This window comes from Enterobacter sp. 01-M-02-SI-ECC, from assembly GCF_047530595.1.
Lineage (GTDB): Bacteria > Pseudomonadota > Gammaproteobacteria > Enterobacterales > Enterobacteriaceae > Enterobacter > Enterobacter cloacae_M.
On record NZ_JBLKCZ010000022.1, the window covers coordinates 1 to 57671 of the forward strand.

The 57671-nt window shown below is 52.7% G+C and carries 56 protein-coding genes and 1 pseudogene (1 of these 57 running past the window's edge); 4 read left to right on the forward strand and 53 right to left on the reverse strand.

The features are described from left to right. Positions 1 to 255: 255 nt before the first annotated feature. From ACMWLG_RS20640 to ACMWLG_RS20870, 47 genes are all read right to left on the reverse strand, one after another. Positions 256 to 663, reverse strand: coding sequence for a hypothetical protein (locus ACMWLG_RS20640; protein WP_000737122.1), 408 nt, complete (start codon positions 661 to 663; stop codon positions 256 to 258). After that, positions 660 to 3476: a conjugative transfer ATPase gene (locus ACMWLG_RS20645; RefSeq protein ID WP_058799412.1), complete on the reverse strand. Its 2817-nt coding sequence runs from the start codon at positions 3474 to 3476 to the stop codon at positions 660 to 662. Before ACMWLG_RS20645 ends, ACMWLG_RS20640 begins: the two co-directional genes overlap by 4 nt. Beyond that, positions 3476 to 3892: a TIGR03751 family conjugal transfer lipoprotein gene (locus ACMWLG_RS20650; protein ID WP_000926982.1), complete on the reverse strand. Its 417-nt coding sequence runs from the start codon at positions 3890 to 3892 to the stop codon at positions 3476 to 3478. The genes ACMWLG_RS20645 and ACMWLG_RS20650 overlap by 1 nt, the downstream gene beginning before the upstream one ends. Continuing rightward, on the reverse strand, positions 3876 to 4139 hold the full coding sequence (locus ACMWLG_RS20655; protein WP_305955352.1) for a hypothetical protein: 264 nt from the start codon (positions 4137 to 4139) through the stop codon (positions 3876 to 3878). Before ACMWLG_RS20655 ends, ACMWLG_RS20650 begins: the two co-directional genes overlap by 17 nt. Before the next feature lie 11 nt (positions 4140 to 4150). Then, positions 4151 to 5677 carry a TIGR03752 family integrating conjugative element protein gene (locus tag ACMWLG_RS20660; protein WP_231533115.1) on the reverse strand — a complete coding sequence of 509 codons (1527 nt, stop codon included), beginning with the start codon at positions 5675 to 5677 and terminating at the stop codon, positions 4151 to 4153. After that, complete coding sequence (locus tag ACMWLG_RS20665; protein WP_200041443.1) at positions 5674 to 6573, reverse strand: TIGR03749 family integrating conjugative element protein; 900 nt, start codon at positions 6571 to 6573, stop codon at positions 5674 to 5676. The genes ACMWLG_RS20660 and ACMWLG_RS20665 overlap by 4 nt, the downstream gene beginning before the upstream one ends. Beyond that, positions 6570 to 7229 (reverse strand): PFL_4703 family integrating conjugative element protein, encoded by a 660-nt coding sequence (locus ACMWLG_RS20670; protein WP_000086096.1) that lies wholly within the window; start codon positions 7227 to 7229, stop codon positions 6570 to 6572. Before ACMWLG_RS20670 ends, ACMWLG_RS20665 begins: the two co-directional genes overlap by 4 nt. Further along, complete coding sequence (locus ACMWLG_RS20675; protein WP_200041442.1) at positions 7226 to 7606, reverse strand: TIGR03750 family conjugal transfer protein; 381 nt, start codon at positions 7604 to 7606, stop codon at positions 7226 to 7228. Before ACMWLG_RS20675 ends, ACMWLG_RS20670 begins: the two co-directional genes overlap by 4 nt. A 9-nt stretch (positions 7607 to 7615) precedes the next feature. Further along, a complete protein-coding gene (locus ACMWLG_RS20680) occupies positions 7616 to 7981 on the reverse strand; it encodes a TIGR03745 family integrating conjugative element membrane protein (protein WP_200041441.1) in 366 nt (121 codons plus the stop codon). A gap of 12 nt (positions 7982 to 7993) precedes the next feature. Next, entirely contained in the window at positions 7994 to 8239 is a 246-nt protein-coding gene (locus ACMWLG_RS20685; protein WP_200041440.1) for a TIGR03758 family integrating conjugative element protein, read from the reverse strand. Beyond that, positions 8230 to 8547: an RAQPRD family integrative conjugative element protein gene (locus tag ACMWLG_RS20690; protein WP_001216596.1), complete on the reverse strand. Its 318-nt coding sequence runs from the start codon at positions 8545 to 8547 to the stop codon at positions 8230 to 8232. The genes ACMWLG_RS20685 and ACMWLG_RS20690 overlap by 10 nt, the downstream gene beginning before the upstream one ends. 191 nt (positions 8548 to 8738) lie before the next feature. Continuing rightward, positions 8739 to 9500, reverse strand: a complete 762-nt coding sequence (locus tag ACMWLG_RS20695; protein WP_231533114.1) for a TIGR03747 family integrating conjugative element membrane protein — start codon at positions 9498 to 9500, stop codon at positions 8739 to 8741. Further along, positions 9487 to 11598, reverse strand: a complete 2112-nt coding sequence (traD, locus tag ACMWLG_RS20700; protein WP_414763024.1) for a type IV conjugative transfer system coupling protein TraD — start codon at positions 11596 to 11598, stop codon at positions 9487 to 9489. The genes ACMWLG_RS20695 and traD overlap by 14 nt, the downstream gene beginning before the upstream one ends. 220 nt (positions 11599 to 11818) lie before the next feature. After that, positions 11819 to 12376 carry a restriction endonuclease gene (locus ACMWLG_RS20705; RefSeq protein WP_000214485.1) on the reverse strand — a complete coding sequence of 186 codons (558 nt, stop codon included), beginning with the start codon at positions 12374 to 12376 and terminating at the stop codon, positions 11819 to 11821. Continuing rightward, positions 12373 to 12903, reverse strand: a complete 531-nt coding sequence (locus ACMWLG_RS20710; protein WP_231533111.1) for an integrating conjugative element protein — start codon at positions 12901 to 12903, stop codon at positions 12373 to 12375. The genes ACMWLG_RS20705 and ACMWLG_RS20710 overlap by 4 nt, the downstream gene beginning before the upstream one ends. Beyond that, positions 12900 to 13523, reverse strand: coding sequence for a transglycosylase SLT domain-containing protein (locus ACMWLG_RS20715; RefSeq protein WP_231533110.1), 624 nt, complete (start codon positions 13521 to 13523; stop codon positions 12900 to 12902). Before ACMWLG_RS20715 ends, ACMWLG_RS20710 begins: the two co-directional genes overlap by 4 nt. Beyond that, on the reverse strand, positions 13502 to 14215 hold the full coding sequence (locus tag ACMWLG_RS20720) for a TIGR03759 family integrating conjugative element protein (RefSeq protein ID WP_231533108.1): 714 nt from the start codon (positions 14213 to 14215) through the stop codon (positions 13502 to 13504). Before ACMWLG_RS20720 ends, ACMWLG_RS20715 begins: the two co-directional genes overlap by 22 nt. Before the next feature lie 24 nt (positions 14216 to 14239). Continuing rightward, positions 14240 to 15106: a plasmid transfer protein gene (locus tag ACMWLG_RS20725; RefSeq protein WP_231533107.1), complete on the reverse strand. Its 867-nt coding sequence runs from the start codon at positions 15104 to 15106 to the stop codon at positions 14240 to 14242. 206 nt (positions 15107 to 15312) lie between these two features. Continuing rightward, positions 15313 to 16434 (reverse strand): site-specific integrase, encoded by a 1122-nt coding sequence (locus ACMWLG_RS20730; RefSeq protein WP_032676573.1) that lies wholly within the window; start codon positions 16432 to 16434, stop codon positions 15313 to 15315. A 2422-nt stretch (positions 16435 to 18856) separates the two neighbouring features. After that, positions 18857 to 20164: a shufflon system plasmid conjugative transfer pilus tip adhesin PilV gene (gene pilV / locus ACMWLG_RS20735; RefSeq protein WP_414763025.1), complete on the reverse strand. Its 1308-nt coding sequence runs from the start codon at positions 20162 to 20164 to the stop codon at positions 18857 to 18859. Between the two features lie 5 nt (positions 20165 to 20169). Continuing rightward, a complete protein-coding gene (locus tag ACMWLG_RS20740) occupies positions 20170 to 20838 on the reverse strand; it encodes an A24 family peptidase (RefSeq protein WP_000173819.1) in 669 nt (222 codons plus the stop codon). Then, positions 20835 to 21314, reverse strand: coding sequence for a lytic transglycosylase domain-containing protein (locus ACMWLG_RS20745; RefSeq protein WP_032676569.1), 480 nt, complete (start codon positions 21312 to 21314; stop codon positions 20835 to 20837). Before ACMWLG_RS20745 ends, ACMWLG_RS20740 begins: the two co-directional genes overlap by 4 nt. Positions 21315 to 21318: 4 nt before the next feature. Further along, complete coding sequence (locus ACMWLG_RS20750; RefSeq protein WP_038162015.1) at positions 21319 to 21915, reverse strand: type 4 pilus major pilin; 597 nt, start codon at positions 21913 to 21915, stop codon at positions 21319 to 21321. Positions 21916 to 21924: 9 nt separating this feature from the next. Next, positions 21925 to 23040: a type II secretion system F family protein gene (locus ACMWLG_RS20755; protein WP_032676566.1), complete on the reverse strand. Its 1116-nt coding sequence runs from the start codon at positions 23038 to 23040 to the stop codon at positions 21925 to 21927. Continuing rightward, complete coding sequence (locus ACMWLG_RS20760; protein ID WP_046497107.1) at positions 23030 to 24604, reverse strand: GspE/PulE family protein; 1575 nt, start codon at positions 24602 to 24604, stop codon at positions 23030 to 23032. The genes ACMWLG_RS20755 and ACMWLG_RS20760 overlap by 11 nt, the downstream gene beginning before the upstream one ends. Before the next feature lie 7 nt (positions 24605 to 24611). Continuing rightward, positions 24612 to 25109, reverse strand: coding sequence for a type IV pilus biogenesis protein PilP (gene pilP / locus ACMWLG_RS20765; RefSeq protein WP_001252747.1), 498 nt, complete (start codon positions 25107 to 25109; stop codon positions 24612 to 24614). After that, the gene (gene pilO2, locus ACMWLG_RS20770; protein WP_181899699.1) at positions 25096 to 26376 is read right to left on the reverse strand and encodes a type 4b pilus protein PilO2; all 1281 of its coding nucleotides are present in this window, start codon (positions 26374 to 26376) and stop codon (positions 25096 to 25098) included. Before pilO2 ends, pilP begins: the two co-directional genes overlap by 14 nt. A gap of 3 nt (positions 26377 to 26379) precedes the next feature. Further along, positions 26380 to 28053, reverse strand: a complete 1674-nt coding sequence (locus ACMWLG_RS20775; protein ID WP_046497099.1) for a PilN family type IVB pilus formation outer membrane protein — start codon at positions 28051 to 28053, stop codon at positions 26380 to 26382. Between the two features lie 19 nt (positions 28054 to 28072). Next, entirely contained in the window at positions 28073 to 28516 is a 444-nt protein-coding gene (gene pilM / locus ACMWLG_RS20780) for a type IV pilus biogenesis protein PilM (protein WP_046497095.1), read from the reverse strand. Position 28517: 1 nt separating this feature from the next. Continuing rightward, entirely contained in the window at positions 28518 to 29867 is a 1350-nt protein-coding gene (locus ACMWLG_RS20785; RefSeq protein ID WP_046497092.1) for a TcpQ domain-containing protein, read from the reverse strand. 266 nt (positions 29868 to 30133) lie between these two features. Continuing rightward, a complete protein-coding gene (locus tag ACMWLG_RS20790; RefSeq protein WP_000155614.1) occupies positions 30134 to 30382 on the reverse strand; it encodes a DUF2442 domain-containing protein in 249 nt (82 codons plus the stop codon). Next, complete coding sequence (locus tag ACMWLG_RS20795; protein ID WP_046497089.1) at positions 30366 to 30608, reverse strand: DUF4160 domain-containing protein; 243 nt, start codon at positions 30606 to 30608, stop codon at positions 30366 to 30368. Before ACMWLG_RS20795 ends, ACMWLG_RS20790 begins: the two co-directional genes overlap by 17 nt. 78 nt (positions 30609 to 30686) lie before the next feature. Then, on the reverse strand, positions 30687 to 31229 hold the full coding sequence (locus tag ACMWLG_RS20800) for a single-stranded DNA-binding protein (protein ID WP_058799354.1): 543 nt from the start codon (positions 31227 to 31229) through the stop codon (positions 30687 to 30689). A gap of 17 nt (positions 31230 to 31246) precedes the next feature. Then, complete coding sequence (locus ACMWLG_RS20805) at positions 31247 to 31450, reverse strand: hypothetical protein (RefSeq protein ID WP_032676552.1); 204 nt, start codon at positions 31448 to 31450, stop codon at positions 31247 to 31249. Positions 31451 to 31522: 72 nt separating this feature from the next. Beyond that, positions 31523 to 32014 carry an STY4534 family ICE replication protein gene (locus tag ACMWLG_RS20810; protein WP_085105439.1) on the reverse strand — a complete coding sequence of 164 codons (492 nt, stop codon included), beginning with the start codon at positions 32012 to 32014 and terminating at the stop codon, positions 31523 to 31525. Between the two features lie 628 nt (positions 32015 to 32642). Next, positions 32643 to 34652: a DNA topoisomerase III gene (locus tag ACMWLG_RS20815; protein ID WP_231533104.1), complete on the reverse strand. Its 2010-nt coding sequence runs from the start codon at positions 34650 to 34652 to the stop codon at positions 32643 to 32645. A 13-nt stretch (positions 34653 to 34665) separates the two neighbouring features. After that, a complete protein-coding gene (locus tag ACMWLG_RS20820) occupies positions 34666 to 35388 on the reverse strand; it encodes a PFL_4669 family integrating conjugative element protein (protein ID WP_231533103.1) in 723 nt (240 codons plus the stop codon). Positions 35389 to 35850: 462 nt separating this feature from the next. Further along, the gene (locus ACMWLG_RS20825) at positions 35851 to 37083 is read right to left on the reverse strand and encodes an STY4528 family pathogenicity island replication protein (RefSeq protein ID WP_231533102.1); all 1233 of its coding nucleotides are present in this window, start codon (positions 37081 to 37083) and stop codon (positions 35851 to 35853) included. A 78-nt stretch (positions 37084 to 37161) separates the two neighbouring features. Further along, positions 37162 to 37392, reverse strand: coding sequence for a hypothetical protein (locus tag ACMWLG_RS20830; protein ID WP_058799658.1), 231 nt, complete (start codon positions 37390 to 37392; stop codon positions 37162 to 37164). Continuing rightward, entirely contained in the window at positions 37392 to 37988 is a 597-nt protein-coding gene (locus tag ACMWLG_RS20835; protein WP_038161978.1) for a DUF2857 domain-containing protein, read from the reverse strand. Before ACMWLG_RS20835 ends, ACMWLG_RS20830 begins: the two co-directional genes overlap by 1 nt. 84 nt (positions 37989 to 38072) lie before the next feature. Next, positions 38073 to 38816, reverse strand: a complete 744-nt coding sequence (locus ACMWLG_RS20840; protein WP_105604458.1) for a DUF2786 domain-containing protein — start codon at positions 38814 to 38816, stop codon at positions 38073 to 38075. Next, on the reverse strand, positions 38809 to 39063 hold the full coding sequence (locus tag ACMWLG_RS20845; RefSeq protein ID WP_058799662.1) for a TraR/DksA C4-type zinc finger protein: 255 nt from the start codon (positions 39061 to 39063) through the stop codon (positions 38809 to 38811). The genes ACMWLG_RS20840 and ACMWLG_RS20845 overlap by 8 nt, the downstream gene beginning before the upstream one ends. Continuing rightward, complete coding sequence (locus ACMWLG_RS20850) at positions 39056 to 40774, reverse strand: ParB family protein (RefSeq protein WP_231533101.1); 1719 nt, start codon at positions 40772 to 40774, stop codon at positions 39056 to 39058. Before ACMWLG_RS20850 ends, ACMWLG_RS20845 begins: the two co-directional genes overlap by 8 nt. Then, complete coding sequence (dnaB-PI, locus tag ACMWLG_RS20855) at positions 40771 to 42138, reverse strand: SPI-7-type island replicative DNA helicase (protein ID WP_231533100.1); 1368 nt, start codon at positions 42136 to 42138, stop codon at positions 40771 to 40773. The genes ACMWLG_RS20850 and dnaB-PI overlap by 4 nt, the downstream gene beginning before the upstream one ends. Then, a complete protein-coding gene (locus ACMWLG_RS20860; protein WP_152043817.1) occupies positions 42135 to 43049 on the reverse strand; it encodes a ParA family protein in 915 nt (304 codons plus the stop codon). The genes dnaB-PI and ACMWLG_RS20860 overlap by 4 nt, the downstream gene beginning before the upstream one ends. Positions 43050 to 43315: 266 nt before the next feature. Beyond that, complete coding sequence (locus ACMWLG_RS20865; RefSeq protein ID WP_045403989.1) at positions 43316 to 43708, reverse strand: hypothetical protein; 393 nt, start codon at positions 43706 to 43708, stop codon at positions 43316 to 43318. A gap of 292 nt (positions 43709 to 44000) precedes the next feature. Then, positions 44001 to 44528 carry a helix-turn-helix domain-containing protein gene (locus tag ACMWLG_RS20870; RefSeq protein WP_414763026.1) on the reverse strand — a complete coding sequence of 176 codons (528 nt, stop codon included), beginning with the start codon at positions 44526 to 44528 and terminating at the stop codon, positions 44001 to 44003. Between the two features lie 672 nt (positions 44529 to 45200). Between ACMWLG_RS20870 and pgaA the strand changes: the two genes are divergently transcribed. From pgaA to pgaD, 4 genes and pseudogenes are all read left to right on the forward strand, one after another. Further along, positions 45201 to 47639 (forward strand): poly-beta-1,6 N-acetyl-D-glucosamine export porin PgaA, encoded by a 2439-nt coding sequence (gene pgaA / locus ACMWLG_RS20875; protein ID WP_045619867.1) that lies wholly within the window; start codon positions 45201 to 45203, stop codon positions 47637 to 47639. An 8-nt stretch (positions 47640 to 47647) separates the two neighbouring features. After that, positions 47648 to 49584: pseudogene (gene pgaB, locus ACMWLG_RS20880) on the forward strand (poly-beta-1,6-N-acetyl-D-glucosamine N-deacetylase PgaB). Continuing rightward, a complete protein-coding gene (gene pgaC, locus ACMWLG_RS20885; RefSeq protein ID WP_023309155.1) occupies positions 49577 to 50905 on the forward strand; it encodes a poly-beta-1,6-N-acetyl-D-glucosamine synthase in 1329 nt (442 codons plus the stop codon). The pseudogene pgaB and the gene pgaC overlap by 8 nt, the downstream one beginning before the upstream one ends. Then, a complete protein-coding gene (pgaD, locus tag ACMWLG_RS20890; protein ID WP_023309156.1) occupies positions 50905 to 51339 on the forward strand; it encodes a poly-beta-1,6-N-acetyl-D-glucosamine biosynthesis protein PgaD in 435 nt (144 codons plus the stop codon). Before pgaC ends, pgaD begins: the two co-directional genes overlap by 1 nt. A 176-nt stretch (positions 51340 to 51515) precedes the next feature. Here the strand turns inward: pgaD and gss are convergent, their stop codons facing one another. The 6 genes from gss to ACMWLG_RS20920 all read right to left on the reverse strand — a co-directional run. Then, complete coding sequence (gene gss / locus ACMWLG_RS20895) at positions 51516 to 53381, reverse strand: bifunctional glutathionylspermidine amidase/synthase (protein WP_045403955.1); 1866 nt, start codon at positions 53379 to 53381, stop codon at positions 51516 to 51518. A gap of 110 nt (positions 53382 to 53491) precedes the next feature. Continuing rightward, positions 53492 to 54469, reverse strand: a complete 978-nt coding sequence (locus tag ACMWLG_RS20900; protein ID WP_045403957.1) for an ABC transporter ATP-binding protein — start codon at positions 54467 to 54469, stop codon at positions 53492 to 53494. Further along, positions 54466 to 55443: an ABC transporter ATP-binding protein gene (locus tag ACMWLG_RS20905; protein WP_045403959.1), complete on the reverse strand. Its 978-nt coding sequence runs from the start codon at positions 55441 to 55443 to the stop codon at positions 54466 to 54468. The genes ACMWLG_RS20900 and ACMWLG_RS20905 overlap by 4 nt, the downstream gene beginning before the upstream one ends. Continuing rightward, positions 55436 to 56281, reverse strand: a complete 846-nt coding sequence (locus ACMWLG_RS20910; RefSeq protein ID WP_045619870.1) for an ABC transporter permease — start codon at positions 56279 to 56281, stop codon at positions 55436 to 55438. Before ACMWLG_RS20910 ends, ACMWLG_RS20905 begins: the two co-directional genes overlap by 8 nt. 5 nt (positions 56282 to 56286) lie before the next feature. After that, positions 56287 to 57240, reverse strand: a complete 954-nt coding sequence (locus tag ACMWLG_RS20915) for an ABC transporter permease (protein WP_047634577.1) — start codon at positions 57238 to 57240, stop codon at positions 56287 to 56289. A gap of 45 nt (positions 57241 to 57285) precedes the next feature. After that, positions 57286 to 57671, reverse strand: partial view of an ABC transporter substrate-binding protein gene (locus ACMWLG_RS20920; protein WP_045403963.1) — the end only. The gene runs 1204 nt beyond the window's last position; only the last 386 of its 1590 coding nucleotides appear in the window; the start codon falls outside the window, past its right edge — the gene reads right to left on this strand; the stop codon is at positions 57286 to 57288.

Consider the following 57671-nt stretch of genomic DNA (forward strand, 5'->3'; position numbering starts at 1 on the left):
CTGGCCTGTGAACCGGGTGGGTGCTCTGCTCCCGTGGCGGGTTACTCTGCCTGCCTGACCAGCTTCACTTCGTCAATACGGTTCTCACTGCACGCTTACCATCATCTGTACGTCAGCATAAATCTCAGAACGCTGGAAATGTCATTTTTTAAATGCAGGAACTTTAATACACGCGGGCTCTTTGCCGCCCGCACCCGCAGCCTCCCCCCTTACCAGACAGCGGAAAACACACCGCTGTCTGGCAAGGTCGGAGGGTTATAAGTCACATCCGGTGTCACAGGTCACCCTGTCGATTTCCTTAAGAACCCAGAGCATATCGGTTGCATCGGGTACACAGATATTCCATCGGATACCCGACCGGTACTCCTGTTCTGCTGGCCAGAGTGTATTGCCGGTAACAGTTATCAGGATATCCAGGGTTTTCTCATGCACGTCGCTGAGGTGGACTGCAACGCAGCTGCGCCGGCCAACCCGGTGAGGATAGACCGACAGCAATACAGGCTGCTCCAGTCTCTTAACGATCTCCCCTTGCAGATGCTTAATCGACTCACTGTCAGCCACACCGACTGAGGCAGAACCCTGTGGCGGAACGGTAAAAATAACAGAGGCAATAAAAGCCTTGTCCGGTACAACGATCGGCGTCGCCATAGTCAGTTTTTTCATATTGTCCCCTGAATAGTACCAATGCCACGTTTCTCATCGAGGCGGCGCGCAACGTGAAATGCGGCCTCAAGCTCCGAGCAATTTAATTCATTCATAATGGCCCGTCTTTCGGCTTTTTCCTCTTTTTCAGTCATTCCCAGCGCCAGGTACAAACTGGGGGGGACCGCACGAAACAACGCCTGTACCTTACGGGACAAAATAACTCCCTCTGTGTATTTTCTCGGAAGTTTTGTCGCGGACAACAGCATAGCCTTCTGCTCTTCTGTGAGCGTCTTAAATCGCGCTATTTGTTCAACTTCATCAGGTGGCATAACGAGGCAGATCCACCACTCCGCCATATTGAGCATTTTTTTCGCAGTGTCAGGGAAATCCTCCAGGTTCTGTGTGAACAACCACAGCCATGATCCGAGCTTACGCCACATTTTGACAATTTTGGTTGCATACGGGCCCAACAGCGGGTTAGCAGTTACAATATGCGCTTCGTCGATTGGCACAATGATATCCCGATCGCTGAACTGTTCCCTTTCTGCGATATTGTTAATCGTATTAAGCAGCGAGATGACAGCAACGGCCATCTGAGCTTCATAGCCTTCACGCGCCAGCGTACCTAAATCAACAATAGTCACGTCTGCCTCTGGCCATTGCGCGCCCGGACGGTTAAACAACTCCCCTTCAAAACCTTCGGTAAACATGCGTAATGCTTCTGCCATCTCTTCAGCTCGCGCACGTCGCGCTGGCGTGCGTTTCTCGCGGCCGTCTTCTCCCATGCTGACATCGCGGGCAATGTTCTCAAGTGAGAACATTAAATCTTCCGGTAGCATCTGGCGGTTTTCGTCAAACGCTTTACGAGCCGCAATGAGTATCGCCTCACGAATCATACCGCGGTCGGCGCGTGTCATTCGCTCCTCTTCTGCTGCTTCACCACCGGTGATCATCAACCGCGCTGCAATCTCCATTTCACCCAGAATGTCACGTTCTTCGTCCTTGTCCTCATCATCTTCATCAATGTCAGGGAGGGCCTCTTCGCTTGTCACTAGCGTCTCAGGTTTCGCCTGCATGAGCAGATGTGAATCGCCAAACGGAGCAAGTGAAATAACCTTACCAGGCTTGATACTGACACGGTGCACTGAGAGCCCCAGCGAATTACAGTAATCGCCAAACAGACCGAAGCTGTTACCCGCTTCCAGCAAAAATATACGGGGGCGGTAGATAGCCACCATCTGAGCCAGTTTATCGAGCGCAGTGGCAGATTTACCGGCACCTGTTGGCCCGAACAGCAGCAGGTGTGCATTCTGGGTACGGTCATTTTTATTAAGTGGATCTACGGACAGGGGGCCACCACCACGATTCCAGAACGTAAGCCCCGGGTGACCGGTACCGGTGTCACGACCATAAATAGGGGCGAGACATGCAAAATGCTGTACAAACATAAGGCGCGTGTACCAGTTGTGTTTATCCATTTGAGGGTTAAAGCACATGGGTAACGCACGCATATAACTGCTGAGAGGACCAATATCGTGTTCTGGATTTATCGGTTCCATCCCACAGTTCAGTAATTTACTGCTGAGATCAAGATACCGTTTATCGAGTGTTTCCTTATCCTGAGCCTTGATAAGCAGTGTGATAGCCGCACGGTAAAGTTTGTGTTTGTTTCCCAGGAAATTACGCGCTGTAGCAGCGTCTTCACGAGCACGCAGGGAATCAACATTCTCCCCCATTGAATTGCGGCTCAGGCTCGCAAAACTTTCCTCAAGTTTGTCCTGAGGCTGAACCACCAGGGTCATGGCCAGAACTGTCCCTTCCGGAAGCAGATCCATAATGGCATTCACGTTATCACCACGTTTTACCTCCCCCGTCAGATGACCGGTGGAAGGTGCAGTACGCAGGCGGGCAACCGGAACAGCTTTATGTGCCACATCATCAAACCACCACACACCGCTTTCGGCATCACTTCGCGGGCGGGTAAACCAGAGGCTTTCGCTGAAATCATTCAGAAGAGGCAGATCGCCCGGTGCATGATCGGAGTGTTTTGCGCAACGATACAATGTTTTCTTATCGACCCACGCCGGCGCCGGGTTGAACCAGCGCAACAGCCAACTATGGATTTGCTCGCCGTTCTGCTTTTCGCACCGGATACCGGCACCGCTCAGAGCTGCAGTCAGGCGATCGCAGACCTGTTTCAGCAGCACCTCCGGTGGCATGGGGTCACGATACGGCGTCTCAACCCAACGGTAAACCACCATGCGCGTTCTGCGAATTTGCCCTCTCCAGGCGGCCCCTGTGACAGCCTCGTCTACAAAAAGCCCCTGTTCCACCGCCACATTTTCTAGGTGGCGCTCCTGTTCAGCCAGCCAGGCTTTCGTGAATGCAGTTCCCTGAGCTCTTGGCCTGACATAGCCTCTGATAGTATCCATATAAGTAGAGAGATCAGAGTCATCCTGGCAGAAAAACTGTACCACCCATTGGTGATCATCCAGTTCAGGGAGACTGTCCTGTAGGGCGTTCTCAGCGATATTGCAGATCTCGTCCAGACGTGTTTCCGGGCGCCCTTCAGTGCCCACAGGAATAATCTCATACACGGCCCCGACAGATACACCATCGTCAAGCAGAATGCATTCATGCTCTGGCAAATACTCGCCCCAGGGAACATGATCGATAATGGAAGGTGCCGTGGAATACAGACGCGCTTCATCTGAATGAGTCAGCTGCCCTTCCCGGGTAAGCGGTTCATACCCACTGACGGAAAACGGACCGTTACCGTACTGATGAGCATCCTGAGACGCTCGACGTCGGCTAAATAGAGGGAAAGCCATCAGAGATCCTCCGTTCGCTCACCAGGCAACGCATACTGTACCTGGCTGTAGAAAGGAAAGACGGTGCTGTAGCCTGGAACCGGCGTGTTCCCGCCAGCCAGATGCGGGAAAACATACATGACCATGTCAGGATTTGGCAGACGCGGAAACGTCTGCTGAATTTCATTTTCCTGGGTGCGGCTGTAGCTGTTACTGACCTGCTGATTGATCTCACGTTCGCTGTCTGTAACTGGCCGGCGAAGTGTTGTTCTGCTCTCGTTGGTAGCATGAGTTGCCGATGCACCATCGTTCCATAATTCAAGCATGGTGCTGTCGCCAGGCGGCAACATTTCCTCTTTTGACGTACTGCAACCCGAGAGGGCAAGCGGTACAACGACCAACATAATGGTGGCCAGATGATTAAAACTGAGCAACATGCACCTCCGCTTCATCCGAATCACTGATGACAGCTGACAGACGAAACACTCGCCCATCAGGCAGTTGCATCTGCATTCCATTACCCTCGCTCAGAAGCTTCTTTCCGACAGCGAGCAGGGCCTGTTCGGTGACTTCATGCCTGCTACCTTCCCATTTGCCATTATCACACCTGACAAAACCGGCAAAGAGACGGCCACCCAGTGGTATATAGTCCACCCGATATTCGAGGTTTTTATTGTTCTGCATCTTTATCCCCATCAGTCCATGCCCGTGCTGCTACCAGCGAGGCTGAAATCGTCATATTTCACCTTGCGGCCTTTTTCTTCATAATCAATCGCCAGCTGACGAGTGATATGTAAAGCCACTTTTTGTCCAGGCGGTACATAGATCGCGTCAAACGTCTGACCATATCGCGCTTTAACCCAGTCAACGGTCTCACGCATACCGCCGGATAACGCCTTACCCAACACTGCCTGACCGGCATCCCCCGTCAGCGTTGACGTCACACCACCATAGCCATTGGTCTGGCTGGTATTCTGGTTTTCGGCCACGGCATCACCAGCTGCGCTGGCAGCTGCAAGTGCGGCAATGGTTGGCAGATAAGTAGAAGCGTTTGATTTTCGGGTACCCGAAATGCATGGAATGCCGTTGTCATCTGACAACCAGCCAATACTGCTGTTATTCCCACCCTGGCTGTTCTGATTACCACCATTACTGCCTTGTCCCTCAGGTGAAGGAAGCGTACGAACAGTGCCATCAGTAAAAACAAAAGTGATGCTGGTTATGGCGCCACGCACGCAGGAAAGCGTCCAGTCCCCCGTTGCAGTTCCTGAAACGATCGCCCCCTGTACATCAGGTAGTTCAATGCCATTTGCCGTCAGGTTGTCTTTTCCGATCATCACTTTGAACGGGTAAGGGTCAGTCACCTTGCCATCAATGGGAATACGTCCCAACAGAGCGGTCATGGCCCGACTGCCCACAAGTGTGGAGTTTTCCGGAAGGGTATAAACAGGGGCGGCATTTTTTTCAGATCCGGGAATGTTGTTCTGGACCGTTGTACTTACTGCTGACGTTGCCTGCCTGGCTGCATCACCTGCAGCGCCAAAAGAGGTGGCAAAAGAAAAACCAGTCGCGTTATTACTGTTTTTATCTGAGACAGGTCGACCGTTCGCATCCGTGGCAATACCATCTTTCGGCTCAACCCATTGCAACCCGTTGCCATCTGTTTGAGATATATTTCCCGTGCCTCCGGTTAGTCCATTGTCATAACCCAGTCCCACTGGAATATCGCTGCCTGCAGCATTACCTTTATTTTCTGCCGTTAAGCCGGAGGAGCCATTTTTGAGTTGGTCAAGAAGTTGGTTCACCTGCGAACTCAGATCAGTAACCTGAGAACTCAGTTGTGCACGTTTTTGAGCCTCTTCGGAACGAACTTGCCCCACAGCCTGGCTGATTTGCTGATCAACATTGGTGCTATTTTTTTTCAGCTCCTTATTTTCATCAGCAAGCGTTTTATTATCGCTTTCAAGGCTGTCAAGCCGCCCCTGAACCTTACGGTAACTACCAACCAGGGTACGCAAAGTATCCTGCGCGGTGTCACCTTCCACACCCAGCGCTTTGAGATCTTCTGGTGTAAGGTCCTTCAGGGCGACATTAGAGGTTTTCTGGCCTGCTTCATTTTTATCGTTTTTATCTGTACAGGATTTAACCCCAATCATGATGGCGCCCACCACTACGACGGGAACAGCAATTTTCACAAGCAGGTTTGAAGCAGGCTTTTTCATTTATGTGCTCCTCGGTTACTCCGCTTACTCTCCTTTCCTTCAGATTCGGGTAAACGCTGTTCAGCAATAAAGGCACTTTCGGGGCGTCCTGCAGTAACCAGATATAGAACTGTCGTGTCTTCCGGTGTACCGGCACGCCCCAGCCAACGGTGCTGGAAAGTCGCAGTAGTAAACTGACCTTGCAGCGAACGAGGATCGAGGATGACCTTTACTGCTGCTCGGTTACGCACCTGCAGCGCAATTACACTGCTGCCCTGCAGACTCCAGGCAGCCATCGGCGTGACGCTGACGGACTCAGAGGGCATAAGTGTGGTGATCCGGGGAGGAAGCTTCAGTGAAACCGGACTTACTCCCGGTACGGGCTCTACCGTTCTCAACGGTCCATACATGTTCTGTGCGGCATAACGAGTCAGGACAACGGGCAGCGGCGCATTGAGTTTTGCGGGCCTCCGGCTTTCTGCATTTGCCTCTGCCGACGACTGACGGCCGGCACTGTCCCCATCACTGCTGACCGTCTGTTTATCGGTCGCCGAAGCGGTAGCCACTTCTCCGTCGTAGACAATTTTGACAGGTTCCCGCGTGGTTTTACCGGGGGCAGCAGAAACATCAAGTAGAAGTATTTCCCCGTTTTCCTTGTTCTGAAGCTCCAGTCTCGTCACCGGAAAGGCTTCTTTCGCATCGAGATAAACTACACCTCCGGAGCTTTGAATACGCAGCTTGTCGTTGAGTGCGGGCGGAAACCCCACTCGCACGTTTTTGTTTACAAAAACGATTCGCTCCTGCCCTACAGTCAGGGGAATCTGCAAAGGTATCCGTTCCCATTTCATAAGCTCAACAGCACGAGCTCCGGCTGAGACCAGTACCAGGGTCAGCAGGATCACTGAGAATTTTTTCAATTGAATGCTCCCGACTTTTGTTCTGGCTCAGGCAAGGAGATCGCCTCAAGTCTTTGTGGCGCGCTGTCATAGCAGTCCAGTGCCAGTCCAAACGGATTTCGCTCTGGGTCGCCTTCCCAGCGAACCACTTTCATTGGATAACGCGCCAGGGCACGCTTAACGGGTTCGGTATGGAAATATTCGTCAGCTACCAGGTCCAGCCGTACCACCCAATGATCTTCATCAATGATGGTCACGCTGCGGTTGCTGTAACCACGACGGGGGATTTCGTATACCACGCGTACACGATCGCGCAGCTCGTCATTATTTTTGCGCATCTCGGCGTCCTTATTGAGAAAATCCTGACAGGACGGCGTCAAATACGGGCTCATTTGGGCAATTTTGGCTGTGTAGTCAGCTTCCCCATTTTTCGGCCAGGAATTCAGTTGCTGAAAAATGTAAAAAGCAAAACTGTAAACCGTAGATGGCGGGACCTCCCACCATTTTCGAGTGCTGCCGGAACGCAGGTCGGGTGGGTTGTGAATTGTCAGTTCCGAGGGCGCTCGCATCCATCCCAGACTGGTGACGAACAGCCCCAGAGCCAGCAAAACACAAGCGATACGTAGCGAAATAATATGATTATCGCGGGCGGTTATACCGTTACGAAAACGACTCATACTTTCCCTCCGCGCATCAACGGAACAGGTTTCGTTCGTTTAAGTTCCCACGCCCTGCTATCCAGAATCATGGTTCGGGACATACGTGCACGGCAGCGCAATTCCTCCAGACGTTGCCAGATATAATTTTCTGGCTTACCGCGCTTGTAGCTGGCAATCCAGTTGCCGCCAAAAAAAATAACCAACAGCGGCATCAGCAGCATGCACGTCGGAAAAGCCAGCCATCCCACAAAAGGAACCACAGCTAACGGTATTGCCAGCGGGATGCCGGCAATAACACCGATGACGGCCGCCAGCACAAACTCCCCGGATGTGAACCCTTTCCAGACCACGGGGGGGTTGTTCAGTCTGTCAGGAAGGAAATCAATGACGGCCATAAGGGCTCCTTACAGGATGTCTGAAGCTTTAGTTGCGAGGTAAATAACCAAAAGGATGAGGATGATGCCGACAACCAGATAGACCAGGAACTGAGTCCATTCCCCCTTACCACGACGGATATCGTGAAATGCGGTAATCACGGCATGTGCGACGGCAAAAAAAGCACCAACACAAACAAGAAGCCCTAACGCAAGTGCCCCCATTTTGATGTAGCCCATAACGGTGTTATAGGTTCCACCACCGCCTCCAGATGTTGGCTGTTCAACAGCTGGCAGGTCTGCCATAGCCTGACTTGCAGTTAAGAGACCGGTAAGCAACAAATATCCCGCGCGGGAATAGGCAGAATGAAAATGCCTGAAGAAAGTGAATTTCATTGAGTTATCCTTTCAGTGGAAAAACAGAAACAGGGTCAGCAGATAAAGCACAATCAGTCGAATTAGCAGCTCATTGAATTGCCTGAACGTTACTGATTTACTGACCAGGCCACGGTAGGCCTGCACCAGTGCCCATGCGCTGAAAAGGAGAACGGCGATGGCGAGCGTACTGAGGATCAAGAGATTAAGTTGGCCGGGCGTGAGGCTGCTTCCGGTGCCTGCACTCCACCCATTTAGCTGAGAGCCATTCATCGCCATGAGGGCTCCTCAGCACGGTACTGCCCGGTGACTAAAGTTGAGGGTGCTGTTGGCTGCGCGCGCGACGGCTCGAGATAAGTGGATATGCCCTGCCTCATCGTTGAGATGTCACGGGTTGCCTGCTGATAGTCGAAATAAAAGCGAGCGTCCTGATTCTGATTGGCTACAACTCGGGCGCGATCAAGGCCAGCCTGAACCTGATCCAGCTGGCGCATCACGAGTGCCAGCTCATCTTTTTCTGACGCCTGGCAGGTCAGCACCGGCAGAACGGGCAATAACATTGCCAGGATGATTGTGGTGTGACGCATTTGCGACTCTCCCTAATAACTTGTCGTCGGGAGATTGACGCAAACAGGACATGCTGGCAGCAGGAAAATATTTATGAAGGTCAGAAAATTAAATGCCACAAAGTGAGCTGGTTAATACAGATGGACCTTCAAAAAAAAGCCCGCGACATCGAGCGGGCTCCGGGGAATTCCCGAAACAGCTACTTCCTGGGCTATAGGTATTTTTTAAAGGACGCCGTGACGATGGCCAGAACACCGCCAAGTAATAATGCTGATGGCAGCAACAGGAGATTTGGCCAGACAGCAGTCGGCCAGGCCAGATACAACATGCAGGGGCCGTAAAGTGCGGGTTTAATAAAACGTTTGGCGTGATGGTAGACAAAGCTCGATTCATATCCAGCTCCGTAACGACGCAAATCTCGACGGACCAGCCCTTCAACTATGCCGGTGATAATCACCAGGCCGAACAGCGGCAGACTCAGGAAAAGGATCATCACCCTGATGAAGAAAATCAGAGTTACCCAGAGCGTAGCTTGCAGGTACTCCCCAAGCCAGCCGATTAGTGAGTCACCGAACCGGTTTATCGTTGGGATAACTCCAGTCCCCTTCTGACCAGTTTCCCTGAATGATTGAAGCCAATGGCTGAATCCGCTATCGACAAACAACCAGTTCCAGGCGGTATGTACCCACCGCGAAATCGTCTCAACCGGCGCTGCCATCAGTAAACTCCGCGTGTACCCTTCCGACAACCAGTGGCTTTCGGCAACCATCACCAGGTAGCTGTGTGAAGCACCTTCGTCAGGCCAGAGTAAGGCAATGCAGGCATATTCGATCAGCAGGCTAACCAGAAGCGACCCCAGCAGAATGCCAATTAAACTGACAGGCAAATCCCAGAGCAACATGCCGAATGGTCCGGATTGTTTCTGTCGGGATGGCGAACTGCGATTGGCAGTATCTCTGTCATGCTGAGACATTTTGCCCCCCCGGATATGCCGTATCACCGCCTGTCCACCAGGTTTCTCCAGTTCGGTAGTTCTGCTCCATATTGTCAGCCAGCTGCTTCAGGCTCGCTGGCATGTAAGGATCGTCGTTATCAGCCGGCAACGGCATCCTGATTTTCCACAGGCGCCCTCCTTCAAGCAGGGCAAATGCCTGCCCTTTCGGCAGGTTGATAACGTCGGAAGGGTTGAGCATCGGGACTTTAACCAGACTGACCTGGTCCTGAACGTTACTGTTAAAATCAGTACCCTCTCCCGGCCGGGATACGTCAGTGACACCAGACGTAAGGGTTTTCTGGTAGACGTCAACTTCCGGTAATTGGTCGGTCAGGAGCATGGCAGTGTTTTTTTCACGCACACGGAGCATTATCAATGAGTTGAAGTTCCCCACTACCTGATTCGCTTTAGCACTGCTGCCTATACGGGCCTCGATGTCCGAAAGAGTCTGCGTGTAGGCAGTCACCTGGAAGCCCGCACCACCCCCTTTGTTGATGAGAGGAATAAACTCATCACCCATTAACTCGTTAAACTCGTCACAGTGAAGATTTATCGCCACTTTCGAACTTTTTCTGCCATCCTCATCACCGAGACCAAATTTATAGATGTGTCCACCTTCGGAAACGAGATCAGCGAACATGCTGTTGCCGACAGCTGCTGCGACAACAGGGTCGGATAGTGCATCGAGGCCGATATAAACCACGCCGCGCGATTTGATAATGTTATGCCAGTCCAGGATCGGTCTCGGATCGTTCAGGTCCGTATAATCAGGTGCCAGCAATGCGGCCGTTTTACCAGTTGTAAGCTTTTCAAGCAGCGGCAGCAGTGACGCAACAATTTTGTCGAAATACGTTCGATCATATTGCACAGCGCTACGTAGCCCATCCAGCACCGGGTCCCACAGTTTTTTTCCTTCTTCGCTGGCCAGTACCTGTTCAATAGCCCAGATATTCATGCCATTAGGCCTGCCCTGCATGTGACGCGGCAGATCCTTCTCGCTTATACCGCTACCTAACAGCGCTTCGACTGTACTCCGCAACTGTGGTGCCTTTTCACTCAGCATATCCTCAACATAGGTTTCGTACAGTTCACCTATGTTTGTCACGTAACGCAGTATGAGACCGTAATCAGGACGCTGGCCAAGTGCGACCAGCGCGCGGGTAATAATATTGACAAATCGCCAGGCAAATTCCCGAAATGCAGCAGAATTGCCCTCTCCGGAGAGCTGTCCTGCCACACGTGATGCTACTTCCGAGATACGACTGAACCGTCCAACTGCATTGTAGCGAGCGCTTATATCTGGCCATCCGAGGTGGAACACCCAGAAGTTATCCTGACGACCAGCACGGTGTGCCTCGGCATACATTCGCCTCAACAGATCGGCATCTCCTTTCGGGTCAAACACGATGACAACTTCATGCTCGCCTGCAGCGTTTTTACGGCGAATATCCTGTGTGATAAGTAACTCAGCAAGCCGGGTTTTACCGACTCGTGTGGTGCCGATAACCAGTGTATGCCCTACACGTTCTCCGAGATCATAGGTGACCGTAGTTTCATCCAGTTCCACACCATGGTAAATGGGGCTTCCTCCTACAGGGGGCAACGGGCGAAACGGGTTGAGCGCCGAATCAGTTCGTGTCAGCCTGCACAACCACGGCAAGCTGTACTCCATCTTTTTTTCCAGATCGCGTGCCAGGCGATAAATAACAGAAGGTTGTACGTAGACCTCACACTCCGGACGCCTCGCTTCCAGAAGACGCTGCGTATGGCGGGGAGACCACTGGAAGCCCTTGCCAAGGAACAAGTGCCGCTGGCTGACGGGGATCTGCTCGCTGGTCAGTACATATCGGGGCAAACGGCGAATGTTTTGGCGGTAACGGAGTATTTTCATCCCCTCAGATGTACGCTTCAGCGCCAGTACACCAAACCCCGCGGCGGTCACCCAACTGACCGATGGTGCGAGCGCGACAGCCCAGGGGGCCGTAAGGCAAATAAAGGTTGCGCTACCCGCCGCCGCAGCGGAATACAGTTCAACCGCCGGGCGAAGGAGGGATTCCATTACGTACTTGTCGCTCATATAAAAGCCCACCCCTGGAACGGAGCAAAAGTTTTACCATTGAGTTTGAGGAATAAACGAACAGAATCTGTGGCCTTGCGGAATACGGCATGAAATAAATAAAAGAAAAGAAATAACCCAAACATCAGCAAAGAAATCATTACAGACCGGAATATGAAAATCCGGAAAGAAACCAAAAGCCACACCGAACCAATAAACGGTAATTTTGATGTGAAAAACTTCATCTGTATTGCCTCTTTTTTAATGGCCGGAGAACATGTTCAACGGATTCACCAGACAGCAGTAGCAAAAGGGAAGACCCGCTTATGAGCAAAATTTCCGGGTAATCACTGAAATACTTAAAACTGATAAAACCTGTTCGTCCTGTGTGTACGAACAGACCTCTGCATTTTTCTTGTCGGACTAACTCACCAAACTGACGGACATGTTCAGGACGAACAGCACTGGCAAATCGTTTAGCCTGGACAAGCCACCTTTCCTGACCAATCCAGAACTGACCATCAATACCACCATCACCGCTGTAACTCGGATTACGCCTGACCGGTATTCCTCGCCGCTCTATGGCGGTCAGAATCATCTCCTCGAAAACATAGGGATTAATCTTCCGTAAATATAAAACCTGCTGCCCCGCTTTCAGCTCAGGCAGTTTTAGCAACACCCTGTTAGCCGTCTGTCGATTGCGCTGATGTCTGCGGACACGGGCACTTCTTGTATTACACCGCAGCCAAAAAGCTGTGAGTGAAATGAAAGCCAATAATATGAAAACCACGGTGGTCATTGCGCTAATCCATCAGCGGTAATCAGGACAGGGTAATGCGTCAGTTTCAATCGCTGTGCCAAATCACCGCCGCGGACAGGGACCATCTCAGTACCTGGCAAGAGTCCTCTAAGCGTGTTGAGCGCACTTTCAGTCGTAACATTCACTACCATTCCTGTGGCACCCATCCCTTTCAGTTCAGCACCACGCTGCCGCAACCAGGCTCGGGAAATATCATCATCGCCAATCACAAAAACAGGAGGCAAACCGGGTAACTGCAGTGGGCGTGACGTCACCTTTCCGGGTGTCATTTCAGGTGTATTAACGGGCAACATATCGGAAATAGACAGCGATGACGGAGGTCCAGGCAAGGAGGAAACATCGGATAAATGCGACTCTTCACCTGAATTAATCGCCTCGAATAATGGTCTGGTTGACTCCCCGCCCAGATCCCCGACCACTGTCAGCGAAGCAAAACAACTAAACGCTGCTGTAAGCAGTGATACACAAAAGATGCCATTGAAATATTTATCGATATTTTTTTTCATTGAGGTTCAACCCAGGTTAATGAGTGACTGGCCAGAGCAACCGGCTCCCCTTCAGGGACCTTAATATCAGGTGCGATCTGACTTAGCTTGCGGCGTACGATAGCCATATATTTTGCTGCCGGCTTACCACCGGCCGGGTGGTGATAACAGCCAGCAGCTTTAATCCAGCTTCCAGGCTGAGCGTCATAGCAGGCACGGAGAATTCGGGCCGCTGCACGAAGATTTGTGTAGGGATCAAAAGCATCACGAAAGGATGGGAAAAGATGCCCGTTCCACCCAAGATTGACCTGAGCTACACCGACATCGATACGCTTGAGAGGGTAGCGCTGCATAAATCCAAGAAGTGCCGCAAAGGCCTCCTCGCGGGTTTCAAAGTGGTATCCTTTCCCTGCTACATTAATAGTCCAGGGCCATGGTTTAGACCCCCATGCGGTTTTACGGGTGCTTTCGGCCATCGCCAGCGAGTAAAGCGATTCTGCCGGAACGCGCTCGGCAGCAGCAATGACCCGATAAGCCTGCGGGACTACCTGAACACTGCTATTTACATTCACGACCGCCAGGCAACCAGTGCTGACAAACCATAAACAGCAAGCCAGTTTCAGAACGCGGCAATTTGCCATCCCTCTTCTCCCTGCTGCAAAATAACTGGCATCTGACCTTGCCCATAGCGCTGCCACAAACCGCGATCATGATTTAGGGTAATTTGCCGATTACGCACTTTTTCGACTGGTATGCCATGGCTTATTGCCCATGATCTGATTTTTTCGTCGCTCACGTCATTTCCGACAAGGTAAATATCTACCGGTCTGTTGTCGGCGATAACAGCAGCAAGCCGGGCATCACAGCGTGAACATGACTCTTTGACAAATAACGCCAGTCTTCCTTGTGTGTCATGAGCGATACCCGCGGCATTCCCCATATTCACGGCCAATGTTTCAGGATAAAGACGAAGCCAGGCAGTGTTTATTTCTCGTTGAAATGCGAGTTCTTTCTCGGTACGGGCGTATTCGTGTTTTACCCACAATTCAGCCAGCCGACGGCGCTCAGATGAATTATCTGTCTCGACGCCCAGGGCAGTGAGAGGATCAAGACCAGGGGACATAATGCCTCTGGCTCCTTTCATCAACGACTGATAGCGACTCCAGTCCTCATCTGAAAGCCCCCATTGTTGCCCCTGTTGCTGCGTCTGAACCTGGTTTGCTGATGATGCCTGCAGGGATGCTTGCTGACTCTGATTCGATTGAGTGGTAACTGTTGATGCCGCCACACACAGCGGCAAGGAAAGTACACCTGCCATCAAAATTCTTCTCATCTGATGCTTCATATGTCTGGTCTCTTATTGAACCTGTAAACTCTGTTGGGCACCGTTCACGCTGAAAACAGCGGTACCACTGTCCTGGATAGAACGAAGCGTCCACCCCAGCATCCCGTCTCCCGGTGAAAGCAACCGCATATCTGATATTTGGGAATTTCCACGGGGGATGACGACTGCGAACATCTGCCCGCCGCGCCGCTCAATGCCGGTCAGTACAAACGGTGCTTCAACAGCTGCGCGCCTGACTGACCGCTCAGGCTTTTTTACGATCTGGCCTGTCCCGGATTTTGAAGGTGTTTTGCTCTTAGTGACTGGTTGCTGGTTCTGCTTCGATTCTTTCTGAGAAGTGTTGCTTTCAGCTTTGCTCAGCCCGGCAACTCGCGATTCAACCTGTGACAACCGTGAGTTAATGTCATCAATACGTTCAGAGTGTTCGTCTATCGCGGTACGCCGCGCCAGGGCTTCTGAGGAAAGTTTGTTAATGCTTACTGTTAATTTTGAATGTTCCCCTTGGAAATCAGCTAACTGGTTTTGTACTGATTCAAGCCCTGATGAGACAGACTCGAGCTGCTTCTCGTGTTTCCGGCTTTGAGCTTCGAGCGAAGTAACCGAACCAGACAACTGGCTCATCTGACCGCTGCGAAAAGCGGCATCCAGGGAGTTCACCCGAATACTCAGGTCAGAGATTTGCTGTGCCATGATCACAATCGTGGCCACAGAACCAACAAGAGAAACAATGAGGAATCCCAGACCTCCAATCCGGACTATTTTTTTCAGGTTAATGGGAACCAACCGGCGAGCCTCTGGCTCAGCAGGCACAACTTTCGAAGAAGTAACCTCTGGATTTTCAGGTATAACTTCTTCCGGGACGACTTGACTGACTGACATTTCAAAATCCTTATAGCTGCGCAGAACAGCCATAAGGTGCAAAAAACGTCATTCTATGGCGATGATTAACTCATCTGCCATTTCTGAAGTTTTTTTCGGCGGGGAAACCAGGCCGGAGGGGATCATCTGGAAAGGCCACTATCATAATAGCGCTGTCTAAAAACGTCCTTGTTTTAGATGTGTTTGAATCCAGGGTTCGCAAAATTTCAGAGCGGATTAATGAGCACACGAGTTGGGTCATTAGCTTTGATATTGCCTGGTGGAGGGAGTCGTTCTCCAGAACGAGCAGCAAGAGCCTGAATTCTGAGAAGCTCAAAAGAGGCTTTCTGGATAACGTCTTCCTTTGTTTGCGCTTCAAGTGAAGGATGTTCAAGATCAGGGAAGCGTAAAACAATACCGTTATTGCTGCTCTCAAGTTCAGCAGGATACGGAACAAAGATCGCCGCCAGTTTCTGCGCCTGTCGTTTACGTATATCAAGTTTACTAACCAGCTGCGTCGCACGAAGGTGGGTATAGCGTTTTAGCATCGTCAGGCTCTTGTGTCCTGATATCGCTGCAATTTCCATAACATTCAGTGTTCCGAGCTCAAAGAGACGGCTTATAGCTTCGTGTCGTAGATCATGAAAATGCAAATCGACAATGCCTAAAGCCTGTATAACTTCTCGCCAGGCGCTTTTAAACCCATTGGATGTATAACTGAAAACAGGTCCGGATAGAGGGCCGGAATACTCTCTTAATACTTTTCTTGCTTTAAACGACAACGGAACATCCCGTACGCTCCCATTTTTAGTGAGAGGCAAATGAGCGATGCCAATGTGCAGGTCTATATTCTCCCAGCGAAGTGAGAGGATCTCCCCCTGACGCATAGCCGTTTCAAGGGCCAAATGAAAAATGGCTGCCAACTCGATATTTCGTTTTGCCAGCGCCCTGCCAATCTTTCGCTCCTCCTGAGATGTCAATCTTCGGGTTCGCCCTTTGGAGGCCGGTGGTTTTCGTACATGCTCAACAGGGTTATGAGTACATGTTCCCCATTCAATTCGAGCAAGGTTATAAAGGGCAGATAGCAACGCAAGTTCAAGTCGGACACTTGCAGGGCTATTAGTTCGCCCCGTTTTACCACTTACTTCAGAGAGTCGCTGATCACGGTATTCTGCAATATCAACCGAAGTAATCTCATGCATGTATCGCCTGGCAAGAGCTGAACGCTTTATAACATTTATCCGATAAAACTCCTGTAGATGGCCCCGCTTTTGCACAGATGCACAACCGTAATATTTATCAAGAGCTACACCCAGCTCCATTTTCTTAATTCGCTGTCTGAGTTGCATCGCATATTCCTAAAAAGATTAGAAATATATCACATACCACTGTCAATCCGGTGTGTGGCAAGGCAATGCTGAAATCGGTGATTTGTTCTTCTCTCCTGATATCAGCTCCGGTCAATCACGTAATATTGGGCAACATAAATATTGTGCATTGTCTCAGGCGCGATTCGATTACAACAATTACCGAGCGTGCGTTTTGGTTAGAAACGCAAATGGCACATGGACGTTGTCGGCTCCAAAGGTTGGTAATGGGCAAGCAAATTGCGTTGCCGTGTGTTTCTGACAACTGACTGTCAATCCGGTGTGTGGAAAAACTCTAACTTAGGAGCATTTCAGCGCATTTATGGAAACAGTGCATGTGGTGAACACGGAGTATCTCAAGCTATTTGCCCTAATGGTTTAAGAGTCATTTCTGGCGGCTGGACTTTATCTGGATGGACAGGGAATGATGGGAGAAACGCCCCTGATTCAAGTCAGCCGGTAAACGAAACTACTTGGCAGATAATAACTGGGGGGGGAAATAGCGGCGGCCAGTGTCTCCGCGCGGTCGCTTATTGTTCAGTTAACTAACTGTCAATCCGGTGTGTGGGCAGGAAGCAATTTCAAGGCTACCACAAGGATTAATACTGGGTATGACGTGATATCAGTTAGCTGTGCCAGTAACGAGAAACTGACCGGAGGAGGAGCTCAATGTAACCCGAATAGTAAGGAGCGACTTAAATGGTCAAATCCGAATGGAAATTCTTGGAGCGCAGCATGTCCGGGAGAGAACCTAACTGTGTTCGCTATATGTGCCAGTAATTAACCTGTCAATCCGGTGTGTGGGTATCTGGCGGAAACTACAGCGGGAATTATTCTTCACTTGGCTCATTTGTGTCAGCTTACACAGCTATCAATACCACCGGTAAGCCCATGACAGTATATGCATCTGGGGGAGTATCCACAGTGAACCGGCACGTCGAGGATGGTGACAATTGCAGAAACACATGGGCTTTGTCAGGTAGTGTTGATGGGCGCGTTATCACCGCCGCAGGTACAGCTAATTCAAGCTGGAGTAAGTCGGGTACGATTAATTTTATCGTACCGGCAGGCTCTTCCTTCACTGTTATGTCTAGCCCGTTACCCTCTTATGGATGCTCTCCAGGGAGTTTTAGCCTTGCTATATACTCATAATCTATGGGAGCTATACCGTCAGAATCGTACTGAAGAAATGCGCAGTAGACTGATTTCCATCCGGCGTGTGCGCAGGCACATCAAAGCTATTGAGTTCACTACACACCGGATTTGGCGTCTAATTAGTGGCGCAGTTTGCTATAGCCTGGAAGCACGCAGCACCTTTTGAATTGTTCGGTAAAACGATGTAAAACCGGTCATTTACAGGATCAAGAGCCATTGAATCGGGTGAGTTATGGTTGGAACCATCAGACCAACTTTTTAAAGCGTAAGAACCACCTATAGCCACTGTACCGGACGGACAATAAGCAGATGCAACTGCGTTGTTGGCGCAGGTGGTTTCGCCAAAAACGGTTTGCATTTTGATTTTTGATGCGGCTGCCCACACACCGGATTGACAGTCAAATTCCGGCACCAGGTAGATTTAAGCAAGTGACAGTGATTGTCCCTCCTGATTCGTAATCACCCCATCGCGTATTGGTAACAAACCAGCGATTTGAACTATCTGCATATACCTTCTGAAATCCACCAAAAGGTGAACCATTTAAGTTCGTCCATGAGCAATAAGCATGGATTCCAATATCACTGTTAGTGACATTTTTCCCCACATCGAAAGCCTGTATCGAGAACTTGTTTTGGAATGATTTCCACACACCGGATTGACAGTCAAATTCCCGCCCCCGGAAGGTTAAGACAAGTAACCGAAACCGAAGAGCCAGTTTGGTATCCATTATAAGGGGTATTGGTGACTCTCCAGCCATTGTTCCCGTCGCTATAGACCTTTTGAGTTCCTCCCAACGGGGCGCTGAAAAGATATGTCCAGGAGCAGTACGCATGTATTCCGATATACTGATCAATAACATTTTGTCCGATGTTATAGACCTGTGTGGTGAACTTGACCTGGCCCGATCTCCACGCACCGGATTGACAGGTTTATTTAATTGCTAATGCACGCCACGCAATGTTGTTGCTGCGGCTTGAATCTTTGTTTTTTACGCAAACGCGAAATTCGCTTCCATTTGTGACAGTAAAGTAAGCAGAGGTTACTCCAGCATTAGCTAGAGAACTAAGATCAGATACACTTCCTGTAAGCGATAGAACTTGGCTTACCGGTACCGGAAATCCGCTGTTGACACAGCTATCGTCGCCTATACCGTATATGGTTCCGAACATTTCTACATGTGAACCATAGTCAATATATCCTGGGTGAACAGTAGAATTTTCATGTCCTCGCCACGCACCGGATTGACAGTTAGCTAAATGGGCAGCAAAACGCATCGACATGCTCATCATCAACATAGGATGGAATCTGAAACCAACGGACAGATTGAACTATCCATCCCGCAGGGCATGAAGTCGTTTTATAACCGCCAATGTCATCATTGGCATTTGGAGCGGAAACCCATTTACAGGAAGAATTATTGATTTTTCCGGCTCCAGTCCACGCACCGGATTGACAGGAAAGTATGGCTCCAGTGGCGTCGCGGCTTACAAGGCCGTTTGGTGAACAAACTGCGCCAGCAGTATTGACTCCGTCGAGCTGCAAAACTTCTCCTGTAGAAAGTCTTCCATCAGCCCGCACACTTCCACCACGAACCTGACCGCTTGTATAAATATTCTTATTATTTATGACTCTAACCCAGTCATTATCTGACATATAAAAACCGCCGCCATACGTTTCATTTAGCCATCCCTTACTCCCTCGAGTTATGAACCAGCCATTATTTGAACGTATGTCGTTGTTAGCCGTTATTGTATTTCCTGCGGTGACGTTTGAACCGGCAGTAACATTCTGTCCTGTAACAGTTCCATTCGCAGTTATATTTCCAGTGGCCGCCACATCGCCACTGAAATTACCCGTTACGGCATTAATCGTGCCTGCGTTATTAAGATTGTTACCTCCCATATCAATACTGGTATGCATCGTGTTGAGGTCTGGCTTGCCGGTTACCGAAAAACGATAAAGGCGATCATTTTCACCGCGAGCAGCGCCCAGTTCATCTGTGGTCAGTAAAGCCGCAATATGTCCCTGAGTTGTACTTATCCCAAACTGTGAAAGAGGAATAGTCCAGCTGCCCATAGCGCCGGTAGCAGTTCCTGATGTCCATATATAGCCGCCCATACCAGAGGTGATATCCATTGATATCTGGCGCAGTGCGAGAAAAGGCAGTGCCGCGCCGTTTTGAGTGTAAACCAGTGCCTGCAGCTGATCTGTATTAGTGGCATTACGAACAACAGCAGCCAGGTAAGCCTGTCCGTCTACTGTCGTCTCGCTGAACCCCTGCTCCAGAAATCCGGTGTTTTTCAGCATAGCTGGTGTAACCGTAACCGGGGTCGTGGTGGTGGCACTTGAAAGCAAAGTATCGTAATAACGGCCAGTGTAGCTCTTCACAGCTTGTGTGAAGCGAGATACCTGTGACGCGGTATTCAGCCAGGTCCGTTTTTGCATCCAGTCACTGATAAGGGTAAAGCCCCAGACGCTGACCACCAGGAGAATAATCAATGAAGCACCAGTGCTGAGGATAGCCCAGCCCCGGTCAGTCGTTTTATATGTGAACACAGGCATCACCATGTAATAAGCGGTTGATACAATTTAAACAGGGTCACAGAAATCGCGCCGGCGCACAGCCAGGGTCCCATCGGCCCTCCTTCAGTTATGCGACGAACAGATATCTGCCAGAGCACAAAGAGCACCACGCCGATCAGCAGAGCATAAAGCCCCTCTCGCCCTCCCAACCAGGCCGCAATAGCACCGGCCAACCAGACATCGCCAAGCCCCAGACACTCACGGGCATGAATCCTAAAGGTGACATAACGCCAGACGCCAAAAATCACCAGCGCAGTGGTAGCTGTGAGGAAGTGCCCTATAAAGCCGGGAGCGATAAGAGCGGAAACAAGACCGGCAATAAGACACCTTATCGTCAATTCTCGGGGCAGAAATCCTGTGAACGCATCGGTAAGCGTCAACCTGAAAAGAAAGAGGCAGAACAACAGAGACATCAGTCGCTCCAGTAGCGGCACAGGGGACAGCATCATGCCAGTTGCCGCTGTAGCGTAAAGCCAGATGAAGCCGGTGGATGCAGGGGCGAAAAAAACAGCAAACCATTCCTGATCATCATCCAATATCATCAGGCTGAGACGAACCAGGCTCCTCATAAAACTGAATAAGCTGAGGCATAGAGGAAAAATGATAATGACAGTTGGCCAGGGCATACTCAGCGTCAGCAGTGTCACAGTTTTATTCCCCGTTCATTAAGTAAAAGCCGACGATAAATGGCATAAATCCGGTTGGCATAGGACTCGCGAGTTTCATGCCGGTCCTTACGAAAACCTGCGTTATAAGAGCCAAGACAGTTCCAGCTTATGCCGCATACCTGAAAATGCTTCGCCAGTATCCAGGTACCTATCTGAACGTTGAGGCACGGACGGTTCAGGAGGTCCTGTGAGCTGCGAATGTAACCCTGCGCTATCAGCGAAGCGATATGCGATGAATTGACCTGCATCAGTCCATAATCGGTACTGAGTGCCTGCCCGGTCTTTTTGTCACGATTAATATTTGTGACATCCGGTCGCAGGCTGCTTTCACCTATGGCTATTGCCTTAACCAGTAGCGGGTCAATGTGGTATTTAGCGCCCGCCGATTCAAAGCAGAATGCATCCACCCGTGGGCAAACCAAAATCAGCAGCAGAAAAGCGGACAGGCGCAGCATGTCATCAGCCGTTATGGGTGAAGACCAGTGTATTGTTACCTGTCATTCCGCTGTCTGATGAGCAGGTTTTGCCTGCCTCTTCTGCACTGACCAGACCGTCACTGTAATCAGTACTGTTAATGGTGATAGCACTGAATGCTCCACCGGAACCGAGCTGTGTAGTGATAGAGATGCAGTCTGCCTGCGGAACTTTCTGCGTTGTAACTGAAAATCCATTGTTAAATCCATTCGATGCCACAGGAGCCAGAACGACCTGACCACCATAACCGTTCCACATCGTAGCGGTACCGGAACTGGCTGTTCCCTGGATAGTCCAGCCAGCCTTTGGTGCGCCCCCCTGCTGGATAAGCGTTCCCGTCATAGTTGTACCGCTCGTAAAGTTATATCCCCCCTGCGCCTGCTTAAGCGACTGCGCGTTTGTCACGACGGTCTGGAGATTTGAAACCTCAACGGCAACGGACTTTTTCCCCCAAAGACTCCAGACCAGAGCACCAACCAGAGCCAGTACGATAATCGTCCCGATCGCAATGGTACCGTGTTCAAGAATGCCCCAGCCCCGGTCAGGCTGATGTTGGCGATGTGGTAATGTCTGAGCTGACATGGCGGTTCCTTAATGTAAGTTGAAAGTGTTCATGTCCTGAATCTGCATCACCATCATCAGGATGAGTAAGAAGAAACTCATAATCAGAACGAGAGAAAAGAGTTTGGTGGCATTCGCCCGACGCGCGACGCGCGCGAGCGCCTGCTCCAGCCAGCGGTCCGCATAATTGGTGATGAGCGAAGCAGCACCATCCCCCTTATCCAGAAGAGAGAGATAGTTCACAGCCTCACGGCTCGGAAAATCATATCCGCTGTTACGCAGAGCTCTGCCAAGTGAATCGCCTTCACTCATGCACTCCATCGCGGCCTCGATGCGTTCCTGCAGCCAGGGCGGTGCAAAACCGTTAAGGATCTGCAAAGCTTTGAGTTCCTGGACACCCGAACCAAGAAGCGCGCCAATATTCATAAGAAATACAGCTCCCTGCAGGTCTTTATAAACAGACCATGGTAGTAACCAGTCAGCACAGCGCCTGAGACGGCCGCGCCAGCGGGGCAGCGACCAGAAAGACAGCAGCACAAGCCCTGCGGCTGTAGCGGCAGAAGCAACACCCCACTCGGAACTCCACTTCGCTACTCCATTCATAAACCCGAGTGCACCGGTCCAGCGAGCTGGATCGGACATTTTGCTCATGGTGGGAACAAGTGCGAGATTGTTGGCCAGTAGTAGCCCCGTACTCAGGATGGCAAGCGCGGCAGGAAATACTGAGGCAAAAATTACCTGCCCAAGAATTCGCCGACGGGCAACAATCAACTTATCAGCCTGCATCAGCGCGGCAGGAATATTACCGGTTTCCATCCCGGCGCTGATAAGCGCGGCCTCTTCGTAAGGTGCCCAGGCAGCCAGAACATCCTGCAGCGCGCGGCCAGGACGGTTGTCGTTCACACCCTCGATGCAGTCCTGAACAAGTTCATAATAAGGATGCCAGCGCCTGCCAAAATCAGTATGTACATCGCCGATCATGGTCAGCGCGTCTTTCAGGGCCTTACGGTTTTCAAGAAGAAAGCGCAGCGTTTCGTAAAATGGCTGGCGGTATTTCCCAGTAAAAGTGGCTCTGACAAGCCGGTAGCGAATCCTTTCAGGGAACGACATTTCCCGGGATGGATAAAAATGGCTGTCACTTTCCATCAGGCACCTCACAATCCATGATGTCATCCTCATCCAGCGGACAGATGAGATCGCCTTCCAGCGGATCAACAAGACCCTCTGCCAGATAACGCAACAGATGCATGCGGCGAGTAATCCCACCCTGGTTTACCCAGTACTTTCTGGCAACTGAAGGCCCATGTGAAAGCCAAAGTTGCATCAGGCGAGCATCTGTCCGGACAACTTCGGCAATAGCTGTTCGCCCTGTAACGCCACGACTGATAATGCGTCCGGTCAGTGGTACCGTTTTCCGGCAGTGTTCACATCCCTCATAGTTGCGGAAGAAGAGATTTTTCGGTTCGCACAAGCCCGCGACAGAACAATATTTTTCGAGACGCGCGCGGGTTTCTTCATCAAGCTCAGGGACTTTGACTTCCCACGGTACCCGGCAGTGTTCACACAACAGCGGCACCAGACGCTGGCCAATCAGGCCAGTGATGAGTGCAGCATCCGCCAGAAGGTGGCGATCAATACCGAAATGCTCCATACGACGCAGGGAGCCGATAGGGCTCTGGGTGTGCAGGGTCGACAGCACCAGGTGGCCGGTTTCACTGGCGAAAATGGCGGCGAGAAGGGAATACAGGTCACGGATCTCACCGTTCAGGATGGCATCCGGATCGAGACGAAGTGCAGAGGCGTTTCCGTTACTCCAGGCGCGGCTGATGGCCTCCGGTGAATTGTCTTCCGGCATAACGGGGGTCTGAATACCACCCGGAATACGCCCCTCGGGCGGGTTTTCCAGCGTGAGCAGGCGCTTTTTACCGCCGGTCAGTTTCAGCCAGATATCACTGAACACGCGCAACGTGGCGCTCTTCCCTGAACCAGTAGGCCCGGTCAGCAGCGTCATGCCTTCCGGCATACGCAGGATCTGCAGGATGAGCTTAATCTGCTCAGGCAAAAAACCCAGTTGCGGCAGCGTCGGTATATTGTCCCCGTCATCCGGGATCAGACGCATGACCACTATCAGCCCATCCGGAGTAGGACGGTGTTCGTAGCGGGCGCCATAGAGGCCGGCGCGGCGGGCGAACTTTGCATCGATGCGCCCTGACTGCTCACGACCGGCAAAGAATGACTGCTCGCGCACGTCGCACATGGAAAGATAAGATGTGGAGGCCAGCGTCATACCCTCCACATCTTTCACTTCATCCACCACCTCCAGCTCGCCGTGAATACGCAACTGAACGATGCAAATCTTGCGATCACCGCTTATTTCCATATGAATATCAGAGGCATTAAAGTCGTTACCCAGCCTCATATAGCTGATGACCTTATCCTGCGACACACTGACGTCACGGTTACTTAGATCCGCCTCGCTCACACCCTGGTTAAGCCCACGGCCCTGACGTTCTGCCACTTCACGCCGCCGGTTCAGTTCGCTGAGTGTAACAAACTCAGTTTTTGCATCAGCCCATGTCCGGGTGACATCCATAACCCAGCGCTGTATGCCAGGGTCTTTTCGCCGGTTGCCGTCGATGAGTAGCGTAACCCCTCCAGACGGATGCTGCTCGGCAAAGACAAAATCCATGATTTCTTTATCAGAAGACATCATCACCTCAAAATGAAAGTTCAGAATTGTCGCTGAGGCGTACGATCGTGGAGGTAACCTCCGTGACCCGCTTTGAGGTTCCGGGAAGCTGATCGCCTTTTGCTACTTCTGTGACTCCGCCATCCGGCAGAACAATGCGTGCACGCAACTGCGAGCCACGGCCGTAAATCTCCTGAAGGCGCACACCACCGGTCCGCTTTTCACCGACTGCACTGGCAGTCTGTTGTGAAGGAGCTGGCTGCGCCATAAGCGGCATGGCAGGCTGGGCGGCAGTAGACAGATAATTCCTGTCAGTACTCTGTCCGGACTGGCTTTCACGCAGCTGCTGCTCCAGACGCGCCGTCTGCACTTTCTGCTCCAGAATGAGGTTGCGCGCCTGAGCTGCTTCAAGTTCGCCAAGCGTAACGTTCGGCGGAAGCGCATCACTGGTTACGGTTGCCACTGCCTGCCCGCAGAACAGAGCGGACAGCAGCAGGCCCGTTCCCGCGGGATTAATTCTGCGCATAAATGCTCCCCTTCATGGTGTAGTCGAACTGCCCCTGCGGGCTCATGGTGATTGACACGCTGTTCAGGCGGAGCCCGGTCGCATCAAAATCCTGCAGCAGACGTTCAGGCTGCAAACGCGAGCTGACAGTAAAAGTGAATTCGCGCCAGTCCTGTACGGGCATGGTTTTCTCTTGTCCTGGCGCGACCGCTGGCGGTTTCACTTCACTGAACTTGACTTCCAGGTTGCGGCGCTGCAGGTGCGAAATGAAACGTATCAGTTGGGCATCCGCGCCAGGCAAGGCCTCGTCGGTATACTCACTTACGCTGTATTTCCGGAAGGGAATGAATACGTCGCCGTTTTTACCTCCTTCCTGAAGGTTGAAAACAGCAGAATGCCCAAGAAGCACCCTTGCGCGGTGGGAGAAATCCTCCACCGTCGCACCAGGTGTGGCGAGGTAACGCAAGCGCAGGCCTTCAGGGACACATTCACCGTCCGTAAAGCGCCAGCCAGCCACCGAGGCGAAAAGTGGTTCGCGTGTCAGCCAGCAATTACCAAGTAAAAGCGAAACTGGTGGCTGAGAGGCCCACGGATGCGGCGCTCGGGCTGGCGCAGCTGGCTTATCAGCAGACATCGCCATTCGGGCGCGAAACTCTGCCATTGCAGCAGCCTGTTCCGCTTTTTGCTGAACGTCGTCGTACCAGTAAATTCCTGCTGCTGCCACGAGTGTAATAAGCGCAGCAGGCATAATGAGAGACATCGTCGTCAGGCGCTTACCCAGGCGGCAACGCTTCAGTTGCGAACGGTTCAGCCTGTCAGTGAGCGAGGTTGCATCACAATTATCATCTGCGGTTGCAGCACAGCGCAGACCCGGTGTATCAGCATCGTTAAAACGCAGGAAGTTTTCTGCTGCTGATTCTATCTTCGCGCGTGAACCGGTCACATCACCCATGACAGAAAGTTGCCCACCGCTGGCTGCAAAGAAAACCCAGAGATCTTCGTTGTGGCTGAGACGGTATATCCCCCATGTATTTCCCCCTTCAGACAGCAGGAATGCTACTGCAAGAGAGTAAGGGCTCCGTCGCACACGCCCGGGGGAAACGACCCCCATCATTGATGCGTTACGCCTGCCGGCAACTACTACATGCGTGTCAGGTGAGGCTTTTCCCCGGAATCGCGTTAACAGTGCGCTCCGCTGCTGCTCCCAATGAAGTCCTGCCATCCAGTCGCGACGGTGGTGGGTGACTCGAATGCCGCTACGGAGTGAAGATTTTTTCTTTGATGACATGGATTACCTCAGCAGAACAGGGGTGATCATAATCACGAGCGTGTTACGACCGCGCGTACCGTTCTGGCCACCGCCCAGGATAAAGTTGTCGGGTGTGAATGTTCCCTGCTTGTTTGCAGAAAGGTTCTGTTGCTCAGATCCGGTTAATACCAGTGTCTGGCCTGAGCGCAGGTTAACTTTACGTGCCAGCCCCTGTGTCGAGGTATTCGGTATATCGTTACGGGTATTCCCGTCCCTACTGATAAATTTCTCTATCTGCGGTGGACTGGTATAGCTAAAAGCGAACTGCAGTTGCACGTCACCGTTTTCCTGGATGAACGGCAGCATGGTCATGAACAAACCGGTGGTGATTGTGGTTACGGTCTGTGAGGAAGTAACCCCGACGTTAGCTGTTGCAGTTGAACTGGAACTTGTCAGAACGCCCTGTTGGTTTGAGAGCTGATAAGCTACCGGCGTCAGATTTGCTGTTGGGTCGGTCTGGTTCAGCGCCATGCTGACGTTGCCCTGCTCGGAAAGCGCTTTAATCAGCAGGCTGGAGCCGGAAAATTTGGCGGCATTGCCTGTTGCCGTGTCGAGAATCGAAATGCCGGCACTGCCTGCTGAAGTCGAAGCATTGGCCATTGAACCGGTCAGAGTGGCGCCAAAATTGTGCAGGGATTTGTATACGAGCCCCCAGTCAAGACCCAGTTGCTCATTACGCGTCTGGTTGACGCTGACAATCTGTATGTTGAGCTGGACCTGCCTGCTTAGAACCTTATTCTGATACTCAATGTAACGACCAATACGATCCAGAACGTCCGGTGTGTCAGTAACACTCAACGTGCCAGTAGCTGCTGAAAGCCAGAAACGACCAGATTTTGGCGTCAGCATCTGCTCGATGGTTTTACGAATGTCGTCGTACAGGTCGCTGTTCATGCCATAATCGGTCTTCTGATTAGAGCTAATGTCTCCGCTCGTCCCCCCCGATGTGCCGCCACCGCTGCCCAGCTGATTGCCAGAGCCGGAGTTAATTGATGCGCTACTGTTTACTTTCGTATTCAGGATAACGAGCTGAAAAGTGCGGGTATCCTGTCGATAAAAATAAACTCCGTTTCCGTCACTGCGCCATGACAGCCCGTACCCGCTGGCTTCGACATCGAGCAGATCACGAACATCTCCCTGGAATTTAAGGCCACGCATGAGCGCCGGTGATGGCTGAACGGAGACGGGCTGAGCTGACGTAGCCCCCATCTGTGCCAGGGGAACCCGACCATTGTCATCCGGCGCCGGCAGTTGACCACTCATCTGAGAAGTTACCACGCTGCCGGTACTCACGTTGCTCAGCGCAGCAAATGCATCTGGTGTGATGGAGACTCGTATACCACATAGCGCAGTGATGCGCTGTCCCAGCTCAGGCAGTGAAATGCCGTCAGGACGATTAATCGTTATCTGACAGGGAGGCAGATTCTTTTCGTCCGGAGTGGAGACCACCGGCGTGACTGGCTGCAGGTTTACCCAGGGCTTATCCATCCAGACAACAGTTGGTTGTGATATGGACTGACGACTCTGCAACACTCGCTGAGCCGTATCGGCCTGCCCAACGGCTTCCTTGTCTATTTTGCTGATTTCATTCAGCGAACATGATGACAGCACAAACGCAGCGGTAAGTACTGTCAGGCAGAAAGGTATACGCGGCATCCGCAGCTCCCTGATTCTGTTAGTTAAGATAAACAATGCTGCCTTCCGTCACACCGGACGGCAGAGACAGGTTCATATCAGTGCCATCCGCCATCCGCAGATGACCGCCGCTTACGGTCAGGGCAAGCGCAGAAGTCACTGAGCGGGCGCGCAACGCGGCATAAACACCGTCTGTTTCAGGTACCCAGATCCACAGGCGACCGTTCTGAATAATGCTTTTGATGCGACTGTCTGGTAACGGCAGCATTCCAGTCAGTGCGGTTGATACGGGGCCATCTGTTATGGACCGCCCGTGACGCCAATTATTTACGACATCAGCAGTCCGAAGCATGTCTGCTGCAAGCTGTTCAGGCTGAGTCTGCTGCAGCGCAAGCCGTACATGCTCTGATGAGTGGTGCTGTGCATCACCGGCTATCAAGATGATGACAAGACAAAGCGCGAAAACTGGCAGCGCATATCCCATATCATTTCCCGTCCTGAATCGGCTTATCGTCCACGAATACCAGGCACTGAAGACGATTTGGTGCTGCATAGAGGGGTTTTTCTGCAGGGCGATATAACCTAAACAGCTGCACGATAATCGACTCGAAATTACCGCGCAGCGTAAATGGTACATCGATGCGGTAGTTCACAGGCGTTGGCCAGATAACTACCCAGGTAGGACTACTGCCACTCTCACAGCGAACCGATGTAGCCCATTGGATCAGAGTCTCTTTTAACGTAGTGCCTGCCTGCGCGGTCCAGGCCTGTCCGTCTGGTAACGAGGAAAGCAATGCTCCCGGAGTGAAAACAGTTTTTCCGCTGACCGGAGCAGTAGGAGAGATGACAGTGGACGGTGGATTACTGTTCTGAACCGTTCCACCTGGTTTCACTGCACCAGATGGAGTTAAAGGCACACCAAGTGCAGCTTTATTCAGAGGTGTTGACGCAACTGACAATGCTGACGGCGCAGGCGCAGGAGCCAACTCTGTTGATGGTTTTACCTTGCCAGATGTTAACTTAGCTGCGGGACCTGCCTGTGTTTTCTGCACCGGAACCGTAGATTTTTCCCCAGGCTCGCTGGCAGAGAACGGGTTACGAGGTGTTTTTGCTGTCGTTGCAACAGATAAAGGGGAAACAGCTTGAGAGGTAACTTTTGGTGTCCCTGGTGACAAAATGGAACTTTCTGGCCGAGCCGGAGGCAACGGATAGCTATTATTTCCAGTACCAGAAAGTCCCTTAGAACTGTTAAGTAGTGTGCCTGTAGAAGCAGATTTCCCTGTTCCATGACTTGCTACACTCGCCTGCAAGGGACCTGTTGTTGAGAGGGCAAGATGTCGATATTCATCACGCAGAACAAAACAAATTTCTCGATTCAGGTCATCTACGCGCATACGCCAGGCAGGCCCGGCGAGGATTTGTAAAGCATCTCCAAGCTTCACAGGTCCTATTGAACGCTGCACAGCCGGTAATGGTTTAACGAACAATTCAGAGAATACACCCGGTTCGCCTGAACACAGTGAATAACCTGATTCAAGCATCACGTATCGCATACCTTCCCCAATGGTATTCACCATCTGCAAAGGCATCCTGATATCGATAATCTGATTCAGTGGGTCACGCTGAGCATCTACAGGTCGCGTACTCGCAAGTATGTAACGATCGTATCGAACAACTTCAGGGGAACGGTTTTGATAAAGATCCTGAACACGGGGAGAGCCCTGAAGCCTGCTCATGGGTTCAGAGCGAGAACTAAAGTCTGTGCAGCCAGCGGCAAGCAGACAAAGCGTGATGGCCCCAAGCCGATAACGTGTCTGCAGGTTTATTTTTACCATCAGGAATCCCCAGGAGTTGTCCGAAACAAGTCGGATATTCTGGCGGGGATGCCTTTTCGGACAATGCAAAACTATTACTGCGAACTGAAGAAAATTTCCTCGGTGGGGCAACCGCGAAAGACCAGGATATCCAGTTTCAAGGGTTATCACCGTATTCGGGCGCAGGGAAAGGAGCTACACGAGACCGATTTATCCAGCCAGTTGGCAATACCTTAAAAAGAAAAGCGCCGGAAAATCCGGCGCCTTAGTCTGCGACTTTATGATTATCAGGCTACGCGATGTGGAACATGGGTCACGTCACCACGGCCAGCGAGCAAGCCATCGACTGAGATATCCTCATCGAGATTATCCCAGTGAATACCACGTTTACTCAGTTCATAGTCATTACGTTCTTTGTCTGTGGCATTCAGCAGACGAGGAAACCAGGCGATTGGTACGCCCATCACCCTGCCATCGTTTAATTCGACCCACATGGTGGTCTCATCAAATCGTACATTTTTAGCTGAAATAGTCATTCCAGGCCTCCACAAACATCGTCTGGTTATGTTGAACCATCTTAGTCAACTCTTTAAGAGTCCGGGCATCGAAGCCATCGTTCCTGCTCAGTTTAACTTCATTTTCAAGCCAGAATTTCGCTTCACCATCAGCGTTACGGACATGAATATGAGCGGGTTCTAGAGGATTTCCCTCGTTCGAGTAAAAGAAAAATTTGAATCCGTTAATTCTCAGTATAACTGGCATTAAAAAAGTACCCCGCTCCTGCCATGATTATCTTGAATAAAAAAGCGCCAGTCAAACTGGCGCCTCTGTAAAATCCAATCAGGAAATGGCGTAGATCGCTTTTCGGCAGATCCCATAACCATGCCCCAGAAACGGTATGTCATCATCAAAATCCATCGGAGGTTCATTAGCAGGATTGTGTGGCGCAGCTGACTGCTGAGGCTGCTGAGGCTGCCCCCAACCACCTTGAACTTGCCCAGGCTGCTGAGCATTACCGGTACCAGCAGGGGTATTACGACTACCCAGCATCTGCATCGTACCGTTCACACCAACCACAACTTCTGTTGTCCAGCGTTCAACCCCGCCATTATCAGTCCATTTGCGAGTCCGCAGATGGCCTTCAATGTATACCTGTGAACCTTTTTTCAGATATTCACCGGCTATTTCGGCGAGTTTGCCAAACAACACGACGCGATGCCACTCAGTGTTTTCCTTCATTTCACCGCTTTGTTTATCACGCCATGACTCCGACGTTGCAATACTGAGCCCTGTAACAGCTGTGCTATTGGGCATATAACGTACTTCGGGGTCCTGACCGAGATGGCCAACGAGAATAACTTTGTTAATTCCGCGACTTGCCATGATGTAATCTCCTGTACCTAATCATATTCACGCTGCGTCCATTCCCCTTTTTCAAGAGCAATATCGGCCTGCAGACTGGTTTTGTAGTATTCGACTGACTCACGGGACACGGGTCCCATTTCGTTCGCGGTTCCGATATAAAAACCGCGCTGACTGGACAGAACCTGGATCTGTAATTGATACCCAGCTTCTGAAGCCAGTAAACCGAATGGATTTCCCATGCGAGAGCTCCGTTACGTTATCGAGAGAGGTAAATCTCCCGAAAGAGATTTACCGGATGTAAGAAAAAAGAATTAAAACGAGTTCGGATCGTAGTCTTTAGGAGCCGTAGAACCTTGTTCCGGGGTTTGAGATGCATTTGGCGCTGTGTAAACGACTTCCTGGCCTTTCTTAATGAACTCAACCTTAATCAGGCGAGCCTTCAGAGAAGGTCTGGATTCACCGGAATGTTCACCCGACTGAAGGGTAAACACGTCAGCTTTCAGGCCGCTCAGCACAAACCCCAGCAATACTTTTTCCTCTTCATCCACGGCCTTCTGGCAGCGGTTGATGAGTTTTGTAGCTTCTGGGCCCGCAACAGTGACATCGAAGCGAGTGTATGACGCATTGTCGGTAGGACCAGTCAGGGCATTAATGACAGCGCAGGTAAATTCACCGTTTTGGCCCTGTACACGACGAATCGAGCTCAGGTAGCCGATACCGCTTACGTTAAGATTGAAATACTCTTTTTTCTGGCTGGCAGAGGAAGAGGTGGTGGAAGAAGATGCAGTTGTAGTAGCAGTCATGATGTTATCTCCGGAGTGAAAACTAAACTGGTAGCGGAGAAACATCTATCCCTTGCGGGATAACGTTTCCCGCAGGGAAGTCAGCAAATTTTTGCCGACTGGCTGTATTTGTGAAATGGACCTCAACTCGCCAGGAGTACCTGTTCTCAGAGGTTAAACAGGTTTACCACCCGAAGGCGCCACTCTCAGGTTTTATGTGGCATTGGCATGTGATTACCCGAAGGCGCCCTTCTCAAATCACCAGGGCATTGGCAGTTGTCGATGACAACGATTAGCCTCTTTATCATTTATTCAGACGCAGCAGATGTCAACGCCGGTGTGCGTAAAAAATCATCAATGCCAAAAAATAAAAAAAGCGGCACCTTTCGGCACCGCCTGTGAGGTCTGCACCATTAGACCTGATGTTGACCTGCTTACGCAGTTGCTCCGGGGGTGTGTTCAGGACCCGGCACGGTTTCACGGAGTTTTGTGCCTTTTTGACTCACGTTCAGGTGTGGACGCGGCCAACAAGACTGTATCCTGCAAGCACTGCATTTGATGCTCACAGGACCCGCAGTCACGGGGTGCGGCTTCAGAGCCGTCGCAACAATAGCAAAGGCATCCTGTCCCCGCAATGAGAGACAAGGAATTAATTATTCTTTGGTTTTACAGCCTTAGAGCTACGCGCGCTTTTACGTTTCTGGGTGTCGTTGTTGATGATTCCTTTGCAATCAGGATAACGAGTACACCCCCAAAACTCTCCTTTCTGTCCTTTTTTTAGGCGAGTTTTCCCCCCACATAAAGGGCACGATGGTGTGGGTGGTATTCTAATGCTTACCCGCTGCTGCCCCCCCAAGCTGACAAGGTTACGGGTCCATCCGACCTGTCGCTGCAAAAAATCATTCAGGGTAAGGCGTCCTTCTGCTACTTCATCCAGAGCCTGTTCCCAAAGTGCAGTCATTCCCGGGTCGGTTAACTGCGAGGGCAGAGCATCAATGACATCAGCACCAAGATCAGTCGCGCGAAGCTGCTTACCTTTGCGCACAATAAATCTGCGGTTCAGCAGTTGCTCAACGATACCTGCACGGGTGGCTTCCGTGCCTAGTCCGGCGTTGTCCTTCAGTACCTTACGAAGAGCAATATCGGTAACAAACGCTGACGCGTTCATCATAGCGCCGATGAGTGTTGCGAAAGTATAGTGAGCCGGCGGACGAGTCATTTGCTGCACGACCTCTGCACCGTTTACTCCGCAACGGTCACCCTTCCTGAGAGGAGGAAGTTCAATACTGAGATCATCATCCCCTGCACTATCCTCTTCCTCCTTACTGAAAAGGACCTTCCAGCCCATTACAATCTCCGTCCTTCCTGTTGTGCGGAACAGTTGCCCGCCAATGTCAAACTGCAGACGAGTAATATCAGATTCGTGCAGGGGAAGAAATTGTGCCAGATAATTTCGGCGGATAAGGGTGTATACCCTTCGCTCTGCCTCACTTAACGCAGAAAACTTAAACGCGTTTCGGGTAGGGATAATGCCATGGTGAGCTGTGATTTTTTTGTCGTTCCATATACGCGAAACAAACGAAGTATTTAGACCTGAAAGAAGAGAACTACACTCTGGATCAGACAGGCCAATAGCGGAAAGAACCGAGGGGATTTCCTCACGCATAGACTCAGGAAGGTATCCACAATCAGTTCGTGGATAAGTGGTTGCCTTGTGTTTCTCATAGAGGCTCTGTGCAGTGTCAAGCACCTGCTGGGGTGACATATCCCAGAGCAGGCCACAGGCCTGTTGTAAAGTGCCGAGCGAAAAAGCCAGCGGTGCTGCCGCTTTTTCACGCTTCGTCTCACATTCTGTTACGGTCGCTGCTCCAGCCTGCCGGCAAAGATGCGCTACCTGCTGCGCTATATTTTGGTGTACACAGCGTTTTTCTTCGTCGGTATAAACCTTTGCAGGTACCCATTGCGCCGGAAAAGTTCTCCCTCCCGCACTCAGAAGCGCCTTAACCTGCCAGAAAGGTTTTGGGACGAATGTCGCTATCTCCCGATCACGCCGGACAACCAGTGCCAGGGTGGGAGTCTGCACCCGCCCGACAGAAATCACACCGTCGAATCCTGACTGTACTGCAAGCAGTGTATACAGACGGGACAGATTCATTCCAATGAGCCAGTCGGCACGAGCGCGACCAAGTCCAGCATGATACATTCCAAGAGTTTCGGCACCCGGTCGCAGATCCTGGAGAGCTGCACGGATGCTCATTTCATCAAGGGCAGAAAGCCAAAGCCGCTGTACAGGACCGTCCCAGCGGCAGTATTCCAGCAATTCACGGGCAATTACTTCTCCTTCCCGGTCCGCATCAGTGGAGATAACCACATCATCGACCTGGCGCAGCAGCCGCTCAATAACCTTGAACTGAGACTGCGTCTCCTTTTTTACCACCACCTGCCATGGGGAAGGCAGGATCGGCAGAGCAGAGAGCGACCATGGTTTGCCATACTGTTGACCGTATGCTTCAGGCGGTGCGGTCTCCAGCAAATGCCCTACTGCCCAGGTAACAGTGACGCCAGGACCAGTTAGAAAACCGTCGCCACGTCGGGTGGCACCCAAAACATTCGCAAGATCTCGCCCCTGTGAGGGCTTTTCGCAGATAAACAACCGCATGGTGGTTCCCCGGTCAGGCAGCCCGATATCGCATACGAAGCAGGTTTACGCTCGATTCATTAACCGGCGGTGAGAAAGCTGAGCGCTTTTCACCAAGAAGAACAGACAAATCTGGCTCTCCCGCCACCTCGCATGCTTGTTTCCATGTTTCGTTGTTTTCCACAGCATCAAACCGGGAAGCATCAATACGGCGATAAGATAAAACAGAGCCATAGACCTGACGAATTAATCTGCCACCTTCGCTAAGATGATGATCACGGCGAGAACGTGTAATTAATCCATAATGCGATGCCTGTAGTGCCTTTTTCGCAAACTGATCGAATCCTACTAACAGAAACACACACCTGTAACCCAGAGGGGTTCGTGTAAATACCTGGATATCGAGTGGCTCAACAGATGCAACTTCTGTCAATGTAATACCAGGCGGCAACATTGACATCTCAGCATCAAGTTGCTGTATCAAAGCAGTCATAGAATCTGATGCAACCTTGATCTTTTCTTCCAGGTTAAACATAGCAACATCAGCCCATGGATTATTTCGCAGGGAATCCTGGTTAATCAGAGTCGCACGGTGGAAAAACTGAGGCATACCGATAATTCCATGCCTTGCAGGCTTTTCACCGTCCTGTTTTTCAGGCTGACGCCCTTGCCATAGCCCGATTGCGTAATTCGTATGCAGTGCGATCGTCATTTCAGACTGCAGCGCACCAGTTCTTTTCTCATTTTTTTCTGCCATCGTTGTCACCTGTGCTCAGTTAAGATGAGCAGGCATAGTCCTGAAACACCGGTATCTCCAACAACGCGAAACTCATAATTCCAAGAACGAAATTGTAAGTTGGTTAAAATTTGTACTTGCTGCACCCCACAGCAAGCTCGTTTTTTAACCAGCAGCAATACTTTCCCGCAAGACCCCAACCACAACACATCGAAACCTGATTCTTTTTTGTACTTGTTGCGCCCCGCAACAAGGTCATTATTTAACCAGTAGTAAAACCATCCCGCGAAACATTAACCACTACACATCAGAATTGATTATTTTTTGTACTTGTTGCGCCCCGCAACAAGCTCACTTTTTAATCAACTGTGAAACCATCCCGCGAAACATTAACCACTACACATCAGAATTGATTATTTTTTGTACTTGTTGCGCCCCGCAACAAGCTCACTTTTTAATCAGAAAAGATATTTGATGCCATAATCATTTCTGGACCTGTTGCCGAATAGCCGCAATCATCGCCCTTACCTGCCCCTGAGACGGGCGTTTCGCAGATTGAACAGGGATGTTGGCTGTGGGTACAGTACGTGATTCAACCGGGCGGGAAATTGTTCCACCAGAACTCGCAGACGCCGTATCCTCTGAAATTTTCAGCTCACCACTTCGCGCCCTGCGGAGCATAGAGAACATCCAGCCCACCGGATTGTTGAGCCTTCCAAGGGCCTGTTGCTCACGCAGCATATCAGCAAGGGCCTTTGCCATTGTCTCCGGAAGCGAAGCCATCTGCGTACTCAGCATCTGCCTGTCTTCACTGTTCAGAGCGTTCAGAAAATCATCTGGCAGGAATTGCTCACCACACGGTACGTACGTTTTTTTATTCACACTGTGTGTGAAAGAACGTACGTTACAGTCCGAATTTCGGACTCCGGTGTAAGTCCTTGATTTTTTACTGAGTCCATTTTCCGGACTCTGTGAATTATCAGGTTTAAGGGAACTGAGTCCGTTTTCCGGACTCAGTGAATTCGGGCTGTTTTTTATGCGTTTTTTACTGAGTCCTGATTTCGGACTCGGTTGCACAGCCTGTCGCTGACGAGCCATTTGTTCTGGTGTGGCAGGTGCACTTAGCCGGCTCTCAATAATGGCCAGGCGGCTGTGACGGTGGCGCATTCCCGGATCATGAAGGATATCATTGACTACAGCCAGCGCCGTCATACGGACGGCTTTATTCCTGCTCAGGCAACTCTCTTCAACAAGGGTCAGCCAGCCTGGATCAAAAGTCTCAGCATCACGGTACCCCAGCGGCTCATCATGCTGTGCATAGATATTGCCCCGCACACGACCATGGTCGTCGCGAACACGCTTACACAGGCTGAGCCAGCCTGTAAGACGCAGCATCAGCAGAACGCGGCTGACCGTATCTCTGGAGGCCTTCTCTGAATGTGCCGACGCCAGCTGAACCTGGAGCTCATCATAAGTCGGGAAAACAGCACCTTCATTCTGCTGTGCATACAACCGGATCATCACCCAGGCGGTTTTATCCAGTGGCGAAAGGCGGGTATCCAGAAACAGCTGCCGGGGAAACGCATCATGTACATTTCCCATAAAAAGAAGCCCGCTGCGCTCCTGACCGACATCACCAGTGTCTGTACGCCGTTCGAGACTACGCTGCATCCTGGACAGTGTATGAGCAACTATGCTGTCTGCCGGAATGGTCATTTTCTGCTCTCCTCTTCAACCTGAGACAGCACAATGCCGGGACGAACCCGGCACTGTACGGTCAGCAGCGGCATTCCGTTACCGCCGTATTTCACGGTTATAGGTCTCATGATCCATCAGCCACCAGTGTTTACCTCCATCCTTACTGAGGATGCGCCAGAACGGCCCAACATCTATCTTGAGATAGCCGTTCATCGTCAACCGACGGAACACCTTCTCACCGCAGCATACTGCGCTGAACAGCCGTTGCGCCCTGCGACGAACCGAGGGGGAAACGTGCTGACGTGAAGAAAAGTCGGTCATCTGCATCATGCTTCCTTGCGCTGTTGTGATTCACTCTTGCGGGTTGGCGTTGTCTCCCGGCACCACTGGCAGACCCTGCTCCAGACTGCGGTCAGTGACAGGCCATGCTGCTCAGCGGCAAGCATCATCGCTTCCAGGGCCTGATGAGAGTCCGGGGATGATAGCCCGGCAGCCTTCCACTCGATCCATAGTGCCGAATCCTGTGGCTCCGTCAGAGACTGTGTGCGGCCCTGGCGAGACTCTATCCCCATCAGACGACGCCGTGCACTAACCTCTGATGGAGACAGGCCGAAGTATTTATCAATCAGTTCCATTGAACCGCCAAGCTCAAGCGCCCGGTCTATCATCAGCATTCGTTTCTGCTCATTACGTGCCTGGTTGAGCATCAGCCAAAAATTTTCGTGATTCAGGCTAACATCAAGCACAGAAACGTGTGACTGGCTCAAGTAGTGCAGCTCATCAAGGCTTAGCTGACTCAGTGCGCGTATCTCCTCGAGAGACATTCCCAGCGACTCACAGCGGCGGATATTGCCGTTTTTGACATCCATCAGCAGTGATGAAAGGATGGCCGTGGTGGCCTGTGAAAGATTGTGCTGGCTCATAGGCCCCCTCCTGATATCATCTGATCGGCAACAAGCAGAACATCAAAAAGCCAGCCCGACAGGCAGGCACTCCATAAAAAAATGTCACTCATGTGTACAGCCTCCCGCCGTAATCTGCTGTTGAGCCTGCGCACCAGTCAGGCCTTGATGAACTTCGGTATCCCGCCCTGCGAGCCAGCCCGCTACGCGTGCTGCTCTGTCGCCACGGCATTTACCAGCTGCCCTGACGCTTACAGCACCAAGGGGGTCGCCGGTGTGACGCTGGGCAAGCCAGCGCTGAAGCATGGAATTCTCACATTCTGAAGGCGCAAATGACTGCAGTACCTGCCAGACGCCAGATACCCACCCTTCACGAAACTGATCGGCTCGGCGACGGAGCGTGTTCTTAAGAATCCGGCGCTTCCGGTATCCGGCAATCTGACCGTCAGTGTCTGCACGAAGTTGCCGCTGTAAAACGGTATAGATATAGAGCGCAACTTCAGCTCTCCCGCTGAAACCATAAAAGTGCAGAGATCGGCGGACGCTTTTTACACCACTGCAACTTGTGTGGACATGCCAGCCAAACCAGCAGCGGCAGCCCGTAGCCATGCAAACCACCGTTGCAAGAGAACTTAGCCAGGCTGGCACTTTTTCAGCATTACTGGTCAGGTTCTGGCAAACGGACTCCTGGATATCATGAAGAGAAAGCATGTCAGGGGTCAGGCCATGACGCTGCATCAGCCGTTGAGCCAGCGCCACTGCACGGGCCGCCTCGTGTGGATTACTGTTCCGGGTACCCAGCGCCATCAGTCGCCGGATACGTGCAATCACTTTTGTGTTTTCAGACATGGTGTAGCCCCCTGCTGCCGGCAGCACGGTGAACATCCTGCTTCTCCTTCACATCCTGACAAGCAGCACACAACTCCACGCCCGGTACTGCCAGCTGGCGGGCTGCGGGAATGTCCGCGCCGCAGCATTCGCAAATCTCTTTTGACGGGCGTAATGAGTGCACTTTTGCCCTGATAGCATCGATACCGCGTTGGGTGAAAATAGCGGTACTGGCCTGAGCCATTTCATCATTCAGGTCTTCAGACATTTTCCCCTCCCTTCGCAGCCAGACGCTGCAGCTCACGCAGACGACGTATTACACGAATAAGACGCATTGTTTTTACAACAGTGACATCATCGAAAACGGCAGTATCTGCAGGTTCCTGAGAGCCAAAAAAATTCAGGCAGAACATGAACATATTGAACTGTTTGTTAGGCAGTGAACCTGATAGCCCTGCGAGGAAAAGAGTAAACTCACTGGAGTTCTCTGAAATGGAGAAACCAGCTGAACGATGGTCTTTATTCTCCCGAACACAGTCCGCACAGCCCATCGCTTCGGCAATTTCGAAAGTAAGCCGATAAGTCATATCCTGCAGGTGCTCGATGTCGTCCTGTAATGCAGGGATGTGCCAGATATCATTGACCGGCTCCAGCCCGGTTGCCGCGAAGGCCACTGAGCTAACTGAAGAGATGGAGGACTCATCCTGTTCGCCAAAAGCAGAAATGAGGGCGCTGGAATTAACATCTGACTTAAATTGCCATTCTCCGGCGCTATCAGGATTCTCTGTCTGACCGGTAACCACAGGATTTCCGCCAAACAGGTCATTCTGTACTTCACGACGCGTCTCACTTCCAACAGACATACCGCCGGGAAGTGCAGTATTGTCCTGAAGTTCTGGTACAGCTTCCGGACGCCCTGGCGTGGTCAGTGTACCGCTACGCAGACCAGTAACAGGGGGCTGGGATGATTTATCTGCAGGCAGGGTCGTAACTGGTGGTGTTGTGCGCTCCCGCCCACCTGACTGTTCAGACGCGGGTGTAGGTGCTGGCAGTGGAGGTGGCTCGCCAAACTGTTCCCGGCGTTTTTGCTCACGAGGATCAAGTTCAATTAACCAGCGGTCATAATTCAGGCTTGGATGGGGAAGAGCCTTAACCAGTTGACCGATAAACTCATCCCTGAAAATATCAAGGGCATAGCTTTCAGGTTCATCAAAACACCGGCAAACTGCACCAAACACATCATCAAGAGAACATTCTGGGTTTACGTCACCGCTGAAAGATTTCCAGACCTTCATAGCAGAAGAACGAAGGCTCAGGAGTGGTGTTGCCTGACCACGGCTCATACCACTTTCAAGCAACTGGGGCATATGTGGATACAGGTAATTAAGCGTATCTTCCATTCGGCTTACGCTGGAGTAATCAATAGGATAACCTTCCTTACCCAACAGATCCGAAAGCTCTCGCAAAGTCACACTTCGACCCAGTTGCTCTTCATAAATTACGCGCGCTTTATGAACACCAAATGCCTTTTCTATATAGGTAAGATCTCCCCTGACCTCATTCTCAGCCAGATGACCAACCAGACATTTTAGACGTCCAGGCCAGGGTTTAAAGATTGTATGAACGCGATAAAAACGTTCATCACCAGTCTCCTGCCAGAGTTCGCAGAGGATCTGATACCGGGTATTTCCTCCGTCACTAAAGATATAAACATCATCACCATCCGGATCGCGGGTTACTTTTGGAATCGAATCCAATCCTCGAGCACGGACGGAAGCTTTGATTTCCTCAAAACGAGGGTTGCGCCCTTTGCGCGGGTTATCCGGATTGGGGCGAAGCTGGTCAAGGGTAAGAACCATTGCCATTTCGTTTACTGGCTGCGTTACAGGGGGAGTATTATTATCAGCAGCAGCCTGAGCTGGTGATTTTCCTCGCTGCAACATGGCGTCGCCAAGGTTGAGACCACGGGCATTGCTCATGCAAACCTCCCGGTCTGACCAGGGTTAGCAGAGAAACGCGTATATCGGCCTTCGTATTGCAGTCGGATGGTACCAATTGGTCCCTGACGCTGTTTGCTGACAATAATTTCAGCAACCCCCTTGTCTTCAGTGTTTTCGTGATAGACCTCATCACGATAGATAAAGACAATTACGTCAGCATCCTGTTCCAGTGCACCGGAATCACGAAGATCGCCATTGTTAGGCCGTTTATCAGCACGACTCTCCAGTTGACGATTCAACTGCGAAAGGGCAACAACCGGACAGCTCATTTCTTTTGCCAGCGCTTTGAGTGACCGCGAGATTTCAGCAATTTCCTGTGTGCGGTTCTCTTGATCCGGACAACGCATCAGTTGCAGGTAATCAAGGCCAATGACAGAAGGGTGACCATAACGGCGGGCGTTACGACGGGCACGAATTCTGAGCATGGCGGGGGTCAGTGAGCCAGTGTCATCTATGATGAGGCGGTCTTTAAGGTCCCCCATCAATAGTGAAGACGCGTTTGAAACGCGCGCCCAGTCCTCATCATCCATCTGACCATTTTTTAAATGTGTGAGATCTACACTGCCAAGTGAAGCGACCATACGCATGAGGATCTGCTCGGTGGGCTGCTCAAGGCTGTAAAACTGCGCATGCGTATCGGCTTTTTTTAGAAGTGAATTAAGAATCAGGCTGATCAGAAAAGCAGTTTTCCCCATTGAAGGCCTTGCTGCTATAAGTATCAGATCAGCAGCCTGCAGCCCGCTGGTCATGGCATCAAAATCTTCAAATCCCGTAGGCGTACCAGTAATACCATCAGGCACATTGCAACGACGTTCCAGCTCTGTCAGGAGTTTTTCCATGCCGTCAAGCAGCGTCACAGCCTGCTGTGGTTCTGAACGTTCTGCCAGCCGCGTAATTTTTTGCTCTGCGGTTTCCATCACCGCCCCGATATCAGCACCGGATGCCTTAACAGTCTCGGTTATCTCAGTACCAATTGCGACCAACTGTCGCCCCTGGCTGTACCTGGCAACAATGTCACAGTAAGCGACGATATTGGCCGCACTCGGAGTATTTTTTGAAAGTTCAGCCAGATAGGCGAATCCGCCAAGTTGCTCAAGCGCATCCTTACCGCGGCTTTCAATGCTCTCAGCAAGTGTGATCAGGTCAATCGGACGCCCTGCTGCAACCAGGCGCGCCATTTCATGAAAGATGACCTGATGAACCTTAAAATAGAAATCATCGGTATTGAGACGGAGCGCCACTTCATCCCAGCAGTCGTTATCAAGCATCAGGCCACCAATGACGCTCTGCTCAGCATCCTGAGAAAACAGCCCTGATACATTTCTGCGGTTGTTAGAGGTCATTCCTCGCCCCCCGCATTAGCTAACGCATCAAAATTCGCTTTCCACTCAGGGAAAAGTTCACATGCCAACTGATACATTGACGTAAATGCTGAGTCGCTTTTACGCCGGGTATTTTTTTCAAGACGATGTACCGGTACGCCCTTAACATGCCCAAGGACATAGACAGTCAGGTCATAGATACATGTCTCCAGCAAGTCGATATGAATTTTGTCTGCATGGGCGCTGTAGCGTTTATCTTCAACAACCGCTTTGACTTCGGCGAGAGTCTCAACAGACAGATTGTCGTATTCCATACAGTTGATGAGCAATTTTGTGACCGGAAGCTGAATGCCAAACGCACAATAAGGCAGCAATTCTTCCATCAGCGCGACTGTACCGCGCATGAACTCCCTGACATCAGGAAGAATTGGTTTGGCAATACCCACCATGGTTCCGGTGGAAGCAAGGATGATTAACTCAGACATCACTGACCGCGAGCCTTGTGAATCGACAATAATCACGCCATATGAATTAAAAAGGGGATGTGAAAGAGCATTTCGGAGACGAACTCGTCCATCGGGCGCATTCAGCATTGCAGTAGGGAGAAAATTACGAGGATCGTTGGAAACGATAATGTCCAGATTATTGATTGACGTACGGGAGATCAGATTATCTGGATTGGAGAGATCAACTGTCTGCATCAACAGTTCGTACAAACCACCAGGGGCTTCGTATTCAAGCGGGAATATACTGCTGGCCGTTGGCTGAGCATGATCGCCATCAATCAGAAGTGTTTTGATGCCTGCATCGGCCAGAAATCCTGCAAGATTAGCTGACTGAGTAGACTTACCCTCGCCGCCCTTAGTGGAAACAACAGGTATAATACGAGGCTTAACGCCCAACGTTGGATAATCGATTGATTGTAAATGCATTTTAGCACCTGAAAATTAATCAGGATGCGATTCAACAAATACCGATCATTCTTCTATGGAATTTAACATTTTGTCACAGGGATTGAAAATCCCCGTGTCCTTGGTTCGATTCCGAGTCCGGGCACCACTATTTAAAGAACCCGCCCTCGTGGCGGGTTTTTGCTATATGGCTTCGGCCGATTTCTGGGCGCTGATAAGCGCGGCTTTAATGCAGGCACGCTTACGCTAATAGCCCGGTAAGTTAATACAGGCGGTGGCTCTTTTTATCACTTAATTTTGCCGGATAAATTGCTGACCTGATTTGAAAGGTTGTCGTTGCTCCGCTTCATGTCATCAAGGCTTCTTTGCAATCGCTCGATCTTACTCTCCTGCTCAGAATTCTTTCTCTCAAGCTGTAAAACCTTCTGAGTTAGCTCATCGACTTTGCGGTTGTCGGACTTCACCTTCCTCAGGCTATCCTGCATCTCCTGTAGATCCGACTCCCTGAAATCAGAAGGCTCGATTTCATCTGCATCAGAAATTACCGGTATATATCCTCCATTAGCGCTGCTGGGTTTGATACTAACCTGAACTTTATTTAGCCCCGCAGAGTGTGCGTAACCTATTGAAGAAAAATAAAAAAAAGAAACAACACACAGACCAGACAGATATTTATTCATTTCTAACGTCCTTTTAAATTTTTCAATCACTTCCAGGAGTCTCCTTCTGGTATCACCCGCTCAGGATAAAACACATGGCTTAGCCTCTGGCAGTTCATAAACGGGGTTAAAGAGCAGAAGATACTATTCGTTTTTCATTATAATACGCGTTTCCTCTCCCCCAAAATCCAACCGCCACCCGCTCATTTTCTGCCACCTTACATCCGCCGGTATCGAGATAAGCGCGTTACCACGCACCTTATTAACGAACCCGCCCTCGTGGCGGTTTTTTGCTTTTGAATTCCTGACAACTTTAGGGATCGTTCCCACCTGCGTCCAGCAGTTTGTTTTTAAAGATAAACAAACACACCTCGTTGAAGTTCTCCGCCCCCAGGCGTTCCGAGAGCGCCGTTCGTTTGCGATAGAGGCTTTTCACCGACGTATTCAGCTCATCGGCGATGGCTTCCATCGGCATCCCTGCCCGCAGCAACCGCAGCATGATCGCTTCGTGCGTGCTAAGACGTAAATTAAGCAGCCACTTCGTGGTCAGGCGCCGGCCTTTCATATTGAGCACCAGGTTAAATAACGACGCCATATCCGGCGCGGTCAGCGACGTGTTCATAAATAACTTCATACTGAGCAGATTCTCCTCCCGGTGTCGCATATCGAGCATAACGCAGCAGATTGTTTTTTTCGTTCTGGCCGGATGGCGTATCAGGTAATCATATAAACGGAGCGGAGAACGACTATCAATCAATACAGAATATTCATCTGCACCGTTATCAAATATGTTTCTGTCAATCGAGTCGAGCAGGATAATATCCGGAAAAAATATCCGCATCCCTCTGACAAGGTAGCGATCCTGAGTCACTAAAACAATTGAAGTTGCCACTAACCATCCCTTTTAGATTAAAGCAAGCACGATCCCTCGCAAAGAAGGCCGCCTTCGTTTTATAGCGCTGTTATATTAACGATAAATGTAATCTGGCTTTGGACATCCCTCAATACAGACATTGATGAGTAAGACTTCCTGTAGACTATCATTCAATGGCTACCATTAATTATAAATAAAAAACAATCGCAGAAAAGTCACTTCTCTAAACATTAAGAGTTTTTGTCATGAAACTTCCCAAACATGCACCAGAAAGTACTTTAATTGAGGCAGGTAAACCCCATTAAAAATATATACAAAGCTGTCACAATAAAAATAAAACACAGTAATTTCAATTGGTTAAAAATAAACACCTAATTCAATAAAAACGTCACAAAGCGCTCAATCCAGAATTATCTCAAAACGACACACCGGCTTTTCAACATATTTATCCGGCAACATATCAGGTGTACATTAGCTTTCACCCAGTCCACAAAGATAAGGATCCATAATTACCTTTAGGTAAGTACCCCGTAACATCACTGCATTCAGATTTAATGTTCTCATTTATGGCCTTTAACCCTGAGTTTAAAGGCGGCCGTGTTATGCAATGGATTCATGATAAACAAATGGCAAATAGATATGGAAAGTTCACTTCGCTTCAATACGTTATTCTTTTATCGCACCCCAACATTATTGTTTCTGTTATTCCTCTTTCCTGTTCTGGCTCAGGGGACTGAATCCGTTTATGAGCAACAGATTCAACAGGCGCGTAACGGTAATTACACGCCGTTTCTCGATTATCTTCAGCGTTATCAGCAGCAGCATGCCCTGACGCCTGAACAAGTTGCGGACTGGTTACAGGTTGCAGCCTGGGCGGGTCATGATAACGAGGTTATTCAGGTCTGGCAGCGTTACGGCATTTATATGCCGCTGCCCGCCCGCGGCGTTGCTGCCGTCGCGCAGTCCAGGCGAAATCAAAAAGCGTGGCAGCCGGCCCTGGCGCTCTGGAAAGAGGCGCATAGCCTTGCGCCGGATAACGATGATTATCGTATCGGCTATATCAAAACCCTGGCCGATGCCCGCATGGATACGCTTGCCCTGCAGGAAGCCCGACGGCTGGTAGCGGAAAATCCCTCTCAGGCGCATCTCCAGACGCTCTCGTATGTCTGGTTACGCCAGGGAAAAAGCTGGGATCGGCTTCTGGCAGACACCCGCGCGCTGAATGTCGCACCTGAGAATAAAGCGCTCCTCAGCGAGCTGATCGACGCGCTAACGGATAGCCGGGTGAACACCCCCGCGCTCCAGCTTTCACAAAGCGTAACGCTGTCCCCCGCGGAGCGTCGCCGTCTTGAGCGTAATGCCGCTGCAGAACGGGTTCGCCTTGCCGATGTGCCTGGCAGAACAGAAAAGGAGCGCCTGCAGCTTGCGCAAACCGCGCTGAATCGTTACGACGCTCTGCTTGCTCGCTGGCAAAAAGAGCCGCAGGCGGCGGAAGACGTCGTCCTTGCTCGTATCGACAGGCTTGGCGCGCTGTACGCCCATGCTGATTACCCACGGGTGATTAGCGAATATCAGGATCTTACGGCAGCCCAGCATCCGGTGCCGGACTGGGCAATCGGCTGGGTCATCTCCGCGTATCTGCAGGAGCAAAACGCTGCCGCCGCCTTCTCGCTTCTGCAACGCTATCCGCAATACGCTTCCGACCCGCAGGACGAAGAGCACGCGCTTTTCTACGCCTGGCTGGATACGGGACAGTATCAGTCCGCCCGCCAGTACGTAGAGCGCCAGACCCGCAACGTCCCGTGGACCCGCTACGATTTCGGCTCCCCAACCCCTCAGCCGAACGATCGGTGGCTTACCGGACAGTCGCTCCGCTTTAACTATTTGCTGGCGACGAATGCCCTGCCGGAAGCCGAAAAGCTGGCGCACCGTCTGGCGACAATGGCGCCGGGCAATCAGGGATTACAGATTGACTACGCCACCCTGCTTCAGGCGCGGGGCCTGCCGCGCGCGGCCGAGCAAAAGCTGAAAAAAGCGGAGGCGCTGGAGCCGTCCAACACAGAGCTAGAGCAACAGCAGGCTTACGTCGCGATGGATCTGCAGGAGTGGCGACAGATGGATTTACTGGCCGACGACGTGCTGGCTCGCGCGCCCGCCGACCGCAGCGCCAGGCGTCTCGACAGGCTCAGAACGGTCCACCACATGTCCGAACTGCGCCTCAACGCGAGCAAGGGTTTGCACTCCGATAGCCCCGTCAGCGGGACACACGACCTGAGCTGGGACGCCACGCTCTATGGCCCACCCGTAGCGGATAGCTGGCGGCTGTTTGCAGGCACCCGCTACGCGCATAGTAATTTCGATGAGGGCAAAGGCACCAGCCGTCACCTTTTGGGCGGCGTCGAGTGGCGACCACGCGACCTCCAGCTCGAAGCCGAGCTTTCCAGCAACCGCTATCACGGTGAAAACAAGCCGGGCGCTCGCCTCGCAACAACATACTTTGTGACCGATAGCTGGCAGGTCAGCGGCAGCCTGGAACGCCTGTCGCGCACCACGCCCCTTCGGGCGTTACGCAACGGAATTAGCGCCAACCGGGGTGAAGGCGGAGTGCGCTGGTATCAAAACGAGCGGCGTGAGTACCAGTTCAGCGACGCCCTCAGCCGCTTCTCCGACCATAACCGTCGCCAGGAATACACCCTCACGGGCAAGGAGCGTCTCTGGCAGACCCCTTCCCTGACGCTGGATCTCGAACCGGGGATCGCCGCCAGTAAAAACAGCCTGCGCGACACGCTCTACTACAACCCGGCGCGGGATCTGTCCGTGACGGCTGCCCTGTCCGTTGACCATGAGATGGTCCGCCATTACGACACCCTCTGGAGCCAGCAGTTTGTGGCGGGAGGCGGCAGCTACTGGCAGAAAAATCAGTCCGCTGGCGCCATCGCCCTGCTGGGTTACGGACAGCGCGTCCAGTGGAACAACGTCATTGATACCGGCGTGATGCTGAACTGGGATAAACGCCCTTACGACGGCAAACGCGAGAGCAATCTCTCCGTCACGTTTGACGCGACTTTACGCTTTTAAGGATGAATATGCTGAACACACGTTTTTCCGTGAGCCTGATACTCCTCGGCTGGCTCTGCCTCAGCGCGAGCGTCTGCGCGCAGGCGATCTCGTTCATTGCGCCCAAAGATCGGCCGCAGCTGGAGGCGAGTAAACCCTGGCCGGAGAACCAGTTTCTGGTCCTGGCCTACCACGACGTTGAAGACGATGCCGCCGATCAGCGCTATCTCTCCGTTCGCACCAGCGCGTTAAACGAGCAGATAAGCTGGCTTCTGCACAACGGCTACCACGCCATCAGCGTGCAGGACATTCTTGACGCGCATGACGGGAAAAAAACGCTGCCGCCAAAAGCCGTTCTGCTCAGTTTTGACGACGGCTACAGCAGCTTTTACACCCGCGTCTGGCCGCTGCTTCAGGCGTGGAACGTTCCTGCGCTGTGGGCGCCGGTGGGCAGCTGGGTGGATACGCCGGCAAATCAAAAAGTTAACTTCGGCGGCCTGATGACGCCCCGGGATCGCTTCGCGACGTGGGACATGGTGCGCGAGCTCAGCCGGTCCCCGCTGATTGAGATCGGATCGCACACCTGGGCCTCGCATTACGGTATTCCGGCCAACCCGCAGGGCAGCCGCGAGCCGGCCATCGCCAATCGCTTTTATGACAAAGCGACGGGCCGCTATGAAACCGACCAGCAGTTCAGCCAGCGGATCGGCGATGACGTTCGTAAAGTGACTGAAAAAATCACGCAGGTGACGGGCAAAGCGCCGCGCGCCTGGGTCTGGCCCTACGGCGCCGCCAGCGGTACGTCGCTCGCTATCGCCAGACAGCAGGGTTACCGGCTGGCCTTCACCCTTGAGGACGGGCTGGGGAACGTGCAGGATCTGGGCAATATTCCCCGTCTGCTGATCGCCGGAAATCCCTCGCTCAAGGCGTTTGCCAGCACGATCAGCCAGGTTCAGGAGCGCGATCCCGTGCGCGTCATGCACGTCGATCTCGACTACGTTTACGATCCCGATCCTGCCCAGCAGACCCAAAACATCAACAGGCTGATCCAGCGGGTCTATGACATGAAGATCAGCCATGTTTTCCTGCAGGCGTTTGCCGACCCGCAGGGCGACGGCAGGATCAAGGCGCTCTATTCCCCAACCGTCGTCTGCCGGTCCGGGCAGATCTTTTTAATTTTGTCTCCTGGCAGCTGCAAACCCGCGCGGGCGTGAAAGTCTTCGCGTGGATGCCGGTGCTCTCGTTCGATCTCAATCCTTCCCTGCCGCGCGTGCAGCGTCGGGATCGTCAAACCGGCGAGCTGCGCGAAGCCACCGAGCCCTATATCCGGCTCTCCCCGTGGGACCCGCAGGTGCGCCAGCAGGTGACGGACATCTATGAAGATCTGGCCCGCTATGCCAGCTTCAACGGGATTTTGTTCCATGACGATGCGGCGCTGACGGACGTGGACGATGCCGGTCAGAACACCACGCGTCAGAAAAGCCAGACGCTTATCGGGTTTACCCACGCCCTGAGCCTGGCGGTGAAGCATATCCGTGGCCCGCAGATAAAAACCGCCCGCAATATGTTCGCCTTACCCATTCTGCAGCCCGAAAGCGAAGCGTGGTTCGCGCAGAATCTTGATGATTTTCTGGCGGAGTATGACTGGACGGTACCGATGTCCATGCCGCTGATGGAGTCCGTCCCGGCAGACGAGAGCGATGCCTGGCTGACGCGTCTGGTTAAAGCGGTCGCCGCACGCCCCGGCGCGCTCGATAAAACGATTTTCGAGCTGCAGGCCAGGGACTGGGACCAGAAACCGCAGCGCGCCGTTGCCGATAGCCAGCTTGCGCAGTGGATGCGCGTGCTCCAGCTAAACGGCGTCAAAAACTACGGTTACTACCCCGACGACTTTCTCAACAACCAACCTGATATCTCGCGCATCAGGCCTGAATTTTCTTCGTACTGGTACCCTGACAATGACTGATCGCATTATCGCATTCTCTATTTTATGTCTGGTATTCGGGTTGCCGTTAGGCGTGGCCGCTCTTTTTACCGGCGAACTGATTCTGGATTTTGTGTTCTTCTGGCCGCTGTTTATGTCGGTGCTCTGGATAACCGGCGGCCTCTATTTCTGGTATCAGCTTGAACGCCACTGGTCGTGGGATAAAGACACGCCCGCCCCGACGCTCGCGGGTGAGCCGCTCATCTCCATTCTTATCCCCTGTTTCAACGAGGGAAGGAATGCCCGAGAGACCATCAGCGCCGCGCTGGATCAGCGGTATGAAAATATAGAAGTTATTGCCATCAACGACGGATCTTCTGACAACACCGCGCAGGTGCTGCAGGAGCTGGCGCAGGAACAGCCGCGCCTGCGGGTGATTAACCTCGCGGAAAACCAGGGGAAAGCGCTGGCGCTCAAGGCCGGGGCAGCGGCGGCCCGGGGCGACCTGCTGGTCTGCATTGACGGCGACGCCCTGCTCGATCGCGATACGGCGGCTTATCTGGTGGCCCCGCTGATTCAGTACCCTCACGTCGGGGCGGTTACCGGTAATCCGCGCATTCGCACGCGCTCCACGCTGATTGGCCGCATTCAGGTGGGCGAGTTCTCTTCCATTATTGGGCTCATCAAGCGGACGCAGCGGATCTATGGCCGGGTCTTTACCGTCTCCGGCGTCATCGCCGCGTTTCGCCGACAGGCGCTGGCAGACGTCGGGTACTGGAGCCCGGACATGATCACCGAAGACATCGACATCAGCTGGAAGCTTCAGCTGCGCCACTGGGATATCTTTTTTGAGCCGCGGGCGCTGTGCTGGATCCTGATGCCGGAGACGCTGAGGGGCCTGTGGAAACAGCGCCTGCGCTGGGCCCAGGGGGGCGCGGAGGTGTTTCTGGTCAACCTGCGCAGAATTGTGCGCTGGGAGCATCACCGCATGTGGCCGCTGTTTCTGGAGTACGCGCTGTCAACGCTGTGGGCCTTCGCGTATGCGATGACGGTGCTGCTGTTCCTCCTCAGCCATGTCGCGCCGGTTCCCGCCAGGCTGACCGTGGAGAGCCTTTTTCCACCGGAGTTTACCGGGCTGCTGCTGGGCGTGATGTGCCTGCTGCAGTTCCTGGTCAGCTTGTACATCGAGCGGCGCTACGAACGAAAAGTGGCCAGCTCGCTTTTCTGGGTGATCTGGTTCCCGATGGTGTACTGGATGATTGGCCTGTTCACCACACTCGTCGCATTTCCAAAAGTCATGCTTAAACGCCAGCGCGCCCGCGCGCGCTGGATCAGTCCGGACCGGGGAAAAGGGAGCATTTAATGAACGAAAATACCTTAATTTTGACCGAGCATCGGCTCTTGCCGCGTCTTTTCGATGCCGCGCTGACGCTGGTGGCATGGGGAGGATTTCTGTTTTTCCTGTATGCCCGGCTGTGGATGCAGCTAACCGATGAGAGCGACCACCGCTGGAGCGTGATTATTGCGTCCTTTAATACGGTGTTGCTCTACCTGCTGTTCGCCGCGCTCAACGGCTGGCTGCTGATTTTGTGGTATCAGTACAACCGCCGCCGCGCCCATGTGAGGCGGCGTCAGCCAGGCTATTTTCACCAGGAAGAGCTGGCCCGCAGCTTTAATGTTTCACCGCAGATCATCTCCGAGATGAGCCAGTACAACCTGCTGACGGTGTATCACGATCAGATTGGCCGCATCATCGATCTGAAGATCAGCGAGCAGCAGGAAGAGGAAGAGCAGTAACGTAAAGCCCCCGCAGGAGACCCTGCGGGCTGAGGGAACCACAGTATTTTGTAGCAAGGAACATAACGTGACCTGAGCCGTATGTTCCCCCTCACCCCAGCCCTCTCCCTCAAGGGAGAGGGGGCCGTCCGTGCAGGCAATATTTTTAGGCAACCCTCAACCCAGCGGAGAGATTTTTATAGCGAGTCCTTCACCACAATCAACGGCTCGATATCGCTCTCTTTCTTCACCACCAGCGAGTCATCGCCGCGCAAACAGGTTCCGCCGTAGTTCCCGCCCACGGTGAAGGTGCAGACCTGTATGTACTTGCCGTCGACCTTCGGCAGGCACCACAGCTGCTGGTAGATATTCTTGCGGTCAACAAACTTGCCGCTGGATTTATCCAGCAGTTCGTCCTGAGCGCTGATGAGATCGATATTGCTGCCGCAGCGTCCGGCAATCGGCTTCACGGCATAGCCGGTCTGCTTCAGCAGATCGTTAACCTCAAAATCGGTGTCGAGCAGGTAACGGTGGTTCGGGAACAGCTGCCACAGTACCGGGAGAATCGCCTTGTTGCCGGGAATAACGGTCCACAGCGGTTCGAAGACCAGCACTTCCGGGCGCAGCAGGACGTCAATCAGGCGCACCTCGCCCTCGGGATGCCCGGTGCGGATCGGCACGGCGGCATATTCGGTTTCGCTGACCTCGCGGATCTGCTCAATCGCCGTTTCCCACGCCCAGGTTTTCCACACGCAGTTGACGTGGCGGCCTTCGTCGTCGATCAGCTGTCCGGCGGCATCCCAGCTGAGCGCCTCCAGCCCGTGCAGGATTTTGGTCTCGAACCCGGCCTGCATCAGCGAACGCTGAATAAAGAGCGCGTGATAGTCCTCTTCGACATCGTTGTCCTGCATGATGTGGACGAACGGCCGCGCGTGGCTGTGCTTCCATGCCCCGGTCAGCTCTTCCAGCAGCCCTTCCGCCGGGTTATGCCCGTTGCCGCGATAGCCGTTTTTCACCCACTCTTCGAGAATCAGCCCGCCCTCGGTATGGCAGGAGGCGGAGTCAGCGTTGTACTCATAAACCTTAATGCCGCGCTCATCCATGCAGAAATCCATACGACCGGTGATCATATGGTGGCGACGCCACTGCCAGGAGAGGCGCAGGCGCGGCCAGAGGATTTTCGGGATGTCGAAAAGCGCCAGCAGGCTGTCGTCTTTCAGCACCTTGTCCGTCGCGTGCAGGTACATCAGGTGCAGTTCGTTGGTGGCCTTGATCAGCTCCTGCTCGGCGCTTTCGGTAATGGTGAAGTACTGGCAGGGATCTTTGTTGATCACATGGCCGTTGGCGCGGATATACGCCTGCTGTAGCGCGTCATTTTCGTTAAGCCATTTTCCGTCGAACTGACGTTTGTTTTTCAGCCGCGCGCCGCTGATTTTCAGCAGTTCGCCGTCGATTTCCGGCTGGGGAATGCTGTGTTCCGCGTCGTCGGTCTGGATCATCCAGCCGAGGATCTCCGTGTCGTTGAAGGTGTCCTGGATGGTATAACACCCGTTCTCCACGCTCAGACGCAGCTCGCGCGTCCACTGCTGCCCGAGCGGCAGCGGGGAGTGAATGACGTTCTGCTCCGCAATACGCACCCTATCGTCGAGAAGCTGGGTGATCACCGCCACGTGGCCGGTTTCGTGAAATTCGCCGCCCTTTTGCCAGATCAGCAGCGCTCCGGCGCGCGGCGCGCGTTTCGAACCATTGGCAAAGGCCTGAAGGGGCAGAATGTTATCGTTCACCACCTGACGCAAAAAGCGCAGGGAGAAGATTTCCCACGCCATGCCGACGTCGGTAAACACAAAGCCATAGTTGAGAAACAGGAAACGGCGGGCAAACTCAACGCACTGCCACTTGTGGCCCATGTATTCGTTGCCGATATAGCTGCGAAAATCTGCGTCCTGCGGGTAGCTTCGAGGGTCCAGACTGCCGTAATTTGAAGAGTAAATCGCCACACCACCGGGCGCATAGCCTAACAACGTTCCGAATGGCGCATCACTGCTTAACTTTCCTTTATGCATGTATCCAACCTAAAACAGGCAGCCGGCAATTTTTTATGGGTTGTCGTCGTCTGCACGTTGTAATTAACCTGACAGAGGGACATTTATCATACACCCGCGCAGCGCATTAACTACATGTTAAACAGCCAGCACGCCGCGAAATGCCCTGGCGCGATCTCCTGCATGGCAGGCTCCTGCGTCTGGCACACCGGCATGGCGTGCGGGCAGCGGCTGCAGAACTTACAGCCCGGCAGCGCGGACGTGGGGCCTGGAACGTCGCCGCGCAGGGTGGCGTCTTCGAGGTTGCGGATGCGCGGATCGGGCTGGGGAACCGCCGCCAGCAGCGCGCGGGTGTAAGGGTGCGCCGGACGCTGATACAGTTCATTCGCCGGGGCCACCTCCACCAGTTTGCCAAGATACATCACCCCAATGCGGCTGGAGATATGCCGCACCATGGACAGATCGTGGGCGATGAACAGATAGGTTAGCCCCAGCTCCTGCTGCAGATCCTGCAGAATATTCACCACCTGTGCCTGCACCGAGACGTCCAGCGCCGAGAGCGGCTCATCGCACAGCACGAATTCAGGATGCACGGACAACGCGCGGGCAATACTGATGCGCTGACGCTGCCCGCCGCTGAACTCATGCGGGAACCGTTCAAGGTGCTCGTGCTTCAGCCCCACCCTGTAGAGCAGCGTTTCCGTCCGTTCCCGCTGTTCTTCGCGGCTGTAGCCGTGGATCTGCATCGGCTCGGCCACCAGCTGTCGCACCGTCATACCGGGGTTGAGCGAGGAGTAAGGATCCTGAAAAATCGCCTGCATCCGCTTACGCAGCGGCTTGAGTTCTTTTTCGCGGGCGTGGGCAATCGCCTGCCCGGCGAAGTGGATCTCGCCTGAGGTGATATCGAACAGGCGCAGGATGGCGCGCCCGAGGGTGGATTTTCCGCAGCCGGACTCCCCCACCAGGCCAAACGTCTCGCCGGGCTGGATATCAAAGCTCACGCCGTCAACCGCCTTCACGGCCGCGCCTTTACGCAGCAAACCGCCGTTGAGAGGATAGTGTTTGCGCAGCTCGCGCACGCTCACTAATGGCGCCTGTTGTTCATTCATGCCTGAATCTCCTTGTCGGCCCATAGCCAGCAGGCGGCGCGATGGCCCTCTCCGGCGGCGTAAAATGCAGGCTGTCGTTCACACTGGGGCATGCGCTTCGGACAGCGCTCCGCGAACGGACAGCCCGGCGGAGGGTTAAGCAGGCCGGGCGGCGAACCTTCAATAGGCGATAGACGCTGATTCACCTCCTCCGGGCGCGGCAGCGAGGCCAGCAGCCCCTGGGTGTAAGGATGCGCAGGGCGATAAAAAATGTCCTCCACGCTGCCCTCCTCCATCACCAGCCCGCCGTACATCACCACCACGCGGCTGCAGACCTGCGCCACCACGCCGAGATCGTGGGTGATCAGCAAAATCGCGGTCCGGGTCTGCTGTTGCAGACTTTTCAGCAGGCGCAGGATCTGCGCCTGAATGGTGACGTCCAGCGCGGTGGTCGGTTCATCGGCAATAAGAAGCTTCGGGTTGCAGGAGAGTGCAATGGCGATCATCACCCGCTGGCGCATCCCGCCGCTGAACTCGTGGGGATACTGGTCGTATCGCCGTTCCGCCCCGGCAATGCCCACCTTTTCCAGCATGGCGATGGCCGCCGCTTTGGCCGCTTTTTTGGTCAACCCTTTGTTGCGCATCAGGATCTCAGCCATCTGCTTGCCGATGGTCAGCACCGGGTTCAGGGCGGTCATCGGATCCTGAAAAATCATCGCGATCTCGTTGCCGCGAATGGCGCGCATCTGAGCGGGCGTTTTCTGCGCCAGATCCTCATTCTGGAAGCGGATGCTGCCGCCGGTTATCCGTCCGTTGCTCCCCAGAAGCTGGATAATTGACTTACAGGTGACGCTTTTCCCGCAGCCCGATTCGCCGACGATGCCGACAACTTCCCCCGGCTTAACCTGAAAGCTCACGCCGCGCACCGCGTGAACCTCGCCCTCGCGGGTGCGGAACGTGGTTTGCAGGTTCTCAAGCGCTAATAAGTTACTCATCGCGATTCGCTCCCGGCTCAAAGGCGGTACGGAACACATCGCCCAGCACGTTAAAGCTGAACACCGTCAGCAGGATCAGAATGCCGGGGAACATCGCCAGCCACGACGCTTCGCCAATATAAGACTGGGCGTTGTTAAGCATGCTTCCCCACGACGCCGCGGGCGCCTGCACGCCCAGCCCTAAGAAGCTGAGCGTTGACTCCATCAGAATGGCCGAGGCGATATTGAGCGTGGCCGCCACGATAATGGTCGGCAGCACGCCGGGAATGATGTGGCGCACGATGATGCGCAGCGGATGCTCTCCCGACGAGCGGGCATAAAGCACGTACTCGCGCTCTTTCACCGACAGGGTTTCAGCACGCACCAGACGCGACATGTTCATCCACGTCAGCAGGCTGATAATCAGAATGATGTTATCCATGCCCGGCTTGAGGTAAGCATTCACTACCAGCAGCAGGAAGAAGGCCGGAATGGCCATCAGGATATCCACGGCGCGCATCATCAGGTTATCCAGCCAGCCGCCAAAATAGCCGCTCACCGTTCCCACCACCGTGCCGATAAGCGTGGAAAAGAGCATGGCGAGAAAACCGACCATCAGGTAGATCTGGCCGCCATACAGCGCGCGGGTGAAGTAGTCGCGGCCGTATTCGTCGGTGCCAAACCAGTGCGCGGCATCCGGCGGCAACGTGCGCGCGCCGAGCGCCATCCGATCCGGGTCGTACGGACTTAAGCCAGCAAAGAGCGCGGCGACAACGAAAATAAAAAGCACAAACAGGGAGAACTGCGCCGGACGGTTGCGGCGCAGCTGGTGACGAACCTGCTGCCAGCGTCTGCTCATCCGGGTTACCTCAGCGTACGAATGCGGGGATCGGCGAAGCGATAAAGCACGTCGGCGATCAGGTTTCCGACGATCAGCATCATCGACGAGAGCATGATGATCGCCATAATCAGCGGGTAATCCAGCGAGGCGATCGACTGGATCCCGAGCAGCCCCATACCCGGCCAGGAGAAGACGCTTTCCGTCACATAGGCCCCCACAATCAGCTCTCCGAACGACAGGCCGAACAGGGTAATCACCGGCAGCAGCACGTTTTTCAGCACGTGCCGAAACAGAATACTGGAGCGCGTCGCGCCGTAGGCAAGCTGGGTTTGCACGTAGTCGGCCGAGAGCTGCGAGATAGTGTTGGAGCGGATGTAGCGCACATAGCTGGAGAGGTTGTAGAACGTGAGGGCAATACACGGCAGTACGCCGTGACGCAGCACGTCCAGCGCGTTATCTTGCATGCCGATGGTGCGCATCCCCATGCTGGGGAACCAGCTAAGCTGCACGGCAAAGACCGTAATGAGCAAGATGCCGAACCAGAAAATCGGCACCGAGATGCCGATATAGGCGAACAGGTTAAGCAGGTGATCCAACCAGCGATGCTTGAATGCCCCCGCCAGCAGGCCCAGCGGGATCGCCAGCACGATCGCCAGCAGCAGCGACGCGCCCATCAGCCCCAGCGTGGCCGGAATGCGTTCGCCGATCATCTCCAGCACCGGGCGGTGGTAAATCAGCGAATAGCCGAGATCGCCCTGCAGGACATTTTTCAGCCACAGGACGTACTGCGTGACCAGCGGCTTATCCAGCCCCAGGCTCTGGCGGATACGTTCGATATCTTCCGGAGCCATACGCGGCGTAATGTACGCCGCCACCGGATCGCCGGGCGCCAGTTTGACCAGCAAAAACGCCACCAGCGAAATAAAGAACAGCATCGGCAGCAGCTGCAGCAGCCGACGCGTGAGAAGTGTGTTCACGACGTGCCCTTACCAAGGCCCCGACCCGACGGCCGGGGCAATTACTTATTTCTGATAGATTTTTGACAGATCCTGGAACAGATAGACCGGTTTCGGCTCCGCTTCCTGGGTACCGCCGAAACGCTTGTCTACCGCGACGGTCGCATTGGTATAGGCGATTGGGTAGTACGTCATGTCGTTCGCCACGGTCTGCTGAATTTGCTTGTAGATATCAGCACGTTTTGCGGCGTCGGTTTCCACAGCGCCTTTATCCCACAGGGCATCAAACTGCGGATTTTTGTAGTGCGCGTAGTTATAGGCTTCGTTGCTCATGAACAGCGATTTGTAGCCGTCCGGCTCGGAGCCCATGATGTAGCCGCCCAGGTTCAGCTCCCACGCGGTGTTGTTCATATCGAGGCTGCGCTGGGACATGGCGTTGGAGTCCAGCGGCA

Bases quoted from the DNA above. Each gene is read 5' to 3' on its own strand.
- ACMWLG_RS20825 (WP_231533102.1), bottom strand. From the start codon at position 37,083: ATGACCATTCCGGCAGACAGCATAGTTGCTCATACACTGTCCAGGATG.
- ACMWLG_RS20655 (WP_305955352.1), bottom strand. From the start codon at position 4,139: ATGCAGAACAATAAAAACCTCGAATATCGGGTGGACTATATACCACTG.
- pilM (WP_046497095.1), bottom strand. From the start codon at position 28,516: ATGGGATATGCGCTGCCAGTTTTCGCGCTTTGTCTTGTCATCATCTTG.
- ACMWLG_RS20745 (WP_032676569.1), bottom strand. From the start codon at position 21,314: ATGCTGCGCCTGTCCGCTTTTCTGCTGCTGATTTTGGTTTGCCCACGG.
- ACMWLG_RS20705 (WP_000214485.1), bottom strand. From the start codon at position 12,376: ATGACCACCGTGGTTTTCATATTATTGGCTTTCATTTCACTCACAGCT.
- ACMWLG_RS20905 (WP_045403959.1), bottom strand. From the start codon at position 55,443: ATGAGTAACTTATTAGCGCTTGAGAACCTGCAAACCACGTTCCGCACC.
- ACMWLG_RS20795 (WP_046497089.1), bottom strand. From the start codon at position 30,608: ATGCCAGTTATACTGAGAATTAACGGATTCAAATTTTTCTTTTACTCG.
- ACMWLG_RS20790 (WP_000155614.1), bottom strand. From the start codon at position 30,382: ATGACTATTTCAGCTAAAAATGTACGATTTGATGAGACCACCATGTGG.
- pgaC (WP_023309155.1), top strand. From the start codon at position 49,577: ATGACTGATCGCATTATCGCATTCTCTATTTTATGTCTGGTATTCGGG.
- ACMWLG_RS20840 (WP_105604458.1), bottom strand. From the start codon at position 38,816: ATGTCTGAAAACACAAAAGTGATTGCACGTATCCGGCGACTGATGGCG.
- ACMWLG_RS20685 (WP_200041440.1), bottom strand. From the start codon at position 8,239: ATGGCGATGAATGGCTCTCAGCTAAATGGGTGGAGTGCAGGCACCGGA.
- ACMWLG_RS20720 (WP_231533108.1), bottom strand. From the start codon at position 14,215: ATGAGAAGAATTTTGATGGCAGGTGTACTTTCCTTGCCGCTGTGTGTG.
- ACMWLG_RS20750 (WP_038162015.1), bottom strand. From the start codon at position 21,915: ATGTCAGCTCAGACATTACCACATCGCCAACATCAGCCTGACCGGGGC.
- ACMWLG_RS20830 (WP_058799658.1), bottom strand. From the start codon at position 37,392: ATGCAGATGACCGACTTTTCTTCACGTCAGCACGTTTCCCCCTCGGTT.
- ACMWLG_RS20850 (WP_231533101.1), bottom strand. From the start codon at position 40,774: ATGAGCAATGCCCGTGGTCTCAACCTTGGCGACGCCATGTTGCAGCGA.
- ACMWLG_RS20900 (WP_045403957.1), bottom strand. From the start codon at position 54,469: ATGAATGAACAACAGGCGCCATTAGTGAGCGTGCGCGAGCTGCGCAAA.
- pilO2 (WP_181899699.1), bottom strand. From the start codon at position 26,376: ATGTCATCAAAGAAAAAATCTTCACTCCGTAGCGGCATTCGAGTCACC.
- ACMWLG_RS20680 (WP_200041441.1), bottom strand. From the start codon at position 7,981: ATGAAATTCACTTTCTTCAGGCATTTTCATTCTGCCTATTCCCGCGCG.
- dnaB-PI (WP_231533100.1), bottom strand. From the start codon at position 42,138: ATGACCTCTAACAACCGCAGAAATGTATCAGGGCTGTTTTCTCAGGAT.
- traD (WP_414763024.1), bottom strand. From the start codon at position 11,598: ATGAGCGACAAGTACGTAATGGAATCCCTCCTTCGCCCGGCGGTTGAA.
- pgaD (WP_023309156.1), top strand. From the start codon at position 50,905: ATGAACGAAAATACCTTAATTTTGACCGAGCATCGGCTCTTGCCGCGT.
- ACMWLG_RS20800 (WP_058799354.1), bottom strand. From the start codon at position 31,229: ATGGCAAGTCGCGGAATTAACAAAGTTATTCTCGTTGGCCATCTCGGT.
- ACMWLG_RS20650 (WP_000926982.1), bottom strand. From the start codon at position 3,892: ATGTTGCTCAGTTTTAATCATCTGGCCACCATTATGTTGGTCGTTGTA.
- ACMWLG_RS20695 (WP_231533114.1), bottom strand. From the start codon at position 9,500: ATGTCTCAGCATGACAGAGATACTGCCAATCGCAGTTCGCCATCCCGA.
- ACMWLG_RS20640 (WP_000737122.1), bottom strand. From the start codon at position 663: ATGAAAAAACTGACTATGGCGACGCCGATCGTTGTACCGGACAAGGCT.
- ACMWLG_RS20725 (WP_231533107.1), bottom strand. From the start codon at position 15,106: ATGTCAGTCAGTCAAGTCGTCCCGGAAGAAGTTATACCTGAAAATCCA.
- ACMWLG_RS20670 (WP_000086096.1), bottom strand. From the start codon at position 7,229: ATGAGTCGTTTTCGTAACGGTATAACCGCCCGCGATAATCATATTATT.
- ACMWLG_RS20820 (WP_231533103.1), bottom strand. From the start codon at position 35,388: ATGGCAGAAAAAAATGAGAAAAGAACTGGTGCGCTGCAGTCTGAAATG.
- ACMWLG_RS20910 (WP_045619870.1), bottom strand. From the start codon at position 56,281: ATGAGCAGACGCTGGCAGCAGGTTCGTCACCAGCTGCGCCGCAACCGT.
- ACMWLG_RS20710 (WP_231533111.1), bottom strand. From the start codon at position 12,903: ATGAAAAAAAATATCGATAAATATTTCAATGGCATCTTTTGTGTATCA.
- ACMWLG_RS20730 (WP_032676573.1), bottom strand. From the start codon at position 16,434: ATGCAACTCAGACAGCGAATTAAGAAAATGGAGCTGGGTGTAGCTCTT.
- ACMWLG_RS20870 (WP_414763026.1), bottom strand. From the start codon at position 44,528: ATGCGGATATTTTTTCCGGATATTATCCTGCTCGACTCGATTGACAGA.
- ACMWLG_RS20845 (WP_058799662.1), bottom strand. From the start codon at position 39,063: ATGTCTGAAGACCTGAATGATGAAATGGCTCAGGCCAGTACCGCTATT.
- ACMWLG_RS20755 (WP_032676566.1), bottom strand. From the start codon at position 23,040: ATGGAAAGTGACAGCCATTTTTATCCATCCCGGGAAATGTCGTTCCCT.
- ACMWLG_RS20835 (WP_038161978.1), bottom strand. From the start codon at position 37,988: ATGAGCCAGCACAATCTTTCACAGGCCACCACGGCCATCCTTTCATCA.
- ACMWLG_RS20760 (WP_046497107.1), bottom strand. From the start codon at position 24,604: ATGTCTTCTGATAAAGAAATCATGGATTTTGTCTTTGCCGAGCAGCAT.
- ACMWLG_RS20860 (WP_152043817.1), bottom strand. From the start codon at position 43,049: ATGCATTTACAATCAATCGATTATCCAACGTTGGGCGTTAAGCCTCGT.
- ACMWLG_RS20810 (WP_085105439.1), bottom strand. From the start codon at position 32,014: ATGACTGCTACTACAACTGCATCTTCTTCCACCACCTCTTCCTCTGCC.
- ACMWLG_RS20715 (WP_231533110.1), bottom strand. From the start codon at position 13,523: ATGGCAAATTGCCGCGTTCTGAAACTGGCTTGCTGTTTATGGTTTGTC.
- ACMWLG_RS20690 (WP_001216596.1), bottom strand. From the start codon at position 8,547: ATGCGTCACACCACAATCATCCTGGCAATGTTATTGCCCGTTCTGCCG.
- ACMWLG_RS20660 (WP_231533115.1), bottom strand. From the start codon at position 5,677: ATGAAAAAGCCTGCTTCAAACCTGCTTGTGAAAATTGCTGTTCCCGTC.
- pgaA (WP_045619867.1), top strand. From the start codon at position 45,201: ATGGAAAGTTCACTTCGCTTCAATACGTTATTCTTTTATCGCACCCCA.
- ACMWLG_RS20645 (WP_058799412.1), bottom strand. From the start codon at position 3,476: ATGGCTTTCCCTCTATTTAGCCGACGTCGAGCGTCTCAGGATGCTCAT.
- ACMWLG_RS20805 (WP_032676552.1), bottom strand. From the start codon at position 31,450: ATGGGAAATCCATTCGGTTTACTGGCTTCAGAAGCTGGGTATCAATTA.
- pilP (WP_001252747.1), bottom strand. From the start codon at position 25,109: ATGCGCAGAATTAATCCCGCGGGAACGGGCCTGCTGCTGTCCGCTCTG.
- ACMWLG_RS20775 (WP_046497099.1), bottom strand. From the start codon at position 28,053: ATGCCGCGTATACCTTTCTGCCTGACAGTACTTACCGCTGCGTTTGTG.
- gss (WP_045403955.1), bottom strand. From the start codon at position 53,381: ATGCATAAAGGAAAGTTAAGCAGTGATGCGCCATTCGGAACGTTGTTA.
- ACMWLG_RS20865 (WP_045403989.1), bottom strand. From the start codon at position 43,708: ATGAATAAATATCTGTCTGGTCTGTGTGTTGTTTCTTTTTTTTATTTT.
- ACMWLG_RS20815 (WP_231533104.1), bottom strand. From the start codon at position 34,652: ATGCGGTTGTTTATCTGCGAAAAGCCCTCACAGGGGCGAGATCTTGCG.
- ACMWLG_RS20675 (WP_200041442.1), bottom strand. From the start codon at position 7,606: ATGGCCGTCATTGATTTCCTTCCTGACAGACTGAACAACCCCCCCGTG.
- ACMWLG_RS20785 (WP_046497092.1), bottom strand. From the start codon at position 29,867: ATGGTAAAAATAAACCTGCAGACACGTTATCGGCTTGGGGCCATCACG.